At 62.5% G+C, this 55,945-nt stretch carries 54 protein-coding genes and 1 tRNA gene (1 of these 55 cut by a window edge); 27 read left to right on the forward strand and 28 right to left on the reverse strand.

The features are described 5' to 3' along the window. Positions 1-199 precede the first annotated feature (199 nt). Together Q7C30_RS01820 and Q7C30_RS01825 are read left to right on the forward strand one after the other, a co-directional pair. Positions 200-577 carry a hypothetical protein gene (locus Q7C30_RS01820; protein ID WP_317870446.1) on the forward strand — a complete coding sequence of 126 codons (378 nt, stop codon included), beginning with the start codon at positions 200-202 and terminating at the stop codon, positions 575-577. Between the two features lie 321 nt (positions 578-898). Further along, positions 899-2,080, forward strand: coding sequence for a tyrosine-type recombinase/integrase (locus tag Q7C30_RS01825; RefSeq protein ID WP_317870447.1), 1,182 nt, complete (start codon positions 899-901; stop codon positions 2,078-2,080). 90 nt (positions 2,081-2,170) lie between these two features. On the opposite strand, the gene Q7C30_RS01830 is transcribed toward Q7C30_RS01825, so the two are convergent. The 9 genes from Q7C30_RS01830 to thrS form a co-directional block, all read right to left on the reverse strand. After that, a tRNA-Pro gene (locus tag Q7C30_RS01830) sits at positions 2,171-2,247 on the reverse strand. Positions 2,248-2,347: 100 nt separating this feature from the next. Beyond that, positions 2,348-2,704 carry a MerR family transcriptional regulator gene (locus Q7C30_RS01835; protein WP_009394050.1) on the reverse strand — a complete coding sequence of 119 codons (357 nt, stop codon included), beginning with the start codon at positions 2,702-2,704 and terminating at the stop codon, positions 2,348-2,350. Then, positions 2,685-2,987 (reverse strand): integration host factor subunit alpha, encoded by a 303-nt coding sequence (gene ihfA, locus Q7C30_RS01840; protein ID WP_029613142.1) that lies wholly within the window; start codon positions 2,985-2,987, stop codon positions 2,685-2,687. Before ihfA ends, Q7C30_RS01835 begins: the two co-directional genes overlap by 20 nt. A 4-nt stretch (positions 2,988-2,991) precedes the next feature. Then, positions 2,992-5,373, reverse strand: coding sequence for a phenylalanine--tRNA ligase subunit beta (gene pheT, locus Q7C30_RS01845; RefSeq protein ID WP_317870448.1), 2,382 nt, complete (start codon positions 5,371-5,373; stop codon positions 2,992-2,994). Between the two features lie 33 nt (positions 5,374-5,406). Continuing rightward, positions 5,407-6,423, reverse strand: coding sequence for a phenylalanine--tRNA ligase subunit alpha (gene pheS / locus Q7C30_RS01850; RefSeq protein ID WP_317870450.1), 1,017 nt, complete (start codon positions 6,421-6,423; stop codon positions 5,407-5,409). 110 nt (positions 6,424-6,533) lie between these two features. Further along, positions 6,534-6,890 carry a 50S ribosomal protein L20 gene (gene rplT / locus Q7C30_RS01855; RefSeq protein ID WP_003250671.1) on the reverse strand — a complete coding sequence of 119 codons (357 nt, stop codon included), beginning with the start codon at positions 6,888-6,890 and terminating at the stop codon, positions 6,534-6,536. Positions 6,891-6,918: 28 nt separating this feature from the next. Further along, positions 6,919-7,113, reverse strand: a complete 195-nt coding sequence (rpmI, locus tag Q7C30_RS01860) for a 50S ribosomal protein L35 (RefSeq protein ID WP_003250667.1) — start codon at positions 7,111-7,113, stop codon at positions 6,919-6,921. Between the two features lie 61 nt (positions 7,114-7,174). Continuing rightward, complete coding sequence (infC, locus tag Q7C30_RS01865) at positions 7,175-7,726, reverse strand: translation initiation factor IF-3 (protein WP_205419309.1); 552 nt, start codon at positions 7,724-7,726, stop codon at positions 7,175-7,177. Further along, on the reverse strand, positions 7,726-9,648 hold the full coding sequence (gene thrS, locus Q7C30_RS01870; protein WP_317870451.1) for a threonine--tRNA ligase: 1,923 nt from the start codon (positions 9,646-9,648) through the stop codon (positions 7,726-7,728). Before thrS ends, infC begins: the two co-directional genes overlap by 1 nt. Positions 9,649-9,976: 328 nt before the next feature. Here thrS and Q7C30_RS01875 point away from each other — a divergent pair, with 328 nt between their 5' ends. Continuing rightward, positions 9,977-10,285, forward strand: coding sequence for a hypothetical protein (locus Q7C30_RS01875; protein ID WP_029613139.1), 309 nt, complete (start codon positions 9,977-9,979; stop codon positions 10,283-10,285). A gap of 160 nt (positions 10,286-10,445) precedes the next feature. Next, entirely contained in the window at positions 10,446-10,658 is a 213-nt protein-coding gene (locus Q7C30_RS01880) for a cold-shock protein (protein ID WP_012313861.1), read from the forward strand. 61 nt (positions 10,659-10,719) lie between these two features. Here Q7C30_RS01880 and Q7C30_RS01885 read toward each other — a convergent pair whose 3' ends face one another. Continuing rightward, on the reverse strand, positions 10,720-11,043 hold the full coding sequence (locus Q7C30_RS01885) for an I78 family peptidase inhibitor (RefSeq protein ID WP_304484281.1): 324 nt from the start codon (positions 11,041-11,043) through the stop codon (positions 10,720-10,722). A gap of 267 nt (positions 11,044-11,310) precedes the next feature. Here Q7C30_RS01885 and Q7C30_RS01890 point away from each other — a divergent pair, with 267 nt between their 5' ends. Continuing rightward, complete coding sequence (locus Q7C30_RS01890; RefSeq protein WP_317870452.1) at positions 11,311-11,523, forward strand: hypothetical protein; 213 nt, start codon at positions 11,311-11,313, stop codon at positions 11,521-11,523. On the opposite strand, the gene Q7C30_RS01895 is transcribed toward Q7C30_RS01890, so the two are convergent. The 7 genes from Q7C30_RS01895 to Q7C30_RS01925 form a co-directional block, all read right to left on the reverse strand. After that, on the reverse strand, positions 11,495-12,514 hold the full coding sequence (locus tag Q7C30_RS01895; RefSeq protein WP_317870453.1) for a nucleoside hydrolase: 1,020 nt from the start codon (positions 12,512-12,514) through the stop codon (positions 11,495-11,497). The two genes, Q7C30_RS01890 and Q7C30_RS01895, sit on opposite strands and share 29 nt — an antisense overlap. Positions 12,515-12,581: 67 nt before the next feature. Next, entirely contained in the window at positions 12,582-12,986 is a 405-nt protein-coding gene (rbsD, locus tag Q7C30_RS01900) for a D-ribose pyranase (RefSeq protein ID WP_029613135.1), read from the reverse strand. Continuing rightward, positions 12,983-13,891, reverse strand: a complete 909-nt coding sequence (rbsK, locus tag Q7C30_RS01905; protein ID WP_317870454.1) for a ribokinase — start codon at positions 13,889-13,891, stop codon at positions 12,983-12,985. The genes rbsD and rbsK overlap by 4 nt, the downstream gene beginning before the upstream one ends. Before the next feature lie 9 nt (positions 13,892-13,900). Next, positions 13,901-14,923 (reverse strand): LacI family DNA-binding transcriptional regulator, encoded by a 1,023-nt coding sequence (locus tag Q7C30_RS01910; RefSeq protein WP_317870455.1) that lies wholly within the window; start codon positions 14,921-14,923, stop codon positions 13,901-13,903. 3 nt (positions 14,924-14,926) lie between these two features. Further along, the gene (locus Q7C30_RS01915) at positions 14,927-15,922 is read right to left on the reverse strand and encodes an ABC transporter permease (protein WP_039576874.1); all 996 of its coding nucleotides are present in this window, start codon (positions 15,920-15,922) and stop codon (positions 14,927-14,929) included. Further along, positions 15,919-17,472, reverse strand: a complete 1,554-nt coding sequence (locus tag Q7C30_RS01920) for a sugar ABC transporter ATP-binding protein (RefSeq protein ID WP_317870456.1) — start codon at positions 17,470-17,472, stop codon at positions 15,919-15,921. Before Q7C30_RS01920 ends, Q7C30_RS01915 begins: the two co-directional genes overlap by 4 nt. Before the next feature lie 51 nt (positions 17,473-17,523). After that, on the reverse strand, positions 17,524-18,477 hold the full coding sequence (locus Q7C30_RS01925; RefSeq protein ID WP_039576869.1) for a sugar ABC transporter substrate-binding protein: 954 nt from the start codon (positions 18,475-18,477) through the stop codon (positions 17,524-17,526). 318 nt (positions 18,478-18,795) lie between these two features. On the opposite strand from Q7C30_RS01925, the gene Q7C30_RS01930 reads away from it, so the two are divergent. From Q7C30_RS01930 to Q7C30_RS01940, 3 genes are all read left to right on the forward strand, one after another. Then, positions 18,796-19,887, forward strand: a complete 1,092-nt coding sequence (locus Q7C30_RS01930) for an asparaginase (RefSeq protein WP_295487753.1) — start codon at positions 18,796-18,798, stop codon at positions 19,885-19,887. 199 nt (positions 19,888-20,086) lie between these two features. Continuing rightward, positions 20,087-20,326 (forward strand): DUF1654 domain-containing protein, encoded by a 240-nt coding sequence (locus Q7C30_RS01935; protein WP_295487755.1) that lies wholly within the window; start codon positions 20,087-20,089, stop codon positions 20,324-20,326. Between the two features lie 57 nt (positions 20,327-20,383). After that, positions 20,384-21,355 carry an endonuclease gene (locus Q7C30_RS01940; protein ID WP_029613132.1) on the forward strand — a complete coding sequence of 324 codons (972 nt, stop codon included), beginning with the start codon at positions 20,384-20,386 and terminating at the stop codon, positions 21,353-21,355. Positions 21,356-21,398: 43 nt separating this feature from the next. On the opposite strand, the gene Q7C30_RS01945 is transcribed toward Q7C30_RS01940, so the two are convergent. Further along, positions 21,399-23,249: a polyurethanase gene (locus tag Q7C30_RS01945; protein ID WP_317870458.1), complete on the reverse strand. Its 1,851-nt coding sequence runs from the start codon at positions 23,247-23,249 to the stop codon at positions 21,399-21,401. 245 nt (positions 23,250-23,494) lie between these two features. Here Q7C30_RS01945 and Q7C30_RS01950 point away from each other — a divergent pair, with 245 nt between their 5' ends. The 3 genes from Q7C30_RS01950 to Q7C30_RS01960 all read left to right on the forward strand — a co-directional run bounded on the left by Q7C30_RS01950 (position 23,495) and on the right by Q7C30_RS01960 (position 27,483). Then, positions 23,495-25,495, forward strand: coding sequence for a DNA topoisomerase III (locus Q7C30_RS01950; protein ID WP_317870460.1), 2,001 nt, complete (start codon positions 23,495-23,497; stop codon positions 25,493-25,495). Positions 25,496-25,605: 110 nt separating this feature from the next. After that, on the forward strand, positions 25,606-26,541 hold the full coding sequence (glsB, locus tag Q7C30_RS01955; RefSeq protein WP_039576861.1) for a glutaminase B: 936 nt from the start codon (positions 25,606-25,608) through the stop codon (positions 26,539-26,541). Between the two features lie 162 nt (positions 26,542-26,703). Beyond that, positions 26,704-27,483 carry a TSUP family transporter gene (locus Q7C30_RS01960; RefSeq protein WP_039576859.1) on the forward strand — a complete coding sequence of 260 codons (780 nt, stop codon included), beginning with the start codon at positions 26,704-26,706 and terminating at the stop codon, positions 27,481-27,483. A gap of 31 nt (positions 27,484-27,514) precedes the next feature. On the opposite strand, the gene nudC is transcribed toward Q7C30_RS01960, so the two are convergent. Then, entirely contained in the window at positions 27,515-28,345 is an 831-nt protein-coding gene (gene nudC / locus Q7C30_RS01965) for an NAD(+) diphosphatase (RefSeq protein ID WP_317870463.1), read from the reverse strand. A 34-nt stretch (positions 28,346-28,379) separates the two neighbouring features. Beyond that, on the reverse strand, positions 28,380-29,192 hold the full coding sequence (locus Q7C30_RS01970) for a crotonase/enoyl-CoA hydratase family protein (RefSeq protein ID WP_317870464.1): 813 nt from the start codon (positions 29,190-29,192) through the stop codon (positions 28,380-28,382). A gap of 148 nt (positions 29,193-29,340) precedes the next feature. On the opposite strand from Q7C30_RS01970, the gene Q7C30_RS01975 reads away from it, so the two are divergent. The 5 genes from Q7C30_RS01975 (at position 29,341) to sodC (ending at position 34,358) form a co-directional block, all read left to right on the forward strand. Next, on the forward strand, positions 29,341-30,306 hold the full coding sequence (locus Q7C30_RS01975) for a ribonuclease Z (protein WP_317870465.1): 966 nt from the start codon (positions 29,341-29,343) through the stop codon (positions 30,304-30,306). A gap of 103 nt (positions 30,307-30,409) precedes the next feature. Then, complete coding sequence (locus Q7C30_RS01980; RefSeq protein WP_039576850.1) at positions 30,410-30,838, forward strand: DUF2231 domain-containing protein; 429 nt, start codon at positions 30,410-30,412, stop codon at positions 30,836-30,838. After that, the gene (locus Q7C30_RS01985; RefSeq protein ID WP_317870466.1) at positions 30,835-32,127 is read left to right on the forward strand and encodes a sorbosone dehydrogenase family protein; all 1,293 of its coding nucleotides are present in this window, start codon (positions 30,835-30,837) and stop codon (positions 32,125-32,127) included. Before Q7C30_RS01980 ends, Q7C30_RS01985 begins: the two co-directional genes overlap by 4 nt. Positions 32,128-32,276: 149 nt before the next feature. Beyond that, positions 32,277-33,617, forward strand: coding sequence for a glycerol-3-phosphate transporter (gene glpT / locus Q7C30_RS01990; RefSeq protein ID WP_039576847.1), 1,341 nt, complete (start codon positions 32,277-32,279; stop codon positions 33,615-33,617). Positions 33,618-33,839: 222 nt separating this feature from the next. Then, positions 33,840-34,358, forward strand: a complete 519-nt coding sequence (gene sodC / locus Q7C30_RS01995; protein ID WP_039576844.1) for a superoxide dismutase family protein — start codon at positions 33,840-33,842, stop codon at positions 34,356-34,358. Positions 34,359-34,375: 17 nt separating this feature from the next. Here sodC and Q7C30_RS02000 read toward each other — a convergent pair whose 3' ends face one another. From Q7C30_RS02000 to Q7C30_RS02010, 3 genes are all read right to left on the reverse strand, one after another. After that, positions 34,376-35,392, reverse strand: coding sequence for a transporter (locus Q7C30_RS02000; protein WP_317870467.1), 1,017 nt, complete (start codon positions 35,390-35,392; stop codon positions 34,376-34,378). 181 nt (positions 35,393-35,573) lie between these two features. Continuing rightward, entirely contained in the window at positions 35,574-36,857 is a 1,284-nt protein-coding gene (locus Q7C30_RS02005; protein ID WP_317870469.1) for a Zn-dependent hydrolase, read from the reverse strand. A 36-nt stretch (positions 36,858-36,893) separates the two neighbouring features. Next, a complete protein-coding gene (locus Q7C30_RS02010) occupies positions 36,894-38,384 on the reverse strand; it encodes an NCS1 family nucleobase:cation symporter-1 (RefSeq protein ID WP_039576836.1) in 1,491 nt (496 codons plus the stop codon). A 604-nt stretch (positions 38,385-38,988) separates the two neighbouring features. Here Q7C30_RS02010 and hydA point away from each other — a divergent pair. The 3 genes from hydA (at position 38,989) to preA (ending at position 43,196) form a co-directional block, all read left to right on the forward strand. Next, entirely contained in the window at positions 38,989-40,428 is a 1,440-nt protein-coding gene (gene hydA, locus Q7C30_RS02015; RefSeq protein ID WP_317870471.1) for a dihydropyrimidinase, read from the forward strand. A 125-nt stretch (positions 40,429-40,553) separates the two neighbouring features. Beyond that, complete coding sequence (locus Q7C30_RS02020) at positions 40,554-41,921, forward strand: NAD(P)-dependent oxidoreductase (protein WP_317870472.1); 1,368 nt, start codon at positions 40,554-40,556, stop codon at positions 41,919-41,921. Next, positions 41,922-43,196: an NAD-dependent dihydropyrimidine dehydrogenase subunit PreA gene (gene preA, locus Q7C30_RS02025; protein WP_317870473.1), complete on the forward strand. Its 1,275-nt coding sequence runs from the start codon at positions 41,922-41,924 to the stop codon at positions 43,194-43,196. An 86-nt stretch (positions 43,197-43,282) separates the two neighbouring features. Here preA and Q7C30_RS02030 read toward each other — a convergent pair whose 3' ends face one another. After that, on the reverse strand, positions 43,283-43,903 hold the full coding sequence (locus Q7C30_RS02030) for a TetR/AcrR family transcriptional regulator (RefSeq protein ID WP_039576826.1): 621 nt from the start codon (positions 43,901-43,903) through the stop codon (positions 43,283-43,285). A 135-nt stretch (positions 43,904-44,038) separates the two neighbouring features. Between Q7C30_RS02030 and Q7C30_RS02035 the strand changes: the two genes are divergently transcribed. The 4 genes from Q7C30_RS02035 to Q7C30_RS02050 all read left to right on the forward strand — a co-directional run bounded on the left by Q7C30_RS02035 (position 44,039) and on the right by Q7C30_RS02050 (position 48,813). Then, entirely contained in the window at positions 44,039-46,087 is a 2,049-nt protein-coding gene (locus Q7C30_RS02035; RefSeq protein WP_317870474.1) for a TonB-dependent receptor, read from the forward strand. A 369-nt stretch (positions 46,088-46,456) separates the two neighbouring features. Continuing rightward, positions 46,457-46,600: a hypothetical protein gene (locus tag Q7C30_RS02040; RefSeq protein ID WP_155290516.1), complete on the forward strand. Its 144-nt coding sequence runs from the start codon at positions 46,457-46,459 to the stop codon at positions 46,598-46,600. 48 nt (positions 46,601-46,648) lie between these two features. Beyond that, complete coding sequence (locus Q7C30_RS02045; RefSeq protein ID WP_317870475.1) at positions 46,649-47,872, forward strand: YcaO-like family protein; 1,224 nt, start codon at positions 46,649-46,651, stop codon at positions 47,870-47,872. Between the two features lie 8 nt (positions 47,873-47,880). Next, the gene (locus Q7C30_RS02050) at positions 47,881-48,813 is read left to right on the forward strand and encodes a class I SAM-dependent methyltransferase (protein WP_317870476.1); all 933 of its coding nucleotides are present in this window, start codon (positions 47,881-47,883) and stop codon (positions 48,811-48,813) included. A gap of 6 nt (positions 48,814-48,819) precedes the next feature. Here Q7C30_RS02050 and Q7C30_RS02055 read toward each other — a convergent pair whose 3' ends face one another. After that, on the reverse strand, positions 48,820-49,884 hold the full coding sequence (locus tag Q7C30_RS02055; protein ID WP_295487793.1) for an AI-2E family transporter: 1,065 nt from the start codon (positions 49,882-49,884) through the stop codon (positions 48,820-48,822). Positions 49,885-50,014: 130 nt separating this feature from the next. Here Q7C30_RS02055 and yegQ point away from each other — a divergent pair, with 130 nt between their 5' ends. The 4 genes from yegQ to Q7C30_RS02075 all read left to right on the forward strand — a co-directional run bounded on the left by yegQ (position 50,015) and on the right by Q7C30_RS02075 (position 53,395). Further along, on the forward strand, positions 50,015-51,349 hold the full coding sequence (gene yegQ / locus Q7C30_RS02060; protein WP_295487795.1) for a tRNA 5-hydroxyuridine modification protein YegQ: 1,335 nt from the start codon (positions 50,015-50,017) through the stop codon (positions 51,347-51,349). A gap of 108 nt (positions 51,350-51,457) precedes the next feature. Next, positions 51,458-51,886: a DUF411 domain-containing protein gene (locus tag Q7C30_RS02065; protein ID WP_317870477.1), complete on the forward strand. Its 429-nt coding sequence runs from the start codon at positions 51,458-51,460 to the stop codon at positions 51,884-51,886. Continuing rightward, complete coding sequence (locus Q7C30_RS02070; RefSeq protein WP_317870478.1) at positions 51,886-52,323, forward strand: YqaA family protein; 438 nt, start codon at positions 51,886-51,888, stop codon at positions 52,321-52,323. The genes Q7C30_RS02065 and Q7C30_RS02070 overlap by 1 nt, the downstream gene beginning before the upstream one ends. A 76-nt stretch (positions 52,324-52,399) precedes the next feature. After that, on the forward strand, positions 52,400-53,395 hold the full coding sequence (locus Q7C30_RS02075) for an alpha/beta hydrolase (RefSeq protein ID WP_317870479.1): 996 nt from the start codon (positions 52,400-52,402) through the stop codon (positions 53,393-53,395). 4 nt (positions 53,396-53,399) lie between these two features. On the opposite strand, the gene zapE is transcribed toward Q7C30_RS02075, so the two are convergent. The 3 genes from zapE to Q7C30_RS02090 all read right to left on the reverse strand — a co-directional run. Beyond that, entirely contained in the window at positions 53,400-54,500 is a 1,101-nt protein-coding gene (gene zapE, locus Q7C30_RS02080; protein WP_317870480.1) for a cell division protein ZapE, read from the reverse strand. 61 nt (positions 54,501-54,561) lie between these two features. Then, entirely contained in the window at positions 54,562-55,710 is a 1,149-nt protein-coding gene (locus Q7C30_RS02085) for a PQQ-dependent sugar dehydrogenase (RefSeq protein ID WP_317870481.1), read from the reverse strand. A 22-nt stretch (positions 55,711-55,732) separates the two neighbouring features. Next, positions 55,733-55,945, reverse strand: partial view of a hypothetical protein gene (locus tag Q7C30_RS02090; protein WP_317870482.1) — the 3' portion only. Its footprint extends 108 nt past the window's final position; only the last 213 of its 321 coding nucleotides appear in the window; its start codon lies beyond the right edge, outside the window; its stop codon occupies positions 55,733-55,735.

The following is a 55,945-nucleotide window of genomic DNA, read 5'->3' on the forward strand; positions in this document are numbered from 1 at the left end:
ACAAGCAGACCCACGGCGGTGTAGCCAAAGGCTGCTTGTCCGGATGCACCCACAGCGGCGAACGCTGCTCCGGTAGCGATGAGTGGCGCGGCCACCAGATAGAACGGTTTAGCTGTCTTGCCCATGTGATCCCCCTTTTTCAAATAATTCTTTTACCACATCTGCCCGCCGACATGCGCGGGCATGGAGAGCTATTGCCATGACGAAACGCAAACACACGCCCGGTCCATGGGAAGTCCTGAACGAAACCGAGGTTTTCACCGGCCTCGGCGCCGACAGCGGAGACGGCGTGAAGGCGCTTCCATCCGATGGATGGATGATCGCGGATTGCGGCGACTGCGTGACCTTCGCCGAAATCGGCCCGGCAGAACTCAGCCGCGACTTGCGCCGGGCCAACGCCAAGCTGATCGCCGCGGCGCCGCTAATGTTGGCCGATTTGATCGACGCTGCCGCCCAGTTGCGCAAGTACGAAGCATTGCACCGCGCGAAGGGCACCGCCGACAGCCTGGCCAAGGCCGAAGTCAACGCCGAACTGGCAGCGCGCTTCGAGCAAACCATCGCCAAGGCTACGGCCTGACCACCAACCTGCCGCCGGTGGCGGCGTGGAGACCAACATGGCAAATGCCACGGCCGCGGCTCAGCCGGGCCTTGTGCCGAGGATCATCCGGGCCGGCGAGGCCCCCGGATACCTCGGCATGTGCAAGGAAGAATTCAAGAACTCGGTCAGACCCTACGTCCGGGAGTTTCCCATTGGGAAACAGGGCATTGGCTTCGATCGCCTAGAACTGGACGCTTGGGTCGACGCATACATCGAAGCGATGGCCGTTGAAAAGGCGACCGATCAGGACAACAATCGGCCCCGCAGCGAGCGCCTGGCCGTGACCTCCAAGGAGAAACCATGGCCAAAAAGGCAATCACAGGCCTCCAGAAAATGCCCAGCGGCATCTGGAAAATCGACAAAATCTACAGGGGAGAGCGAATTCAAGAGAGCACTGGCACTTGTGACCGGGAAGAAGCAGAGCAGTACCTGATTCACCTGCTGGAGAAGATGCGCCTGCGCAAGGTGTACGGCGTGCGCGAGACCAAAACCTTCAGCGCTGCCGCTGCGCGGTATCTGGTCGAGCACAAGGACCAGCCTTCGCTGCGCATCACGGCGCTCTATCTGAACCAGCTCGACGACTATATCGGCCACCTACCGTTGACGCATATAGATGACGAAGCGCTGGCGCCATTCATCCGAGACCGGAAGGCTGACGTGGTGCTGCCAGATGGGAAGGTGAAGAAGGGGGTGAGCAACAGGACGGTGAACATCGCCATCGAGCGAGCAATTCGCGTCCTGTCGCTGGCGTGTAGGAAGTGGCGGGACGAGGAGCGCAGACCGTGGCTGGACAGCGTGCCACTGCTCACCAAGCTCGAGGAGAAGAAGGCGAGCCGGAAGCCCTACCCCATGTCATGGGAGGAGCAATCGGTTCTCTTCGGTGAGTTGCCCGACCACCTGCAGCGGATGGCCTTGTTCAAAGTGAACACAGGGTGCCGAGAGCAGGAGGTCTGCAAGTTGAGGTGGGATTGGGAGATTTCGGTGCCCGAGCTCGACACCAGCGTTTTCCTTATACCCGCCGAGTTCGGCGGACGGCACGCTAACTCGGGAGTGAAGAACAGGGACGAGCGCCTGGTCGTGCTGAACAGCGTGGCCAGGTCGATCATCGAAAAGCAGCGCGGCCAGTCACGGGAATGGGTTTTCCCCTACAACGGAACCGCGATGCACAGGATGAACGACTCGGCCTGGAAGAAAGCGCGGGTGCGCGCGGCAAAGCTCTGGCAGGAGCAGCATTTGCGGCCGGCACACCCTGGGTTCGCTTCCATCAGGATTCACGACCTGAAGCATACCTTCGGACGGCGCCTGAAGGCAGCCGGAGTTTCAGAAGAGGATCGCAAGTCGCTGCTGGGCCACAAGAACGGCAGCGTGACGAGCCACTACTCAGGCGCAGAGATTGGTCAGTTGATTGATGCAGCAAACAAGGTGTCGGCCACCGACTCGCGCGGACCCGTGCTGACCATTCTGAAAAGGAGGATCGGATGAGAAAAAGGCGAAGTCACTCGAAAAGTCACTATGGCCTCAGGCATAAAAAAATCCAGCCACCGCTAAGTGACTGGATTTCTTGGAGTATTTTGGTCGGGACGGAGTGATTCGAACACTCGACCCCTTGCACCCCATGCAAGTGCGCTACCGGGCTGCGCTACGCCCCGACATCATTCTCGATACCGCTGAGAACGGTGAAGAATTTAACCTAACCTTTTGAATAATGGAAGCTTTTTTTCAAAAATTTTCCATCGCTCAGTCGACAGATCACTTCTTCAACACCACCAGCACATCCTCCAACTCGACAATCATCTGCCGAATTAGTTGCTTGTACTGAGTCGTATCATCTTTGGCCTCATCACTGGAGAGCCGCAAGCGCGCCCCGCCAATGGTGAAACCTTGGTCATACAGCAAGGCGCGGATCTGCCGAATCATCAGCACGTCTTGACGCTGATAATACCGCCTATTACCGCGGCGCTTGACCGGATTGAGCTGCGGGAACTCTTGTTCCCAATAACGGAGCACGTGCGGCTTTACCGCACAAAGCTCACTCACCTCACCAATGGTGAAGTAGCGTTTCCCCGGAATGGGGGGCAGCTCGTCGTTATGACTTGGTTCCAGCATAGGCCTCAACCCGGGCTTTCAGTTTCTGCCCTGGACGAAAGGTGACGACACGGCGAGCGGTGATCGGGATCTCTTCCCCAGTCTTGGGGTTGCGGCCCGGCCGCTGGCGTTTGTCGCGAAGGTCGAAGTTACCGAAACCGGACAACTTGACCTGCTCGTTCTCTTCAAGCGCATGACGAATTTCTTCGAAAAACAGCTCGACCAGCTCCTTGGCCTCGCGCTTGTTCAGCCCCAGCTCCTCGTACAGCCTTTCGGCCATCTCAGCTTTCGTCAGAGCACCCATGCCGTTATTTCCTTAACGTGGTGTTCAACCTGTGTTCGAGCGAGGTGAGGATATTCTGCAAGCTGGCGTTCACCTCATCGTCGTTAAGAGTGCGCGATGGATGCTGCCAGGTCAAGCCGACCGCCAGGCTTTTTCTATCAGGATCAATGCCTTTACCCTGGTAGACATCAAACAGCCTGAGGTCTGTGAGCCATTCGCCTGCATTGTCACGAATCAATTCAAGCACCGCACTCGAAGCAACCTCTCGGCCTGCAATCAATGCCAGGTCGCGGCGGGTTTCAGGGAACTTGGACAGCTCGCTGAACTTCGGCAAGCGGCCTTCGACCACATCGCCCAGCACCAACTCGAAGACGAACACCGGACGCTCCAGACCCAGCGTCCTGGCCAGTTCCGGATGGATGGCGCCCACATAGCCCACTTCCTTGCCGTCACGCTCGATACGGGCGGTCTGACCAGGGTGCAGGGCCGGATGGTTGCCTGCGCTGAAGGTGAAGTCGGACAGCGCACCCGAGTAGCCCAACAGAGCCTCGACGTCGGCTTTGACATCGAAGAAATCGACGCTATCACGGCCGTTGGCCCAGCCTTCTGGCAAGCGACTTCCAGTCATCACGCCGGCAATCATCGGTTGCTGTTTGAGGTCGCCCAGTTGTCCAACGAAGCGCAGGCCGCTTTCGAACAGACGCACGCGATCTTGCTGGCGGTTGAGGTTATGCTGCAGCGCCTTGATCAGACCCGGCCACAGCGAGGCGCGCATGGCGGCCATGTCGCTGGAAATCGGGTTGGCCAACAGCAGCGGTTCGACACCTGGCGTGAACAGCTCGAACAACTTGGGATCGATGAAGCTGTAGGTGATCGCTTCTTGGTAGCCGCGGGCCACCAACAGACGACGCAGAATCGGCAGCTCGCCGCGGGCTTCCGACCGGGCCTTGGGTGCCAGGCGAGCTTGTGGATAGCGCACTGGCAGGTTGTTGTAACCGTACAGACGCGCCAGCTCTTCGATCAAATCGACTTCAAGGCTAATGTCGAAGCGATGACTCGGGATCTGGACAGTCCACACCCCTTCCCCATTGGACTGAGTTTTCAGCTCCAGGGCATTGAGCAACTGCTCGACCTGGGCAGGATCCATGTCCATGCCGAGCATCTGGCTGAGGCGCTCGGCGCGCAGGGTGACCGGCGCGACCTTGGGCAGGTGTTGCTCGCTCACGGTTTCGACAATCGGGCCGGCCTCACCGCCTACGATCTCCAACACCAAGCCGGTAGCACGCTCCATGGCTTCGCGGGCCAGTTGCGAATCGACTCCACGCTCGAAACGGTGCGAGGCATCGGTGTGCAGGCCGTAGGAGCGCGCCTTGCCAGCGACGGACACCGGCTCGAAGAACGCGCTTTCCAGGAATAGATCGCGGGTTTTTTCAGTATTGACGCCACTGTGCTCACCGCCCATGACACCCGCGATGGCCAGGGCGCGCGAGTGGTCGGCGATGACCAGCGTGTCGCTACGCAGCGCAACCTCCTGACCGTCGAGCAGAACCAGCTTCTCGCCCTCCTCGGCCATGCGCACGTGGATGCCACCATTGATCTCGGCGAGATCGAAGGCGTGCATGGGCTGGCCGAGCTCGAGCATGACGTAGTTGGTGATGTCGACGGCGGCGTCGATGCTGCGCACATCACTGCGACGCAGGCGCTCGACCATCCACAAGGGGGTGGGTTTGCTCAGGTCGACGTTACGGATGACGCGCCCCAGATAACGCGGACACGCGGTAGGGGCGCTGACTTCGACCGGGCGTACTTCGTCATGGACTGCCGCCACGGCAGGCACCACTGGGCGGGTGACCGGGACGTCGTACAGGGCGCTGACGTCGCGCGCCAACCCCGCCACCGACAGGCAATCGCCACGGTTGGGGGTCAAGCCGATCTCGATACTGGCGTCATCCAGGTTGAGGTACTGGCGGATGTTTTCGCCCACCGGCGCATCGGCAGCCAGCTCCAGCAAACCGTCGTTTTCTTCGCTGATCTGCAGTTCAGCGGCCGAGCAGAGCATACCGAACGACTCGACGCCGCGCAGCTTGGCCTTCTTGATCTTGAAGTCGCCCGGCAGTTCGGCGCCAATCATGGCGAAGGGGATCTTGATGCCGGGGCGAGCGTTGGGCGCGCCGCAGACAACCTGGAAAGTCTCCTGACCGTTGCTGACCTGGCACACACGCAGCTTATCGGCATCCGGATGCTGTTCGGTGGCGAGAATCTCACCCACCACGATACCGCTGAACTGGCCAGCCGCCGGCGTAACACTGTCGACTTCAAGGCCGGCCATGGACAGGCGGGCGACCAGTTCGTCACGGGAGACATGCGGGTTGACCCAACCGCGCAGCCACTGTTCACTGAATTTCATGCTGTTCTCCTGAAGATTGCGTCGAGGTGTGGCCTAGCGGAATTGCGCCAGGAACCGCAGGTCGTTGTCGAAGAACAGACGCAAGTCGTTGACGCCATAACGCAGCATGGCCAGGCGTTCGACACCCATGCCGAAGGCGAAGCCGGAGAATTCTTCGGGATCGATTCCGGACATGCGCAACACGTTCGGGTGGACCATGCCGCAGCCCATCACTTCCAGCCAGCCGGTCTGCTTGCACACGCGGCAGCCTTTGCCGGAGCACATCACGCACTCCATGTCGACTTCGGCGGACGGCTCGGTGAAGGGGAAGAACGAGGGACGGAAACGCACCGCCAGTTCTTTCTCGAAGAACACCCGCAGGAACTCCTCGATGGTGCCCTTGAGATCGGCGAAGTTGATGTCGCGGTCGACCAGCAGGCCTTCGATCTGGTGGAACATCGGCGAATGAGTGATATCCGAGTCGCAGCGATAGACGCGGCCTGGGCAGACGATGCGGATCGGCGGCTGGCTGCTTTCCATGGTGCGCACCTGCACCGGCGAGGTGTGGGTACGCAGCAACATGTTGGCATTGAAATAAAACGTGTCGTGCATCGCCCGGGCCGGATGGTGGCCGGGGATATTGAGCGCTTCGAAGTTATGGTAGTCGTCTTCGACCTCAGGACCTTCGGCGATGCCGTAGCCGATATGAGTGAAGAACTGCTCGATGCGCTCAAGGGTGCGGGTGATCGGGTGCAGGCCACCGGTGGCCTGGCCACGACCTGGCAGCGTGACGTCAACGCATTCGGCGGCCAGGCGAGCGTTCAGCTCAGCTTCTTCGAAGGCAGCCTTACGGGCGTTGAGCACGTCAGTGACGCGTTCCTTGGCGTCGTTGATCAGCGCTCCGACCTTGGGGCGCTCTTCGGCGGGTAAGTTGCCCAGGGTCTTCATCACCTGGGTCAGTTCGCCCTTCTTGCCGAGAAATTGGACCCGGATCTGTTCCAGGGCATTGATGTCTTCAGCGCGCTCCACGGCCTCAAGGGCTTGGGAGACCAGCGCGTCCAGGTTTTCCATGTACAGACTCCAGATACGAAAATAGGGGAAGAGCTTTGAAGGCTCTTCCCCTATCGATGACGTTTTACACCCGCCGGCACGGTGTGCCGGTGGATGATTGTCGCGGGTACTTAAGCCAGAACGGCTTTAGCTTTCTCGACAATCGCAGCAAACGCCGCTTTTTCGTTCACTGCCAGGTCGGCCAGAACCTTGCGGTCGATTTCGATCGACGCCTTTTTCAGGCCAGCAATCAGACGGCTGTAAGACAGACCGTTGGTGCGGGCACCGGCGTTGATACGAGCGATCCACAGAGCGCGGAACTGACGCTTCTTCTGGCGACGGTCGCGGTAGGCGTACTGGCCTGCCTTGATGACCGCTTGCTTGGCAACGCGGAATACGCGCGAGCGTGCACCGTAGTAGCCTTTAGCCAGTTTCAGAATTTTCTTGTGACGCTTACGAGCGATGACGCCACGCTTTACACGAGCCATGAGTAACTTCCTCTATCTTTGACCGAAATTAACGTACGCGCAGCATGCGCTCGACTTTTGCCACGTCAGACGGGTGCAGCAAGCTGGCACCGCGCAGTTGACGCTTACGCTTGGTCGACATTTTGGTCAGGATGTGGCTCTTGAAAGCGTGCTTGTGCTTGAAGCCGGAAGCTGTTTTCAGGAAACGCTTCGCAGCACCGCTCTTGGTTTTCATTTTTGGCATGTTGGAACTCCGCATTCGATAAAATTACACAATAATCATCAGGCCTGCCGTGCCCGGGAGATTACTTCTTCTTTTTGGGAGCGATGACCATCATAAGCTGGCGTCCTTCCATCTTAGGATGCTGTTCAACGGAACCGTATTCGGCAAGGTCGGCTTCGACCCGCTTCAACAGCTCCATGCCCAGCTCCTGGTGGGCCATCTCGCGGCCGCGGAATCTCAGAGAGATCTTGGCCTTGTCCCCATCGCTAAGGAAACGTACCAGGTTGCGTAGTTTTACCTGGTAATCCCCTTCTTCCGTCCCTGGACGAAACTTGATTTCTTTAATCTGGATCTGTTTCTGGTTTTTCTTCGCTTCGTTGGCTTGCTTCTTCTTCTCGAAGAGGTGCTTGCCGTAGTCCATCACCTTGCAGACAGGCGGGACAGCGTCGGCGGAAATTTCCACCAGATCCAGCTTCGCTTCATCAGCGATTCGAAGCGCTTCATCAATCGAGACGATGCCAATCTGCTCGCCGTCAGCGCCAATTAACCGAACCTCGCGTGCCGAGATATTCTCGTTGATCGGGGCTTTCGGTGCAGTTCGTTTATCGTTTCTCATTTCACGCTTAATAGTCATTACTCCGATTCTTGGCGACCACGCCGGGAAACCGCATGCGACAGGAGCTCAACGAACTGGGCGACGGGCATGGAGCCCAGGTCTGCGCCTTCGCGAGTCCGCACAGCGACGGTTTGCGTTTCGACTTCGCGATCCCCTATAACCAAAAGGTACGGGACCTTGAGCAAAGTATGCTCGCGGATTTTAAAGCCGATCTTCTCATTTCTCAAGTCGGACTTGGCACGGAAACCGCTACCGTTCAGGGATTTTTCCACTTCAAGGGCAAAATCAGCCTGTTTGTCGGTAATGTTCATGATCACCGCCTGGGTCGGCGCAAGCCAAGCCGGGAACACACCGGCATAGTGCTCGATGAGCATGCCGATGAAGCGCTCGAACGAGCCGAGGATGGCGCGGTGCAGCATCACCGGACGCTTGCGCGCATTGTCTTCGGCGATGTAGCTGGCGTCCAGGCGCTCCGGCAGGTTCGGGTCGTACTGCAGCGTACCGCACTGCCAGTTACGACCCAGGCAGTCGCGCAGGGTGAACTCGATCTTCGGACCGTAGAAGGCACCCTCGCCTGGCTGGTACTCCCACTCCAGACCGGATTCATTCAAGGCGTCTGCCAGCGCACCTTCAGCGCGATCCCACAACTCTTCGGAACCGACGCGCTTGACCGGACGAGTGGACAGCTTCATGGCGACATCGGTGAAGCCAAAGTCTTTGTACACGTCCAGGGTCAGCTTGATGAAGTCGGCCGCCTCCTTCTTCACCTGCTCTTCGGTGCAGAAGATATGTGCATCGTCCTGCACGAAGCCACGCACACGCATGATGCCGTGCAGCGCACCCGAGGGCTCATTGCGGTGGCACGCACCGAATTCCGCCAAGCGCAGCGGCAGGTCACGGTAGGACTTCAGGCCCTGATTGAACACCTGCACATGGCAAGGGCAGTTCATCGGCTTCACCGCGTAGTCACGATTCTCCGACGACGTGGTGAACATGTTCTCGGCATAGTTGGACCAGTGCCCGGAACGCTCCCAAAGAATACGGTCGACCACTTGCGGGGTCTTGATTTCCTGGTAGCCGTTCTCACGCTGAACCTGGCGCATGTACTGCTCGAGTACTTGGTACACCGTCCAGCCGTTGGCGTGCCAGAACACCATGCCTGGAGCTTCTTCCTGCAGGTGGAAGAGGTCGAGCTGCTTGCCAATCTTGCGGTGATCGCGCTTTTCAGCTTCTTCGATACGCTGGATATAGGCCGCCAACTGCTTCTTGTCAGCCCAGGCGGTGCCGTACACACGCTGCAACTGCTCATTCTTGGCATCGCCACGCCAGTAGGCGCCAGACAGTTTGGTCAGCTTGAACGCTTTGAGGAAGCGCGTGTTCGGCACGTGCGGACCACGACACATGTCGACGTATTCTTCGTGGTAGTACAGGCCCATGGCCTGTTCGTCCGGCATGTCTTCGACCAGACGCAGCTTGTAGTCTTCGCCGCGGGCAGTGAACACATCGATGACATCGGCACGTGGAGTCATCTTCTTGACGACGTCGTAGTCTTTGTCGATCAGTTGATGCATGCGCTGTTCGATGGCGGCGAGGTCCTCGGGCGTGAAAGGACGCTCGTAGGCGATGTCGTAATAGAAGCCCTCGTCGATCACCGGGCCGATCACCATCCTGGCGGTGGGGTACAGCTGCTTCACCGCGTGGCCAATGAGGTGGGCGCACGAGTGACGGATGATCTCCAGTCCCTCTTCGTCTTTTGGGGTGATGATCTGCAGGGTGGCATCGCGTTCAATGAGGTCGCACGCGTCGACCAGCTTGCCGTCTACCTTGCCGGCCAGGGTGGCCTTGGCCAGACCTGCGCCAATGGAGGCGGCGACTTCGGCTACGGTTACGGCCTTGTCGAATGAACGTTGACTGCCATCGGGAAGAGTAATGGTGGGCATGGCGCCTCCTCTCCTAGTGGTGACCCCTACCAAAGGTCACGTGGGTTGGGATGAGCCAGTACAAGATCCGACCTGACTTTCCCGTGGGAGAGCCTGCCTCACAGTGGCAGAAGCCTTTCGGCCTTTCAGGGACGAACCAGAGTGACTGGAAAAAAGTTGCGAGCTGCAAGGGTTGAGCTGCAAGCCGGGCATGCTAGCACGCAGGTTACGGATATCGCAGAAATATTTGGAAATTACGCGGCAAGGGTGAACTTGTGCGGAAAAAACCCTATCAGACGGACTGAAGCATCCTACTCTTGATGAGACCTAAACCAAGGAGTGTCTGGTTATGCGAGTTCAGTCTCTTCTGGCCGCGTGCGCTGCGAGCGTCTTGCTGCTGCCGCTGGCTGCCCATGCAGGTAAATTTCCGCCAGGCGGGGAACAGGCGTATATGGCTCAATGCCAGCCAGCCGCCACCGCCCAGGGTTTGAGCGCTGCTGATGCCAAGCAGCACTGCGAATGCGGTGCCACCGCCCTCAAGGCCAAGCTCAGCGATAAAGAGATCAAGGATCTCGATAGCAAGGATGGCGTAGACGCACCCTTGATGCAGAAAGCACAGATGGTTGTGCAGGAAGCCTGCATGAAAGACAAGCAGTGACGTGGACACACTGCCGATCACTCCTAGCTTGCGCTAGATCAGTATCGAGCTAAGGTAAACGGCGCTACATAAGCAGAATTAGACTATGATGTTGCCGGTGCGCATGTAGCCCCGGCCACATTGCACCACTGAAAAACTAAATGTTCTGGAGATTCACCTCATGTCCAACCGCCAACAAGGCACCGTCAAATGGTTCAATGATGAGAAAGGCTACGGCTTCATCACTCCAGCTGGCGGCGGCGACGACCTGTTCGTTCACTTCAAGGCCATCGAGTCTGACGGCTTCAAGAGCCTGAAAGAAGGTCAAACTGTTTCCTTCGTCGCCGAAAAAGGCCAGAAGGGCATGCAGGCTGCTCAGGTTCGTCCGGAGTAATTCGGTCGCTGCAGTAAAAAACCCGCCTTCATCGGCGGGTTTTTTTGTGGGCGACTGTCACTCAGCCACAGTTGGCGCGTACCACTCTGCCCTGTTGATCGACATTCAGGTTCAGACGCTCGGAACGGTACTCAAGCGTAACCACGTCCTGCGGCTTGAGGATTCGCGCGATCTGCGCACCACTGGCTTTGCGTGCCTGCTCGAGCAGCTCTGGCGTGCCGGGCTTGCCAACAGTGAAGTCGGCGCCGCTGGCGCTGCAACGGCCATCGCCGCCTGCTGCGGCAACAGGGGCAGTACTGGCAGCATCAGACGAGCCACCGGTGCTGCAGCCGGCCAGTGCCGCTGCAACCAGCAGGGCTGCCAGGGAAACGCGAGTACGGAACATGAATCCTCCTAGTGATCTTGGGAACTGTCATATGCGACCGTGACGCTTACAGTTCGTTGCAAAACCGCCTAAGTCTGCCTCAGCCCATCAAGCGAAGCGAAATGCAATCGTGACGGGATTTTGCATCGCACCCTTGGTGGCAGCACGCTGGGGACTTATGCTTAGGTCGCAGCGCGCCGACAGCACAGGCATGGTCTACTGGCGCGCCGTGGAGTGCGTCAGCCTCCTCCCTCCGACCCAGGCTCCAGCAGCTTCGCGAGTACATCCATGAACAGCCACAGTATCGTCGCCGACATCAAGGTCAAATGGGCCGAGGGCCAAAGTGCCTACAGCCCAGGTACACCGGAGGAGCTGCTGTTGATCGCCGTCGACCTGCTGGTACGCGAACGCGGTGGGGAAGCGGCACGCGGCTTCATCGAACAGGTGTTCGAGCGCTACGCGCCGCAAACGATCATTGCAAACGAGCCAGGCGCGCGCTGAGCAGATCGAAGAAGCCCTGCGCGTTGCCCTCTTCGATCCAGGTCACGTTGGCCGGCTGCTCCAGCACGCCATACCAGTCGGCCACCGTCTGACCGAAGGTCGGCCCTTCACGGCTGTCGACGCTCATGTGGACCTGCCGCCCACTGAACAGCCCCGGCTCCAGCAGGTAAGCGATGACTGTGGCATCGTGCACCGGGCCGCCGGTCATGCCGTACTTGTCGATGTCGTACTGAATGTAGGCGTTGAGAATGTCGACCACCTTGTGGCTGGCGTCGTTGCCAACGGCGGCCAGTTGCTTGAGCCGTGCATCGCTGGTGATGATCTTGTGGGTCACATCCAGCGGCAGGTACGTCAGCTTCACGCCACTGGCCAGCACCACCTCGGCCGCGTGCGGGTCGGCGTAAAGGTTGAACTCGGCCACCGGGGTGATGTTGCCGCCGTTGAAATGGGCGCCGCCCATCACCACCACTTCCTTGATGCCCTTGACGATCTCCGGCTTCTGGATCAATGCCAGGGCCAGGTTGGTCTGCGGGCCGAGCATGGCCAGGGTAATGCTGTGGGGCTCAGCCGCATCGAGGGTATCGATCAGGTATTGCACAGCATTGCCGTTGGCCAGCGGTTGACGCGGCTCATGCACGGCAACACCGGTCAGGCCCTCCTCGCCGTGGACGTTGGCCGCGTAGATCGGCGTGCGCACCAGTGGCCGCCCTGCCCCGGCATACACCGGAATGTCTTCGCGCCCGGCCCACTCGCGGGCCAGGCGGGCGTTGCGTGAAGTCTTGTCCAGGCGCACGTTGCCAGCGACGGTGGTGATAGCGCGGATCTTCAGTTCCTCTGGCGAGGCCATCGCCAGGAACAGCGCCACCACATCATCGGCACCGGGGTCGGTATCGATGATCAAATCGCGCGGGGCGGCGAAGGCACCGGTGGCGGCTATCGTGGACATCAGCACTGCTCCTTGTAGCAAACGTCTGATTTTTTCGATCGACATTCAGCTCGTCTCCTTCAGCTTGGTTAACAACTCCGACCCGGCAAGCGGACCGCACGAACAATACGGTTCAAAAAGTCACACCGGCAATCAACGCGATGTTGCTGTAGGGCTTGCACTCACCACTGCGAATCACCGCCCGCGCTCGTCGGCTGAGCACCTTGAATGCCTCGTGCGACAGACGCTCGCGCGCGCCCAACAGCCCCAGCGCATGCTGCTCCTCGACCGCCACCAACCCCGGCGGCGAAGCCTGGAACATCTCATCAGCCAGCACATGCCGCTCCACCTGCATCTCACTGAGCACCACACGCAGCACGCTGGCAAAATCCGGAATGCCTGGCGTCAAGGCCAGATCGATCACCTCGACTCCCGGCGGTACGGGCAGACCGGCATCGCCGATCACCAGCACATCGCCGTGACCCAGTCCGGCGATGGTGCGCGACAAGGCGATATTGAGCAGCGCGGTCTTCTTCATGGCGCCAGCTCCGCAAGATGCGGGATCGAAGGCTGCGCCCCCACGCGAGTGACCGACAACGCCGCCGCGCGCTGGCCGCGCACGATCGCTTCACCCTCCTCCAGGCCGCAGGCCAACCCGGCAGCGAATCCGCCGACGAAGGTGTCGCCGGCCGCCGTGGTATCCACAGCATTCACCCGATTCGCCGGGAAGTGCTGGTCACCTGCTGCGCTGACAAACAGCGCACCCTGAGCGCCGAGCGTCACGATGACCTTGCCCGCCCCCCACTCACGCAGGCGCTCGGCCGCACGACGGGCGCTGTCCAGGTCCGTGACGGGCAGGCCGGTCAGTGCCTCGGCCTCGCTCTCATTGGGAATCAGGTAGTCGATATGGGCGAACCAATCTGTCGGCAGTTGGCCGCTGGCCGGTGCAGGATTGAGAATCACCGTCTTGCCCAGTTCGCGGCCGCGGGCCAATGTCCAGGCGACCGTGGCCGGCGGCACCTCCAACTGGCAGACAACCACCTCGGCGTGCTGCAGCAGGGCGTCGAAGCGCTCTACCGACTCGGCGGTCAACTGACCGTTGCCACCGGCGATGATGACAATCGCATTCTGACTTGCAGCATCCACCACGATCAGCGCCACACCGCTGGACACGCCTTCGCAGATGGCCACCGCCTGGCAGTCGACACCTTCGTCCTGCAACGCTTGGCGTAGTTGCTGGCCATAGGCATCGTCTCCGACATTGCCGATCATCGCTACGCTGGCGCCCAGACGCGCCGCGGCCACGGCCTGATTGGCGCCCTTGCCACCGGGAGCGGTGAAGAAACTGTCGCCGGCGAGGGTTTCACCGCCTCGCGGCAAACGCTCGGCACGGGCCACCAGGTCCATGTTGAGGCTGCCGACCACTACGACCTTGGCATGCATGGGTGTTCCTTAACGGTAATCATTGAACAGATTCGGGCGCGGCCCAGTGGATTCGCGCAGTACGATGCGCGGCGCGACGATACGTTGCTCACCCGCCTCGCGGCGCGGGGTGACGATGCGCGACAACAGCAATTGCGCAGCACTGTCACCCAGCTCACGAATCGACTGGCCGACCGTGGTCAGCGGCGGATACACATAACGGCTGAGCTCGATGTCGTCGAAGCCGATGACCGACAGTTGACCCGGCACGTCGATGTTGCGCTCGGCCGCCGCCCGCAGCACGCCGAAGCCGATCATGTCGTTGCCGGCAAAGATCGCCGTGGGCCGCGCACCATCGAGCAACTGCGCGGCCGCTGCGTGACCACCAGGGCTGGTGAAGTCGCAATGCAGCACCTGCTGCTCGGCGACCGGTAGCCCTGCCTCAGCCATGGCCCGGCGAAAACCGTTGACCCGCAATTGGCTAACCCCGGTATTGGCCGGACCGCCGATGCAGGCAATGTCGGCATGACCGAGTTCGAGCAGGTGCTGGGTGGCCAGATAGGCGCCCAGTTCGTGATCGATACGCACCACGTCGGTGTCGACGCCCTCCAGCGCCCGGTCGACCATGACGATTGGCGTACGCACGGCAGCCAGGCTCTGGAGCAGGTCCAGATCCTCGCCCACCGAGGCGACGATCAAGCCGTCGATGCGCTTCTCCAGCAGTACGCGCAGGTAATTACGCTGCTTCTTCGGGTCGTCGTCGGAATTGCACAGAATCACGCAGTAACCGTTGCGCTCGCAGCCGTCCTCGATGCCACGGGCCAGCTCGGCGAAATAGGGGTTGACGCTGCTGGGCACGAGCAGGCCGATGGTGGCCGTGCTGCGTGCCTTGAGCGAACGCGCCACGGCGCTGGGCACATAGTCCAGCTCGGCAATGGCGGCTTCGACCTTCAACCGTACCGGTTCGCTGACCGGACGGGTCTTGTTCAGCACATGGGACACGGTGGTGTAGGAAATCCCCGCCAGTGCCGCGACGTCTTTGATGGTAGCCATGGTTCAGTTCCGCCGAGTCGCGCGCCGGCTGCGGTAGGTGTCGAGGACCACGGCGATGACGATCACCGCACCGGTGATGATGCGCTTGGTCGGCTCGGAGGCGCCGATCTGCGCCAGGCCTGCGGCCAGCACGGAGATAATCAGCACGCCGAAGAAGGTGCTGATGATCGAGCCGCGTCCGCCCATCAGGCTGGTGCCACCGATCACCACGGCGGCGATCACCTGCAGCTCCAGACCGGAGCCGGCATTGGGGTCTGCCGCCTCCAGGCGGGAAATCTGGAACAACGCGGCGAGCCCGGCGAGCAGGCCCATCAAGGCGAACACCAGCACTTTATAGGGGCGCGGATCGATACCAGCCAGGCGCACCGCTTCTTCGTTGGTGCCGATACCGATCAGGTAGCGGCCGAATACGGTGCGAGTGAGCACCAGTTGTGCCAGCAGGATCACCAGCAAGGCAATGATGAACGCCGGCGAGATGCCGAACGCAATGGGGTCGGAGAACCAGGCGAAGGCATCGCCAATGTAGGCAGTGCGCGAGTCGGTGAACTGATAGGCCAGGCCCCGCGCCATTTCCAGCACGCCAAGCGAGACGATGAACGAGGGAATGCGCCAGGCCACGGTCACAGCGCCGGTGATACTGCCGGCCAGGGCGGCGATGGCCATGCCCAGCAGCGCGGCGGGCACCACGCTCCAGCCCCAGCCGAGAATGGCGACACTGACGGTGGACGCCGCCAACGCCAGCACCGAGCCGACCGACAGGTCGATGCCTCCGATGATCAGCACGAAGGTCATGCCGACCGCCAGCACCATCAGGTCGGGAATCTGATTGGCCAGGGTGCTGAATGTGGCGTAGGACAGGAAATGGCTGCTGAGGAACGAGAACAGCACGATCATCGCCAGCAAGGCGCCCGCCAGCCCCAGGTAAGTGCCCAGGCCGAAGTAGGTGCCGGAGCGGCGAGCCGGCTTGCTGCCAGCGGAGTCGAGGGTGGGAGTTTTCATGCGTCCATCCTGGGAGCTGCCTCATGCAGCAGTGCGTCACGTTTCTGGTAACCGGCGAAGGCAGCGGCGAGGATCTGATCCTGGCTCCAGCCATCACGGTCGAAGGTCTCGATCAGGCGACCGGCCGAGAGCACGGCGATGCGGTCGCAAATCAGCATAAGTTCGCGCAGGTCGCTGGACACCACGACCAGCGCCTTGCCCTGACGCGCCAGCTCGGCCAACAGGCCATAGATGTCGAACTTGGCGCCCACATCGATGCCGCGGGTCGGCTCGTCGAACATCAGCACCTGGCAGTCGCGCTCCAGCCAGCGACCAATCACTACCTTCTGCTGATTGCCCCCGGACAGCTCGCCCACCGCCTGGGCTGGGCTCGCGCTACGGATACGCATGGCGGCGATCTGTCGTTCGGCCAGTTCGCGCTCGGCCTGTGCGTCGAGCACTCCACACCGGGACACGGCCCCCAGGTTGCCCAAGGCCACGTTGGCGCTGATCGAGTGCGGCAGCAGCAAACCTTCGCCCTTGCGGTCCTCGGTGATCAGGGCAATCCCCGCGCGCACGGCGGCCTTCGGCGAATCGATGGTCACTGGGCGCAGGGGCTGGCCAAGCTGGATACAGCCGCTGTCGGCACGATCAGCGCCATAGATCAGCCGCAACAGTTCGGTGCGCCCGGCACCGATCAGACCGGAAATGCCGAAGATCTCCCCGGCGCGAACCTCGAACGAGACATCGCGCACTCTATCGCCACGATTCAGGTGTTCGACCTTGAGCAGCGGCGCGCCAATCTCCCGGCGACCCAGGTCGATATGCTCGCCCACTTCGCGGCCGACCATCAGGTTGACCAGCTCGTTGCTGCTGTAACGGGCGATCGGCTCGGCGCACACCAGCTTGCCATCGCGCAACACGGCGATGCGTTGCGAAACCCGCTGCAGCTCTTCCAATCGATGGGAGATGTAGACGATGGCCACGCCGCGCTGACGCAGACGCTCGATCTGGGTGAACAGCAGCTCAACTTCGCGAGCCGTGAGCATGGCCGTGGGCTCGTCGAAGATCAGTACGTGGCAATCGCCAATCAGGTTGCGGGCAATTTCGACCATTTGCTGATGGCCGATGCCCAGCTCGCCGACCGGAGTATCGGGATCGATGGCCTCCAGCCCCACCTGCGCCATGGCCGCCGTCGCCAACTGGCGCAGGCGCTTCTGGCTGATCCACCCGGCGCGACTGGGCAAGTTGTCGAGGAACAGGTTCTCGGCGACGGTCAGGGTCGGCAGCAGGTTGAGCTCTTGCATCACCATGCGCACGCCGAGCCGCTCGGCCTCGCTGCGGCTAGCCGGGCTGTAGGGCTGGCCGCGGTAGCTCATGTGCCCGGTGGTCGGGGTTTCCAGGCCACTGATGAGCTTGGACAGGGTGCTCTTGCCGGCACCGTTCTCGCCGGTCAGGGCAAGCACCTCGCAGGCATGCAACTGCAAGGTGACATCGCCAAGCACGGGCTGGGCGTAAGTCTTGCCCAGCCCGCTGACAGCAAGCACCACTTCATTGGCCGATACGGACATGGCCGCTTCTCTCCTGAATTGACTCTACGCGCCCCGCGAGGCGCGCAACGGTCACTCGGTGATCAACTTCACCGGGGTCTGGATCACATTGTCGGCATCGACATCGGGCTTCTCGCCCTTGACCATCTTCAGCGCCGCCTGAATACCGAACACCGCTTGCTGGCTGGCGGCCTGATCGAGGGTGGCGAGTACCCGGCCATCCTTGAGCATCGGTTTGATCGCGTTGATGTTGTCGTACCCGACCACCTGCACTTTGCCGGCCTTGCCAGCCGCGCGCACGGCTGAAACCGCGCCCAACGCCATGCTGTCGTTGCCGGCCAGCAGCGCTTTGAGGTCGGGGTATTCATTGAGCATCGAGGCGGCGACCGCATTGCCCTTGTCGATTTCCCAGTTGCCGGACTGCACCGAGACGATCTTCATCTGCGCAGCGTCCATCGCATCCTTGAAGCCTGCGGTGCGCTGCTGAGCATTGGTGGTGGTCGATACCCCTTCGATGATGCCGACTTCATCGCCAGCCTTGAGTTTTTCCTTGACCAGGTACTCGCCGACCATACGTGCACCCTTGCGGTTGTCGGGGCCGACGAAGGGCACGCTGATACCCTTGCTCTTGAGCAGCTCAGGATCGAGGCGGTTGTCGATATTGATGACCACGACGCCGCGGTCCATGGCTTTCTTCACGGCCGATACCAGCGCTTTTGAATCGGCCGGCGCGATGACCAGCGCCTTGGCACCCGCATTGACCATCTGTTCGACGATGCGGATTTGCTCACCGGTGTCGGTTTCGTTCTTGATACCGTTGGCAATCAGCTCGAATTCATCGGCATGGCTTTTCTGATAGTCCTTGGCGCCGTCTTCCATGGTGCGGAAGAACTCATTGGCCAGCGACTTCATGACCAGCGCCACTTTCGGTTTGTCTTCGGCGTGCGCCGCAGGCAGCGAGACGGCAAGCGAGAGTGTGGAGAGTACGGCAATGGCCAGCAGACGGCCGGGGAATGGCAATTTCATGGGATCAACTCCGAATCTTGTGTTTTTTATCGGATCGCAAACGTTTGCGTTTGCTCACTATGAGAACGGTGGTCTGTTTTGTCAAATGACATCGCGCCAGACGCTTGCCGCTGCATTCACGGAGTTTATCCGCCTGAAGAGTCGGAGTGCCGAATAACTTTCATCGAACCGTTCGGGACTTCGAACATAAACAGCAGCGGGTCTCACGGGTAATCACTGCCCCGTCGCATTTGGGCTCACACTTCCCGCTTTGGTACGGAACATGCCTACATTGCAGCGCGAATAAAACAACCATCTCATTTGGAAGAGAGAAGAAAAATGCAGACCGCAGCACTCAAGACCCTCGCCCCCACTGCCCTCGCCCTGCTCCTGGCCCTGCCGCTGTCGGTCAGCGCGAAAGAAGCCGAGCAGCAGCAGAAGCTCGCCAACGTGGTCATCCTCGCCACCGGCGGTACCATCGCCGGTGCCGGCGCCAGCGCAGCCAACAGTGCCACGTACCAAGCCGCCAAGATGGGCATCGACAAGCTGATCGCCGGCGTACCGGAACTGGCCGACATCGCCAACGTGCGCGGTGAGCAGGTGATGCAGATCGCTTCGGAAAGCATCAGCAACGACGACCTGCTCAAACTGGCCAAGCGCGTCGCCGAGTTGGCCGACAGCAGCGACGTCGATGGCATCGTCATCACCCACGGTACCGACACCCTGGAAGAAACGGCCTACTTCCTCAACTTGGTGGAAAAGACCGACAAGCCGATCGTGGTGGTGGGCTCCATGCGCCCGGGTACCGCGATGTCCGCCGATGGCATGCTCAACCTCTACAACGCCGTGGCTGTGGCAGGCGACAAGCAGTCGCGCGGCAAAGGCGTACTGGTGACCCTGAACGACGAAATCCAGTCCGGCCGCGACGTGAGCAAAGCGGTCAACATCAAGACCGAGGCCTTCAAGAGCGCCTGGGGCCCGATGGGCATGGTGGTCGAGGGTAAATCGTACTGGTTCCGTCTGCCGGCCAAGCGCCATACCCTCAACTCCGAGTTCGACATCAAGCAGATCAGCAACCTGCCCCAAGTGGACATCGCCTATGGCTACGGCAACGTGACCGACACCGCCTACAAAGCCCTGGCCCAGAACGGCGCGAAGGCGCTGATCCATGCCGGTACGGGCAACGGCTCGGTCTCGTCGCGGGTCGTGCCGGCCTTGCAGGAACTGCGCAAGAATGGCGTGCAGATCATCCGCTCGTCCCACGTCAACCAAGGTGGTTTCGTGCTGCGCAACGCAGAACAACCCGATGACAAGAACGACTGGGTAGTCGCCCACGATCTGAATCCGCAAAAAGCACGGATCCTGGCGATGGTCGCAATGACCAAGACCCAGGACAGCAAAGAGTTGCAGCGGATCTTCTGGGAATACTGATTGCCAATGGGCGCAAGGCTGGTGCATCGGGCACTGGCCTTCGCCTTATCGACCTGTCGAGTGGGCGAACCTACGCCAGCGCTCACCCTGCCCTCTACCATCAGCAGCTACAAAACCTGAGCTTATACCCGACACGCTGTTGCGAAAAAACTGACGGTGAAATACTGTACGCGCATACAGCAAAACAAGGAAAAGCTCCATGGCCAGTCCCGCCGCTGCGCTCAGCAGCTACGCGCAATTGGGCACCCGTATCCAGAAGATCATCAACAGCCCCATGGCCCAGCGCAGCCGCGCCGCGCTGATCTTCCGCCTGGAACATGAGTCGCCCGACGATTGGGAAACCCTGCTCGGAGAAATTGCCGAGAACGACAACGTCACCCTTGCCCACCGCGACGATGGTGGCATCCAGATCTTCTGGACCGTTCCCAAGGACGACTGATACTGCCTGCCTTACCCCACCTTCCCCGACTACCGAACGATGATGTTGCGTTGACCCATGAAAAGACTGTTGTCCGTTGTTGCCCTGCTCCTGTTCGTCACCACCCCCGCCCTCGCCGCCCCTCCAGCGACCTTCGCTGAAGCCAAGGTGGTCGCCAAACAAAAGATTTACCTCGACCAGGCCAGCAGTGCCATGGGTGACCTGTACTGCGGCTGCCAATGGACCTGGGTGGGCAAATCCGGCGGGCGCATCGATCCCGCCTCCTGCGGCCTGCAGCCGCGCAAGCAAGCCAACCGCGCCGAGCGCACCGAGTGGGAGCACATCGTGCCCGCCTGGACCTTCGGCCATCAGCGCCAGTGTTGGAAGAACGGTGGCCGCGAGCACTGCGTGGACGACGATCCAGTGTTTCGCGCCATGGAGGCCGACCTGTTCAATCTGTATCCGGCCGTAGGCGAAGTGAATGGCGATCGCAGCAATTTCAACTACGGCATGGCTTCTGGGGTCGGGCCGCAGTACGGCCAGTGCAAGACCCGCGTGGACTTCAACCAACGGGCTGCCGAGCCGCGCGACGAGGTCAAGGGCTTGGTGGCGCGTACCACCTTCTACATGTTCGATCGCTACGGCCTGAACATGTCGCGCCAACAACAGCAACTGCTGATGGCCTGGGACAAGCAGTACCCCGTCTCAGCGTGGGAGCGTGAACGCGACGGCCGTATCGCTGCGGTCATGGGCCATGGCAATCCGTTCGTCAGCGGCGAACGACGCTGGGTCGCTGGCTACAAGACTGTCGGCGATGGCGTGGTCAGCCGCCTGCCGGACACCCCGGCCAAACCCTCGACCCCGACGCCGCAACCCAAGGCGGGAACGGGGTCGGCTGGCATGATTGTCGGCAACCAGAACAGCCGGGTCTATCACCTGCCCACGGGCTGCCCGAGCTATGGCCAGGTATCGGCGAAGAACCTGGTGACATTCGAATCCGAGTCCCAGGCCCAGTCGGCGGGTTATCGCAAGGCCGGCAACTGCCGCTGAGCGCTGGGAGCGATGATTCGAGGGCCGCTTGGCGGCCTTTGGATCAGGCGATGACGACCTGTCCGTCGGCCAGCCCCTGGCTGGCGACGCCCACCAAGGTCACGCTGTCGGCGCCGAAACTGAGCAGCAGATCATCGCCCGCCCGGCTCAGGTGATCGCGCCAGTCCGGCAGCGCAGTCCCCCCATCCACACCGATGAACACCAGTCGATCCTGCGCGCTGAAGTCCAGCACACGATCCTGGCCGAAATGCCCGCTGAACAGGAAGGTGTCGCGTCCAGCGCCGCCACTGAGCACATCGTTGCCGGCGCCGCCGATCAGGACGTCGTCGCCGGCACCTCCCGCCAGCCGGTCATCCCCGGCCAAGCCGAACAACCAACTGCCCTGCGAACCGGCCTGCAGGTGATCGGCGCCCTGGCTGCCTTGCAGCGACAGCGCGTAGGGTTCGACTTTGCCGCTGCTCAGTAGCCCCTGCTCCGTCACCGCATGGGACACCTCCTTGCGCAGGAGCATCAGGCTGGCTTCCTTGCTGACCAGCGCCTCGACGTTGCGCACCAGGCTGATACCGCCGGCGGCATCGCGCACGTAGAGCGTGCCCTGGCCATCGCGGGCAATTGCAACGCTGGCCAGCGCATTGTCGAGCTGCAAGGTGTCATGACCCGAACCACCGTCGATCATGTTGAAGCCGCCGCCATCGCGGAAGGTATCGTTACCCGCGCCGCCGTCCAGGTAATCGTTGCCGCGTCCGCCCTGGATCAGGTCATCCTGGCTGGAGCCGACGATGAAGGTGCTGCCAGTGTGAGGCTCGGCATTGCGATTCAGATCCTGGACCCAGGTCGAGCCGCGGGTGACGTCGGACAAGTTACTGACCACAACGGTCGAATCGCGGCTGGTCCATTGATAGAACGGCGAATCGACGACCCTGCTCAGGCCGTCGGTATAGGCACCCGGCAGGTGCGACAGCCAGGTGGCGATGTTACCGATGGAGAACGGCAGCAGATTCCAGGCGTCGGAGGCGTAGTGATCGTTGAAATTGACGAGGTTATCGGTGGTCGAGGGCTTGGCGGCATCGTGCACGCCCAGCGTGGCCCAGGTCACCGAGGTGCCGTCGAGCACGCGGAACACCGGATCGTTCTCGTAGCCGATGTTGAGCACTTGGCTGGCATCGGCAGCCTGGGTCGGCGAGGCAAAGGCCAGATAGCGGGCCTGCTGATAGAAACCGTCCCACCGGCTGGCGCTCAGGTCGGCCAGACTGTTGACCGCCAGCCCGCCCAGGCTGTGTCCGGTGACGGTGATGTCCGCGCCGGTGAGGCCATGGGCACGGGCCAACGTGGCGACATCGCCGAGCAGGCGATCGAAGGCATTGCCGGCATAATTACGCGCATAGTCGGCCGGGCCAATGGCAGCCAGCAGGTCGTTGATGGCATCGCCGAGGGTATCGCCGATCAGGTTTTCCCGCGGGCCGCTGGTGCCGCGAAAGGCGATACCGATGGCACTGAGTTGACCCTCGGCGCCATAGCGACCCAGCACCTCCACCTGCGCGCTGGTATAGCCCGCCGCCTCGCCATGGAACGTGCCACGGGCATCGGTCTTGCCCTGATAGCCCAGTTGCGCGGCGCTGATCGGCGTCCATCCGGCGGCTTTGACCTGCGCCAGGGCGCGGGCTTCGGCATCGGGGTTCCAGGGGATGCCAGGGATCACGCCTTGGCTGTCGGTACCACCGATCAGCGCCTTGACCAACGTCGCTGGCAAACCCAGGCCGAAGCCGTGTTTCTCGTAGCCGGCGATGAAGCCATCGTCGATGGCGTGATACGCGTAACTGGCCAGCAGCAAGGCGTCTTTGAACAGCGCAGATGAAGTCGCCGAGTCGAGTTGACGGTAATCGAACAGTGGCATGGGTGACGTCCTTGTAATGAGACAGAGGAAAGGCCCGGTGACATCGTCCAATGACACATCCGGGGCATCTGGTAACGCTGGCACGAGACTGGTGAGTCAGCCAACCCTGCGGCACTGACGTTCATGCCAAATCCAAGGACATATTCGCTGACTGCAAAACTGTACATACATACAGATAAAGCTTGCGTGAGCGCGTTGGCTTGCCCATCCTAGCGTCCATCGTTTCTGATCAAGCGTTCACCGCCATGCGTCTTTTTCTCTGTGAAAAGCCTTCCCAAGCCAAGGATATCGCCAAGGTACTGGGCGCCAACCGCAAGGCCGACGGCTGCTGGCAGGGCACCGATGTGTGCGTGACCTGGTGCATTGGCCACCTGCTGGAAACCGCACCGCCAGACAGCTACGACGCCCGCTATAAACGCTGGACGCTGGACGACCTGCCGATCATCCCCGAACGCTGGAAGATGCTGGTCAAGCCCAAGACCGCCAGCCAGTTCAAGGCGGTCAAGCGCTTGCTGGGCGAAGCCCGCGAGTTGGTGATCGCCACCGACGCCGACCGTGAAGGGGAAATGATCGCCCGTGAATTGGTCGAGCACTGTCGTTATCGCGGCCCGGTCCAGCGCCTCTGGCTGTCGGCACTGGACGACGCCTCGATCCGCAAGGCCCTGGGCCAGTTACGCCCAGGCAGCGACACGTTCAGCCTCTACCATTGCGCGTTGGGCCGCTCCCGGGCGGACTGGCTGATCGGCATGAACATGAGCCGCTTGTTCACGCTGCTCGGGCGTCAGTCGGGCTATCAAGGCGTGCTGCCAGTGGGCAGGGTACAGACCCCGACGCTGCGCTTGGTCGTGGACCGTGATCGCAGCATCGCCGACTTCGTACCCGTGGCCTATTGGGCCATCGAAGCGCAGCTTTCCCATGCCGACAGTCTGTTCAGCGCGCACTGGCGCGCGCCGCAAGAGGCTTGCGACGACCAGGGCCGCTGCCTGAACCAGGCGCTGGCCCAGCTCGCGGCGAGCCAGATGCAGGCCGCTGGCAGCGCCCGGGTACTCAAGGTGCAGACCGAGCGCGTACGCGAGGCGGCGCCGCTGCCCTTCGACCTCGGCACGCTGCAGGAGCTGTGCTCGAAGAAGTTCGGCCTGGGTGCACAGGAGACCCTGGATATTGCCCAGGCGCTGTACGAAACCCACAAGCTGATCACCTACCCGCGCAGCGACTGCGGCTACCTGCCTGTCAGCCAGCACGCGGAGGCGCCCGCCATTCTCGCGGCGCTGCAACGTGCCGACTCAAGCCTGGCCCCCCTGCAGCCGTACCTGCAATCAGAGCGGCGCTCGCGCGCCTGGAACGACGCCAAGGTCAGCGCCCACCACGGCATCATCCCGACCGTCGCAGTCAGCGATCCGGCGCGCCTGCCGCCCAAGCACAAGTCGGTCTACACGCTCATCCGTGCACGCTACCTGGCGCAGTTCCTGCCCCATCACGAGTACGACCGTACTCAAGCCGAGCTCGAGTGCGCTGGCCATGCGTTGCGCGCAATCGGCAAGCACATCGTCGAACCCGGATGGCGCCGCGCCTTGCCCGAGGCCCTGAGCTCGACGACCAAGTCCTCCTCGGCCACCGCCACCAGGGGTCGCGAGGCCCCACCAGTTCAGGTGCTGCCCTCACTGAAACAAGGTGACGACTGCCCACTTCAGGAGCTGCAACTCAAGGACCTGTGGACCCAGCCGCCCAAGCCCTTCACCGAAGGCGACCTGATCAAGGCGATGAAAAACGTCGCCAAGCTGGTGGACGACCCCAAGCTCAAGCAGAAGCTCAAGGAAACCACCGGTATCGGTACCGAAGCCACCCGCGCCAGTATCATTCAAGGCCTGCTCGATCGTGGCTACCTGATCAAGCACGGCAAGGCCCTGTCGGCCACTCCCGCCGCGTTCAGCCTGATCGACGCGGTGCCCAAGGCGATTGCCGACCCTGGCACGACGGCCATCTGGGAGCAAGCGCTGGACATGGTGCAGAACGGTGAAATGAGCCTGGATGAATTCGTCACGCGCCAGTCGGCCTGGATGGGCAAGTTGGTGCAACGCTACGCGGGCATGCGCTTGACCATAAACGGGCCACCCGCGCCCGCCGCCGGCAAGGGCGCGCCATGGAAGAAGAAACGCCGCAGCTCAGGCAAACGCAAGACCACGACAGGCACCGCCGATACTGGCAAGAGCAAGAGCACCGGACGCCGTACCTTCAAGCCGCGCTGAGCCACTGGCACGTGCCGACAATCGCCAGTCACGGGTGTGTCGTCGGCAAGCCGCTGCGCGTCTTGTAGACCAGTTCCCCACCTCCTTTCCAATCGCTTTCGCAGGCCCCCATGCAAGCACTACTGCAAGAGATCCTCGATCAAGTCCGCCCACTGCTCAGCCAGGGCCAGGTCGCCCAATACATCCCCGCCCTCGCTCAGGTCGACCCCAACCAGCTGGGCATCGCCGTGCAGAGCCTGGACGGCCAGTTGCACTGTGCAGGCGATGCGCGAACGCCCTTCTCGATCCAGAGCATCTCCAAGGTGTTCAGCCTGGTACAGGCGATCAACCACAGCGGCGAGGCCATCTGGTCGCGACTGGGCTACGAGCCCTCCGGGCAGGCGTTCAACTCGCTGGTCCAGTTGGAGGTGGAGAAAGGCCGCCCGCGTAATCCGTTCATCAACGCTGGAGCGCTGGTGATCTGCGATATCAATCAATCGCGTTATGCCACACCGACGCTGTCGATGCGCGACTTCGTCCGGCGCCTGGCGGCCAATCCGCGTATCGTCAGCGACGCAGTGGTCGCCGAATCCGAGTATCAACACCGCGCCCGCAACGCCGCCATGGCCTACCTGATGCAGGCGTTCGGTAATTTCCACAACGATGTCGATGCCGTGCTGCGCAGTTACTTCCACCATTGCGCGCTGTCGATGAGCTGCGTGGACGTGGCCCGAGGCTTCGCCTTCCTGGCCAACAGCGGCTACTGCCCACACAGTGGCGAGCAGGTACTGAGCCCGCGTCAGGCGCAGCAGGTCAACGCGATCATGGCCACCAGTGGTTTGTACGACGAGGCTGGCAACTTCGCCTACCGGGTTGGCCTGCCAGGCAAGAGCGGCGTAGGCGGCGGTATCGTCGCCGTGGTGCCAGGGCGCTACAGCATCTGCGTGTGGTCACCTGCGCTCAACGCCTCGGGCAACTCACTGGCCGGCATGCGCGTGCTGGAACTGCTCAGCGAGCGAATGACCGGCTCGGTGTTTTCCGCCGTGGCGCAGGAGCTGGCGCGCTGAGGCGACGCGTTTGGGTCAACCGGAAGGCTACCGACTGTTCGGCCGCAATGGCCAGCCCTGATATCGCCGCCCTTGACTGGCAACCGCGCGTCTCGGCCAGTACCATGGCCGCTCGCGCGCGACGTTTTGCCGCGCTCTTGCCCGCTGCCTGAAAGCCGTCCCATGCCCTTCGAACTCACCGTAGAACCGCTCACCCTGCTGATCCTCACTGCAGTCGCCTTCGTCGCCGGTTTCATCGATGCCATCGCCGGCGGCGGCGGGCTGCTCACCACGCCCGCCCTACTCACCGCCGGCATGCCGCCGCACCTGGTGCTGGGTACCAACAAGCTGAGCTCGACTTTCGGCTCGGCCACTGCAAGCTTCACCTACTACCGCCGTAAGCTGTTCCATCCCGCCCAATGGCGTCGGGCGATTCTCGGCACGCTGGTCGGTGCATTGATCGGCGCGGTGGTTGCCCACTACATGCCTGCCGAGTGGCTGAACAAGATGCTGCCGGTGATCGTTTTCGCCTGTGGCCTGTACTTGCTGTTCGGCGGCACGCCCAAGGCCCCCCTGGACGCTGAAGCCCCGATCAAGCGGACCTGGCAGTTCCCACAAGGCTTCGGCCTGGGGTTCTACGACGGTGTCGCCGGCCCTGGTACCGGCGCGTTCTGGACCGTGAGCACGCTACTGCTCTACCCCATCGACCTGGTCCGCGCCAGCGGTGTGGCGCGCAGCATGAACTTCGTCAGCAACATTGCAGCGCTGACGGTGTTCATGGTTTCCGGGCAGGTGGATTACATCGTCGGCCTGGCCATGGGCCTGGCGGTGATGGTCGGCGCGTTCTTCGGCGCTCGAACTGCGATCAGCGGTGGCAGCAAGTTCATCCGTCCGGTCTTCATCGCCGTGGTACTGGCGTTGACCGTGCGCCTGGCCTGGCAGCACTGGTTCGGCCAGGCCTGACTCAAAGGCGACGGCAACAGCCGCCGCGGCCTCAGTTGGGCAGCGTCGGCTCGGGCAAGCCCAAACGCCGCGCGACATACAGGTCGATCAAGTAGCGCGCGATGGAACGATTGGCCGGCAGCGGCGGCAGGTCATGCACGTTGAACCAGCGCGCATCTTCGATTTCGTCCGGCTGCATGACGATCTCGCCGCCGGCATACTCGGCGTGGAACCCCAGCATCATCGAATGCGGGAACGGCCAGCACTGGCTGCCCACATAGTGAATGTTACCGACCTCCACCGCGACCTCCTCGCGGACTTCGCGCACCAGACAATCTTCCGCCGACTCGCCCGGCTCGGCAAATCCGGCCAAGGTGCTGTATACCCCGCTGACGAAACGCGGCGAGCGCGCCAACAGCACCTCGTCGCCTCGTGTCACCAACACGATCATGCTCGGCGAGATGCGCGGATAACTGCGCAGGTCGCAGGCCAGGCAGTGCATCGCCCGTTCCCAGCGGATCTGCGTCATCGGCTGGCCGCAACTGCCACAGAAGCGGTGCTCGCGGGCCCAGGTGCCGATCTGCGCGGCATAGCCAAGCAGCTTGTAGGTCTCGAGGTCGCCTTCGAGCATGAATGGACGCAGGCCGCGCCAGGTCATGCCTGGCACGTCGGTGGCGCTGCGCAGTTCGAGGAGGAAGACCGGCTCGCCGTCGAAATGGCCGATGCCGTGCTCGCAGAGCACGTCCAGCCCTTGGCGCTTGAGCCAGTCGCGTGGAAACAAGGCACCGTTGTCATCCACCAAGAACCCCGCCGGGCTGCGGGCGACGGCCCAGCCACCGGCGATCTGCGGGTCGAGTACTGCGGTAGTCCAGCGTGCTGACATGGTCATGGTCCTTCAGGCACGTACGTCGAACGGCTCAGTCGGCGAACGTCGGTTTCTGTTTATTCATGTGGGCCGCCACCGCGACCCGCAAGTCCTGCGATTGCAGCATGGCAGCATTCCAGGTGGCGATGTACTGCAGGCCATCGTCGATGCTGTGATCACGCATGTAGCTGATCATCTCCTTGGTGCCTGTCACCGCCAGCGGCGATTTTCCGGCTATGTCCCGGGCAATGGCGAATACCGCTTCAAGCAGGGCCGAGGCCTCTTCGTACACCCGATTCACCAGGCCGATGCGCAGTGCCTCCTGGGCATCGATCATGCGGCCGGTGTAGGCCAGCTCGCGCATCATGCCGTCACCGATGATACGCGGCAAACGTTGCAGAGTGCCGACATCGGCCGCCATGCCCATGTCCACTTCCTTGATCGAGAACTGCGCATCGGCGCTGCAATAGCGCATGTCGCAAGCCGACACCAGATCGATGGCGCCGCCGATGCAATACCCCTGGATCGCCGCCAGTACCGGCTTGCGGCAGCGGTCGACGGCATTGAACGAGGCTTGCAGACGCAAGATGGTGCGACGCAGCAGGCGCGCATTGCGGCCCACATCCGGGCCCATCTCGCCGGCCAACGAGGCCAGCATCATCAAGTCGATACCCGAGGAGAAATGCTTGCCCGCCCCGCTGATGACCACTGCCCGTACCGATTCGGTGTCGTCGATCCACTGGAAGATCCTCACCAGCTCGTCCCAGAACGCCGCGTTCATCGCATTGACCTTGTCCGGGCGGTTGATCTGCACATGGGCGATGTGGTCGGTCAGTTCGACCTTGAAGGCGGTGTACTCGGTCACGGACAGCACTCCTGTGAAGGTGAGGATGGTGCGCCGGACTATAGCGCAGCGCCCCGGCGAGACGTGTGCCAAAAGCCGGACTCCCGCCGCCTGTGCACTTCTGCCATCGCCCCCTAGAATAGCCCCACACTTCAAGGAAGGACCCAGCATGGACCTGTTGTTCCTCGGCACCAGCGCCGGCATTCCCACCAAGGCGCGCAACGTCAGTGCCACGGCTGTCATCGAGGCGACCGGTAGCGGCTGGTACCTGGTCGACTGCGGCGAGGCCACTCAACACCAACTGCTGCACACCCCGCTATCGGTACGCGACCTGCGCGCGATCTTCATCACCCATGTGCATGGCGATCACTGCTTCGGCCTGCCCGGCCTGCTGGCCAGCGCGGGGATGTCCGGGCGCCGCGAACCGCTCGATGTGATCCTGCCGACCGCGTTGCACGATTGGGTGCGTCTGGGATTGGCAGTGAGCGACACCTACCTGCCCTTCGAGCTGCGTCTACTCGCGGTGGAAGATTTCGTCGGTTGGCGCTCGGCCAGCGTGCAGGTCAGCGCAGTGCAACTGTCGCACCGGGTGCCCAGTCGGGGCTATGTGTTCACCGAGGTCAACCCGGAACCGCGCCTGGATACGGCACGATTGGAGACCGAGCACATCCCGCGCGGCCCGCTGTGGGGGCAACTGGCGCAGGGCATCGCCGTAGCGCACCAAGGCCGTACCCTCGACCCTCAAGACTATCTGCGTGCCTCCCGCGCCCCGCGCAAGATCATCGTCTGCGGCGACAACGACCGCCCCGAGTTGCTCGCCGAAGTGGCCAAGGACGCGGACGTGCTGGTGCACGAGGCGACCTTCACCCAAGCGCTGATCGAGCGCACCGGCGCCAGCTTCGGCCACAGCAGCGCCGCCGCGATTGCGCAATTCGCCCAGGACGCAGGCGTGCGCAACCTGGTATTGACTCACTTCAGCGCACGCTATCAGGGCGATCCACGGCGCAGCCCGAACATCGATGACATCCGCAATGAAGCCCGCGCTCACTATGACGGCCAACTGATTCTGGCGCAGGATCTGCACCGTTATCACCTCGACCGCAGCGCGCGCCTGGTGCCCGAGGCGAATGTTTGAGCGCGAAATTACGCTGAACTAACGCCTTTACCCGACGATCCTTGACTAGGCGCAGCCAGCGCAAAACGCGCTGGCCAGTACCGCCGAACGACAAGGAGCCGCCATGACCACGACCGTCCATGACCCCTACCGCTGCCGACCCGGGCCGCTGCACGCGACACTGCTGGCCGGCACCGTGCCGTTATTCCTGGGGGCATTGATCAGCGACATCGCCTACTACCAAAGCATGCAGATTCAATGGAGCAACTTCGCCGCCTGGCTGATCGCCGGCGGCCTGCTGTTCTGCGGTTTGGCGTTCCTGTTCGCGCTGGCCAACCTGGTGCGCGCCGAGCGCAAGGCCGGACGGCCGGTGCTCTACGTGTTGCTGTTGCTGGTGACCTGGGTACTGGGGCTGATCAACGCCTTCGAACACGCCAAGGACGCCTGGGCGGTGATGCCTTCGGGGTTGGTGCTGTCGGTGATCGTCAGCGTGCTGGCGTGCATCGCGACTTGGGTCGGCCTGACCAACCTGCGTTCCGGAGGTGCTGCATGAAAACGCCACTGACGTTGTCCGCTCTGAGCATGAGCCTGCTGCTGACCGCCTGTGGCGGCGACGGCGATGCCACCCAGGCACGCGGTCCCGATCCGAAGCTGCCGGCTCCGGAACGTGGCTTGCTGCCCAGCATGAAGATCGCCGAGCCCACTCAGTGGGGCGAGCAGAAGCCCACCGTACCCCAGGGCTTCAGCATCACCGCCATCGCCAGCGACCTGAAGATTCCGCGCCAGACGCTGGTGCTGCCCAACGGGGACATCCTGGTTGCCGAGGGTCGCGGCGGCAATGCGGCCAAGCTCAAGCCCAAGGACGTAATCGCCAGCCAGATCAAGGCCAAGGGCAACACCCAGGTCAAGGGCGGTAATCGCCTCACGCTGCTGCGCGACGCCGACGGTGACGGCCGCTACGAAGTGCAGACGGTGTTCGCCGAGAACCTCAACGCGCCCTATGGCCTGGCCTATGCCGACGGCAAGCTGTACGTGGCCAATCAGGATGCGCTGGTGCGTTTCGATTATCAGGACGGCCAGACCCAGGCCACTGGCGCACCCACCACGGTCACCGAACTGCCCTCGGCGATCAACCACCACTGGACCAAGGCGCTGACCATCAGCCCCGACGGCCGCTACCTTTACGTGGGCATTGGCTCGAACAGCAACATCACCGAGCGTGGCATGGAGGTCGAGGTCGATCGGGCGATGGTCTGGCAGATCGACGCCCAGACCGGCGCGCACAAGCCCTATGCCACCGGCCTGCGCAACCCGACCGCGCTGACCATCCAGCCCGACTCCGGTCAACTCTGGGCAGTGGTCAACGAGCGCGACGAACTGGGGCCGGACCTGGTGCCGGACTACCTCACCTCGGTCCGTGAAGGCGCCTTCTACGGCTGGCCCTGGAGCTACTGGGGGCAGAACGTGGACACCCGCGCCCAGCCGCAGAACCCAGCGAAGGTCGCCGCCGCGATCAAACCGGACTACAGCCTTGGCTCGCATGTGGCGGCACTGGGCGTCGACTTCTCGGTGGCGGCCATGGGCGAGCAGTTCGCCAATGGCGTATTCGTCGGCGAACACGGCAGTTGGAACCGGCCCAACCCGGTGGGCTACAAGGTGATCTTCGTGCCGTTCAGCGATGGCAAGCCGGCGGGCGAGCCGATCGACTTCGCCACCGGCTTTCGTGGCGAAGACGGCAAGACCCGAGGACGCCCAGTCGGGGTGACCGTCGATCCGAAAGGTGCGTTGATCATCGCCGACGATCTGGCCAACACCGTATGGCGAGTCAGCCGTAACCCGTGAGCCTCAGCGGGGGCGGCGGCATGCCGCTCCTGCTCCTTCAGTAGGAAATCTCCCTGCCCCACAGGTTATGCCAGCGCCGCAGTACTGTTTTCTGTAACGAAAATGTAATATTCGTTTTCGCAGATAAAACAACAACGCTGGAGCTTCCCATGCTTGCCTTCTTCCGCCCTGCCGCACACCGGGCGCCACTGCCCGCCGATCAAGTCGACAGTACTTACCGCCGCCTGCGCTGGCAGATCTTTGCCGGTATCTTCATCGGCTACGCCGGTTACTACCTGCTGCGCAAGAACTTCTCCCTGGCCATGCCCTACCTGATCGAAGAGCAGGGCTATACCCGTGGTCAACTGGGTGTGGCGATCTCCGCCATCGCCATCGCCTATGGCCTTTCCAAATTCCTCATGGGGCTGGTGTCCGACCGCTCCAACCCACGCTATTTCCTGCCCTTCGGCCTGCTGGTGTCGGCCGCGGTGATGTTCGTGTTCGGTTTCGCACACTGGGCCACCTCCAGCGTGACCATCATGTTCGTGCTGCTGTTCATCAACGGCTGGGCCCAAGGCATGGGTTGGCCGCCCAGTGGCCGCACCATGGTGCACTGGTGGTCGCAAAAGGAGCGTGGCGGTGTGGTGTCGGTGTGGAACGTGGCGCACAACGTCGGCGGCGGCCTGATCGGTCCACTGTTCATCCTGGGCCTGGGCTGGACCAACGACTGGCATGCGGCCTTCTACGTACCCGCGGCCGTCGCCGTGCTGGTGGCCGTGTTCGCCTTTGCCACCATGCGCGACACGCCGCAGTCGGTGGGCCTGCCGCCGATCGAGGAATACAAGAACGATTACCCCGAAGGCTACGATGCCAGCCACGAGCAGGAATTCAGCGCCAAGCAGATCTTCGTCAAGTACGTGCTGCGCAACAAGATGCTCTGGTACATCGCCCTGGCCAACGTGTTCGTCTACCTGCTGCGCTACGGCGTGCTCGACTGGGCGCCGACCTACCTCAAGGAAGCCAAGCACTTCACCGTCGACAAGACCTCCTGGGCCTACTTCTTCTACGAATGGGCAGGCATTCCGGGCACCCTCCTGTGCGGCTGGATGTCGGACAAGATCTTCCGGGGCAACCGCGGCCTGACCGGTATCGTGTTCATGGCGCTGGTGACCGTGGCCACCCTGGTGTACTGGCTCAATCCACCGGGCAATCCCACCGTCGACATGATCGCGCTGGTATCCATCGGTTTCCTGATCTACGGCCCGGTCATGCTCATCGGCCTGCAAGCGCTGGAACTGGCGCCGAAGAAAGCCGCCGGCACCGCCGCCGGCTTCACCGGCCTGTTCGGCTATCTGGGCGGCTCGGTCGCCGCCAGCGCAGCGATGGGCTACACCGTCGATCACTTCGGTTGGGACGGTGGCTTCGTGCTGCTGATCGGTGCTTGCGTACTGGCCATCGCCTTCCTCTTGCCAACCTTGCGTCACACCCGCGTCGCAAGCAGCAGCCGCTAAGCAGAGCGCTGTTACGCCGGATAGCCATTGAACGACATGCTTTGAAACACTTGCTGACAGGCCCGCCCGCCCCGGGCCTGTCAGCCCACTTCCTCAGGTTTTCTCTCGTTCGAACGACGTTGGCTTCGTGCTACGCGATAGGGCCGCGGAAACGACTAGGCTGTTACGGCGGTCCTAGCTTGCAATGGCCTTCATTCAAACGACCCACAAGAGAAAAACGCTATGAAACGCACGCTGCTCCTCGGTCTACTCGCCAGCCTCTCCCTCGGCGCCCATGCCGCCTCCGTGGAGGTGCCGATCAACCTGGTCAGCGCTGACGGTGCGCCACAGCCGATCGGCCAGGTGACCATCAGCGAATCGGCCTACGGCCTGATCTTCACGCCTCAACTGAGCAAGCTGCCCGCTGGCATCCACGGCTTCCACGTGCACGAGAACGGCAGTTGCGATGCTGGGGTCAAGGATGGCAAGAAGGTCGCCGCACTGGCCGCTGGCGGGCACTTCGATCCGGCCAAGACCGGCAAGCACCTGGGCCCCTACGGCGACGGCCACCTCGGCGATCTGCCGGCGCTGTACGTGACCACCGATGGCAACGCCACCTATCCGGTGTTGGCCCCGCGCATCAAGAAAATTTCCGAGATCAAAGGCAAGGCCCTGATGGTCCATGCTGGCGGCGACAACCATGCCGACATGCCCATGCCCTTGGGCGGTGGCGGCGACCGCATGGCCTGCGGCGTGATCTGAACCCGCGTGGCCGGGCGTCAGTAATCGCCACGCTTGCGAAATGCCCAGCGCCCGGCCAGCACCGTGAAAGTGAACACCAGCGCCACCAGCACCCAGAATCCATTGGGATCGTCGGCCAGCGGAATGCCGCCGACGTTCATACCGAAGAAGCCGGCGATGATATTGATCGGCAGCGCCAGCACGGTTACCACCGTCAAAGTGAACAGCGTGCGGTTGTTGTCCTCGGTCAGCTTGGCGGCGATTTCTTCCTGCAACAGCTTGATGCGCTCCACCAGCGCGGTGAGGTCGTTGATGATCACCGCGAACTCCTCGGTGGCCGCACGCAACTGCCGCATGTCCTGCTCGCGCAACCACTCCGGCGGCCGGTTGAGCAGCCGCAGCAATGAGCCGGGTTCGAGCGCCAGCAGCCGCTGCAACCGCACCAGCGCCCGACGCAGGGTACTGAGCTCGGCGCGGTTGACACCCAGGCGCTGGGACAGCAACTGATCCTCGATACGGTCCACATGCAAGGTGGTTTCACGCACCACCTGGGTGAGCAGGTCGCCCTGATCGCCCAACAAGTGAATCAGCAACTCGACGGTCGAGTCGAAACGCTCACCGCGCTTGACCGACGAGCGCAAGGTGTCCACCGACTGCAGCGGATGCAGGCGCGCACTGACCAACAGCCGGCGGCGCGCGCAGGCCCACAATGTCGACACCTCGGAGGACACCCGCCCAAAGCTGAACACCACGTCGTTGACCACGGCCAGCAAGGCCGCATCGGTGTGCTCGATGCGCGTGGAGCGGGAGCCCTCGCGCAGGGTCTCGAAAAACGTCTCCGGCAACGCCAGGTTGCTGCGCATCCAGCGTTCGCACGAGGCGTGGGCAAGGTTCAGGTGCAGCCAGAGAAAATGCTCGGAGTCGTCGTCCTCCTGCATCAGATGCACGGCCTGATTGGCGTCGATCTCGCGTCCTGGCTCGCCGGGACGGAACACGAAACCGCAAAGCAGGCCATGCAGCTCGGTTTCCTGGGCACCGTGCGCGGCGCCTGCCAATGAGCGAGTCTTGTCGGATGAGGATGAATGATGTGTGGGCAAGGTGAGGCCCTCGCGCGGTGGAGGATGGCGCGATCATAGGTAAGCCAATATGACGATCTTGTGATCATGTACTGATCTTCATCCAGCCGCCCACACCGTCATTCTGGGGTCGCTGGGCGACCCCATCCTCCGGGAGGCCTCAGGCTGCCTTGCGCCCCAGGGCGATTGCCTGCGACGCCGCCAGCATCGCCCGCAGCAGCACGGCGCAACCGGCTGCCAGATCTTCGGGCGCAGCGTTCTCGATCTCGTTGTGGCTGATGCCGTTCTCGCACGGCACGAAGATCATCCCCGCCGGGCCGAGTTCGGCCAGGAAGATCGCGTCGTGCCCTGCCCCGCTGACGATATCCATGTGCGACAGGCCCAGGCTTTTCGCCGACTCACGCACCGCATCGACACAGCCCTTGTCGAAATACAGCGCCGGGAAGTCGGCGGTCGGCGTCAGCTCGAAGCTCAGCCCGTGTTTCTCGCACGTGCGCTCGATGACTTCGCGCACCTCGGCGATCATCGCGTCCAGCCGCTCGCCCTGCAGATGACGGAAGTCCAAGGTCATGCGCACTTCACCCGGAATCACGTTGCGCGAGCCTGGGTAGGCTTGCAGACAGCCGACCGTGCCACAGGCATGCGGCTGGTGACCCAGGGCGGCGCGGTTGACGGCCTCGACCACTGCCGCCGCCCCCACCAATGCATCCTTGCGCAGGTGCATCGGCGTCGGCCCGGCATGCGCCTCGACGCCGCGCAGGCTCAGGTCGAACCACTTCTGCCCCAGGGCGCCGAGCACCACACCGAGGGTCTTGTGCTCGTCTTCCAGAATCGGGCCCTGCTCGATATGCGCCTCGAAGTAGGCGCCCACCGGATGCCCCAGCACCGCACGCGATCCGGCGTAGCCGATCGCCTGCAACGCCTCGCCGACGCTGACACCCTCGACATCGCGTTTGGCCAGCGTTTCCTGCAGGGTGAACTTGCCGGCGAAGACCCCCGAACCCATCATGCAGGGCGCGAAGCGCGAGCCCTCTTCGTTGGTCCAGACCACCACCTCCAGAGGCGCCTCGGTTTCCACGCCCAAGTCGTTCAAGGTACGGATGACCTCCAGGCCCGCCATCACCCCGAAGCAGCCATCGAACTTGCCGCCGGTGGGTTGGGTATCGATGTGACTGCCGGTCATCACCGGCGGCAAGTCGGGGTTACGCCCGGGACGCCGGGCGAATACGTTGCCCACCGCATCGACGCTGACGCTGCAGCCGGCGGCTTCGCACCACTGCACGAACAGGTCACGGGCCTGGCGGTCGAGGTCGGTCAGCGCCAGCCGACAGACCCCGCCCTTGGGCGTTGCGCCCAGGCGTGCAAGGTCCATCAGCGACTGCCACAAACGGGCGCTGTCGACATGGCGGTCGGTGGAATTAAGCACATGCTCGATCGGTTTCATCGCAAGTCTCCTCAGGCGTTTTCTTGTTCTCAGGGTTCAAGGCAGTGGCTTGACCAGCGGCGCCGGCCCGCGCACCGCGACTCGGCCCAGGGCGTAGTACAGGCCGGCACCGAGCAGCGACCCGGTGAACCAGCCGTAGTCGTAGAACCAACTGAAGCGGCTGTTGCCGATCGACATCAGGGTCAGCGCCACAGGCACCGCGAAGGCCAGGAAGCCGGCACGGTTCCATGCGGGGTACACGTCATCGCGGTACAGTCCGGCCAGGTCCAGGCGTTGCCGGCGCACCAGGAAGTAGTCCACCACCATGATGCCGGCGATAGGCCCGAGCAGGCTCGAATAGCCCAGCAGCCAGTTGGAATAGACCGTCTCCAAGCTGATATCGGAGACGATCCAGCCCAGTTTCTTGAACAGTTCGTGGGCCATCAGCGCCAAGCCGATCAATCCGGTGAGCCAGACCGCGCGGCTGCGACCGATCAGGCGCGGAGCAATGTTCTGAAAGTCGTTGGTGGGCGACACCACGTTGGCAGCGGTGTTGGTGGCCAGGGTCGCCAGCACGATCAGGGTCATGGCCACCGCCACCCAACCAGGGCTCTGGATCTTGCCGATCAGGGTCACCGGGTCGGACACCGTCTCCCCCACCAAGGAAGCGGAGGCGGCGGTCATGATCACCCCCAGCGAGGCGAACAGGAACATCGTCAGCGGCAGGCCGAAGATCTGCCCCAGCACTTGGTCTTTCTGGCTGCGGGCGTAGCGGCTGAAGTCGGGGATGTTCAGTGACAAGGTGGCCCAGAAGCCGACCATGGCGGTGAGTCCGGCGCAGAAGTACCCCACCACGCTAGCGCCCTCCGGACGCTTCGGCGGCTGGGCCAGCAGTTCGCTCATGGACATGTGCGGCAAGGCCCACACCAGCAGCCCCACCCCCACGGCAACCAACAGCGGTGCCGCCAGGGTTTCGAGCAGCTTGATCGACTCGGCACCGCGCAGCACTACCCATAGGTTCAGCGACCAGAACAGCATGAACCCGATCACCTCACCCGTGCCGCCCAGGCTCTTCCAGCCCTCGAACAGCGAGCCAAGCAGCAGGTGGATGGCCAGGCCACCGAACAAGGTCTGGATGCCGAACCAGCCGCAGGCCACCACCGCCCGAATCAGGCACGGCACGTTGGAGCCGAGGATGCCGAACGAAGAACGCAACAGCACCGGAAACGGAATGCCGTACTTGGTTCCGGGAAACGCATTGAGCGTCAGCGGAATCAGCACGATGAGGTTGGCCAGCAGGATTGCCAGCAACGCCTCACCAACGCTCAGACCGAAATAGGCCGTCAGCACCCCACCCAGGGTGTAGGTCGGGACACAGATGGACATGCCGACCCACAGGGCGGTGATGTGCCATTTGTTCCAGGTGCGCTGGTGCACCTGGGTCGGCGCGATGTCGTGGTTATAACGGGGGCTGTCGAGTACATCGCTACCGGCTGCCAGTTCGTACAGCCCGTGATGTTCGATCACCTGCGATCTGCTCTGTTGCATGGGGCCTTCTCCAGAATTGTTCTAGTTATTCGCTCATCGGCTGATTCGATGGCCGGAGTAAACACATCACCAGTACTGCACCTCCGGTCCGGCCTGGCGGTGGGGCCGCAGTCAAGATGCGTGCCGAACAGGCGGGGCACCACGCTCGGCCACTGCCAACTGGAGGTAATTCACTGATCTGCAAGGCATTGATCGACTACACCGGGCTTACCGGGTTCTGTCGATACGCTCGTCTCGGGCCGGCCCTGGCCCCTGCACCGGTATCACCCTGGTGCAGCCTGGTTTTTTTCGGTGTGGTTCGCACCGACCTGCCAGGTTTCAAACGGCTGATTTCGCATGGAAAATCTTGACCAGATTTCGATCTTGTCAAGTGCGTCAAAATGGTGAGAACGTGCCCCAGATTGGGGATTTCTTCTTTTTATTGTTGTTTTTCAATACTTTACCAACCGAATAAGCTTATAAATTATTTTCTTGATCAAACGACGATCAGCATCTAGATTCCAATCTTGTCATGCGTGACAGGATTGCCCTGCACCCTCGAAACGCTGGCACTCACAATTTCAAGAACCGGCGAAACGACCGGTCAGCCTGCGAGGAAAACGGCATGTCCCTGTTGATCCGTGGCGCCACCGTGGTCACCCACGAAGAAAGCTTTCGCGCTGATGTCCTGTGTGCAGACGGTCTGATCCGCGCCGTCGGCCAAGACCTCGAAGCCCCCGGCGGTTGCCAGATTCTCGACGGCAGCGGCCAGTACCTGATGCCCGGCGGCATCGACCCCCATACCCACATGCAATTGCCGTTCATGGGCACCGTGGCCAGTGAAGACTTCTTCAGCGGCACCGCCGCAGGCTTGGCTGGCGGCACCACCTCGATCATCGACTTCGTCATCCCCAACCCGCAGCAATCGCTGCTCGAGGCCTTCCATACGTGGCGCGGCTGGGCGCAAAAGTCGGCCAGCGACTACGGTTTCCACGTCGCGATCACTTGGTGGAGCGAGCAGGTCGCCGAAGAAATGGGTGAACTGGTCGCTCGGCATGGCGTGAACAGCTTCAAGCACTTCATGGCCTACAAGAACGCCATCATGGCCGCCGATGACACCCTGGTGGCCAGCTTCGAGCGCTGTCTGCAACTGGGCGCCGTGCCGACCGTGCATGCAGAGAACGGTGAACTGGTGTTCCACCTGCAGAACAAGCTGCTGGCCCAAGGCATCACCGGCCCCGAGGCGCACCCGCTGTCACGTCCGGCGCAGGTGGAGGGCGAAGCGGCCAGCCGCGCGATCCGCATCGCCGAGACCTTGGGCACGCCGCTGTACCTGGTGCACATCTCCAGCCAGGAGGCGCTGGACGAAATCGCCTATGCCCGCGCCAAGGGTCAGCCGGTGTACGGCGAAGTGCTGCCGGGCCACTTGCTGATCGACGACAGCGTCTACCGTGACCCTGATTGGCACACAGCCGCCGGCTACGTGATGAGCCCACCCTTCCGCCCCCGCGAACATCAGGAAGCACTGTGGCGCGGCTTGCAGTCGGGCAACCTGCATACCACCGCCACCGACCACTGCTGCTTCTGTGCCGAGCAGAAAGCCATGGGCCGCGACGACTTCAGTCGCATTCCCAACGGTACCGCGGGTATCGAGGACCGCATGGCGGTGTTGTGGGATGCCGGGGTCAACAGCGGTCGTCTGTCGGTGCACGAGTTCGTCGCCCTCACCTCCACCAATACGGCGAAGATTTTCAACCTGTTCCCGCGCAAAGGCGCGATCCGCGTCGGCGCCGACGCCGACCTGGTGCTGTGGGATCCTGAGGGCACCCGTACCATTTCGGCCACTACCCACCACCAGAAGGTCGACTTCAACATCTTCGAAGGCCGCACCGTGCGCGGCATCCCCAGCCACACCATCAGCCAGGGCCGGGTGCTCTGGGCCGACGGCGATCTGCGCGCCGAACCAGGTGCGGGCCGCTACGTGGAACGACCGGCCTACCCCTCGGTGTACGAGGTACTGGGTCGGCGAGCCGAACAACGGCGGCCGACGCCGGTTCAGCGCTGAAGCCGCAGGACTGACCTGCAGCGTCCGACAATAACGACTCAGAAACACCTGTTGACTGCCATCCCCTGAACGGACGGGCGAGTAACCGCCGCCTGTACCCATAAAAAAAGAGAGAGGCTACAACCGTGATCGACACCCTGAACCACCTACCACGTCCCAGCGCCGGCGCCGACCAGCTCGACACCGCCTTCAGCGACCTCGCCCCGCCCCTGACTGCGCGCCAGGCCGCCGTGGAAAGCGCGCGCTGCCTGTACTGCTACGACGCACCGTGCGTCAACGCTTGCCCGAGCGAGATCGACATTCCGTCGTTCATCCACCGCATCAGCGACGACAACCTCCAGGGCGCCGCCGAGCGAATTCTCTCGGCCAACATTCTCGGCGGCAGTTGCGCGCGGGTTTGCCCTACGGAAATCCTGTGTCAGCAGGCCTGCGTGCGCAACAACGCCCAGGAATGCGCGCCCGTGTTGATCGGCCAGTTGCAACGCTATGCGCTGGACAACGCCCACTTCGCCGCCCACCCGTTCCAGCGCTCGCCGGCCACCGGCAAACGCATCGCCGTGGTCGGCGCCGGTCCTGCAGGACTGTCCTGCGCGCATCGTCTGGCGCTGCACGGGCATGAGGTCGTGGTGTTCGAGGCCCGCGAAAAAGCCGGTGGGCTGAATGAGTACGGCATCGCCCGCTACAAGCTGGTCGATGACTACGCCCAGCGCGAAGTGCAGTTTCTGCTTGGCGTAGGCGGCATAGAAATCCGCCACGGGCAGCGTCTCGGGGACAACCTGAACCTGGGCGAATTACGCGAGCAATACGACGCGGTATTCCTCGGCCTCGGCCTGAACGCCGTGCGCGAACTTGGCCTGGCCGATGAAGATGCGCCGGGCATGCTCGCCGCCACCGACTACATTCGTGAACTGCGTCAGACCGACGATCTCAGCCAACTGCCTCTGGCCGAGCGCTGTCTGGTGATCGGCGCCGGCAACACCGCCATCGACATGGCCGTACAGATGAGCCGGCTGGGCGCGCGCGACGTCAACCTGGTATACCGCCGCGGCGTCGCCGACATGGGGGCCACCGACCACGAACAGGCCATTGCCAAGGCCGACCAAGTACGACTGCACACCTGGGCGCGTCCCGAGGCCGTGCTGCTCGACGAACAGGGCCGGGTCCGGGGCATGCGTTTCGTTCGCACCGCGTTGGTCGAAGGCCGTCTGACCGACACCGGCGAGACTTTCGAGTTGGCCGCAGACGCGATCTTCAAGGCCATCGGCCAAGGGTTCGACCACGCCGGCCTGGCCGACCCGATTGCCGCGCAACTGGCACGCGACGGCGAGCGCATTCGCGTCGACGCGCAGATGCGCACCAGCCTGCCTGGCGTCTATGCCGGCGGCGACTGCACCGCGCTGGGCCAGGACCTCACCGTCCAGGCCGTGCAACATGGCAAGCTGGCCGCCGAAGCCATCCATGCCCAACTCATGCTCAACGTGGAGGCTGCGTAAATGGCCGACTTGTCCATCGAATTCGCCGGCATCAAGGCACCTAACCCGTTCTGGCTGGCCTCCGCGCCGCCCACCGACAAAGCCTACAACGTGATCCGCGCCTTCGAGGCCGGTTGGGGCGGCGTAGTGTGGAAGACCCTTGGCGAAGACCCCGCTGCAGTCAACGTGTCGTCGCGCTACTCCGCGCACTTCGGCGCCAACCGTCTGGTGCAGGGCATCAACAACATCGAGCTGATCACCGACCGTTCGCTGGAGGTCAACCTGCGTGAGATCACCCAGGTGAAGAAGGACTGGCCGGACCGTGCGCTGGTCGTCTCGCTGATGGTGCCGTGCGAGGAAGAGAGCTGGAAGTTCATCCTGCCGCTGGTGGAAGCGACCGGCGCCGACGGCATCGAGCTGAATTTCGGCTGCCCCCATGGCATGCCCGAGCGCGGCATGGGCGCGGCGGTCGGCCAGGTGCCGGAGTATGTGGAGATGGTCACACGCTGGTGCAAGACCTATTGCTCACTGCCGGTGATCGTCAAGCTCACCCCCAACATCACCGACATTCGTCAGTCGGCGCGGGCGGCCCATCGCGGGGGCGCGGATGCGGTGTCGCTGATCAACACCATCAATTCGATCACCAGCGTCGACCTGGAACGCATGGTCGCTCACCCCATCGTCGGCGATCAGAGCACTCACGGCGGCTACTGTGGTTCGGCGGTCAAGCCGATCGCGCTGAACATGGTCGCCGAAATCGCCCGCGACCCCGAAACCCGTGGCCTGCCCATCTGTGGTATCGGTGGCATCGGCACCTGGCGAGACGCCGCCGAGTTCATCGCCCTGGGCAGCGGCGCGGTGCAGGTGTGCACGGCCGCGATGCTGCATGGCTTTCGTATCGTCGAAGACTTGCAGGACGGTCTGGCGCGCTGGATGGACCAGCAGGGACACCGCAATTTGGAGGCCTTCCGGGGTCAGGCGGTGGCCCACACCACCGACTGGAAGTACCTGGACATCAACTACAAGTCGGTGGCGCACATCGATCAGTCGGCCTGCATCGGCTGCGGACGCTGTCATATCGCCTGCGAAGACACTTCGCACCAAGCCATCGCCAGTACCCTGCAGGCTGACGGTACTCACACCTACAGCGTGATCGAGGAAGAATGCGTCGGCTGCAACCTGTGCCAGATCACCTGCCCGGTGCAGGACTGCATCGAGATGGTCGGCCAGGACACCGGCAAACCGTACTTGAACTGGACCCAGGATCCACGCAACCCCTACCGTGAAGCGAGCTGACATCGCTCACCCTGCAAATGAGCCCGCTCCGTCGAGTTACAGGGGCGGGCCGCCCAGTGCAGGTGCGACTTCAGTGACCTTCACCGCTAGGGCTCCAGGCCGATCCCCCGCAGAATCACGCCAGTCACCGTTTGCACGGACCGCTCGAAGGCCATATCCGAGAGCGGCTCGCCGTCGTTGAGCAACGCCACCTGATAGCCGAAGTCGGCGTAATGCTGAGTAGAGGCCCAGATCATGTAGAGCAACGCCGACGGCTCCACCGGCAGAATGAGCCCCTGCTCCACCCATCGGCGAATCTTGGCTTGCTTGAGCTGTGCCCACGGCACCAGCGACTCGCCCAGGCTGTCACCTAGCAGCGGCGCCCCATGCAGGATTTCTTCGGCCCAGACTTTCGAACCCAGCGGACGCGAACGCGAGTGGCCCATCTTGGCGCGGATGTAGCTGGTCAGCACAACGCGCGGGTCGTCGAAACGCTCGAAGCACAGCGCATCCTGCTTCCACACCTCCAGCAAGTCCTGCAGCACCGCGCGGTACAGCTCGTCCTTGGTATTGAAGTAGTAGTGTAGGTTCGAGCGCGGCAACTGGGCACGCTCGGCGATATCGGCCATGGACGTGACGCCGTAGCCTTGCTCGGCGAATACCTGCTCGGCGGCCTGGAGAATCTTCTCGATGTTGCGACGGCGGATCTCGATCTTGTGGTTGGCCATGGGGCGTCCGAAACGGCTTTAACCGGCCAAGGCTACCACGCAGGTTCATGTGGCGCGCCCTGCAGATCGCCGACTGTGCTTCGTCCTCCAGTTGCAGCGTCACAACCCCGCCTTCGTTCTGGAAACCCCTTGCCCATGCGTCAGACGCTTCCCCTTTCCCTGCTGGCCCTGTGGGTCAGCGCCACCGCCCAGGCCGCGGAGCCCATCGAGCTGGGCCAGGTGCTGATCCAGGACCAGGAGCACGCCGAGCTGCAGGATGCCGCCGCACGCCTGCACGAGATCCCCGGTGCCAGCAACCTGGTGGACATGGACAGGGTCGACCAGGGGCGCGTGGCCAGCAACCAGGATGTGCTGGCCTATCAACCGGGCGTGTTCGCCCAGTCGGCCGGCAACGATGGCATCAAACTGTCGATTCGCGGCTCCGGCATCAATCGCGCACCGGGCGCCCACGGCTCTGGGGTCTACACAATGTTCGACGGCTTGCCGCTCACAGGGCCAGGCGGTACGCCCTATGAGCTGTTCGAGCCGCTGTGGCTCAGCCGTGCCGAAGTCCTGCGCGGGGCCAACGGTTTCGATCGAGGCGCCCTGGCCTTGGGCGGAGCGATCGATTACGTCACCCACACCGGGCAGGATGCCGCGCCTCTGCAGGTCCGCTACGAGGTCGGCAGCCGGGGCTATCAGCGCCGGCACATCAGTTCCGGACAGGTGCTGGGCGATCTGGACTACTACGTAGCCCTGACCGACGCCGACTACGATGGCTATCAACGCCACAGCAGCGGCAGCGCCAAAGGCATCGCCGCCAATATCGGCTACCGCTTCAACCCGAACCTGCAGACCCGCTTCTACCTGCGCTACCGGGAGACCGAAAACCAGCTGGCCGGACGCCTGACCAAGGCGCAGATCAAGCACGACCCGCGCGCCGCCAACCCGGGCTATCTGGCACGCGACGACAGTCGACCTCAGCCGGGTAGCACCTGGGTCGGCAATAAAACCACCTTCTTCCTCGACGACGACTCACGCCTGGAAGCGGGGCTGGTCTACCACGACTATCCCATGGACCTGCGCGAAGGCCCGATGCGCCTGAAGGTGGCCTACACCGACGTCAGCGGTACGCTCAACTACATGCGCCGCGACACACTGTTCGGCCTCGACAGCAAAACCACCGTCGGCTGGCGCACCACCAAGCATCTGCCCAACAGCGGCGCGTCGCAGTTCGTGCGTAACGGCGATGTCTTCGGCCCACGCAGCCGCGATTTCAGCTACCAAGGCTCGGATACCGTCCTGCATGCAGGCAACGACCTGGAACTGCTGCCCGACCTGTGGCTGACCACCGGTCTGGTGATGATCTACACCCGCCGGGAGAGCGCGGTCAGCTACCCGGCCAATGGCGGCAAGGTCAGCCAACACGACTGGGACTACGCGCCACGCGTGGGCCTGCGCTACGACATCGATCCACAGACCCAGGTCTACGCCAACCTCAGCCGCTCGGTAGAGCCACCGCACCCCTGGTCGCTGATCTGGAGTTCGACGGTAGCGACTCAGCCAATCAAGCTGCAGAATCAGACCGCCACCACCCTCGAGCTCGGCGCGCGCGGCGATGCCGCGCTGGGGCACTGGGAGCTGGCCTGGTACTACTCGCAGGTCCGCCATGAACTGCTGGCGGTGGAAATCGTCCCAGGTCAGCCGTTCAAAGAGTTCAACGCCAGCGCCACAGTGCATCAGGGGATCGAGGCCGGGCTGGACAGCCTGCTTTGGCAGCGGCCCGGTGCCGGTAAGTTGTCGCTGCGTCAGGCCTACACCTTCAGCGATTTCCACTACCGCGACGACGACCGCTTCGGCGACAACCGCCTGCCCGGGATCCCCATGCACGTCTACCAGGCCGAACTGCGCTACGACTGGCCGAACGGCTTCAATGTCGGCGTCAATACGCAGATCGCCTCCAAAACACAGGTGGACTATGCCAACAGCTACCACGCCGATGCCTACGCGCTGCTCGGCGCGCGGCTGGGGTGGGACTCGCCCAAACGCGATTGGCAGACCTGGCTCGACCTGCGCAACCTCACCGGACAGCGCTACGCCGCCACCGTGACACCTGGCTTCGATGACCGCGGCAGCGACATGGCGCGCTCGACGCCAGGCGAGGGGCTGGCCGCTTACGTGGGTGTTTCTTACACCTTGAAATAAGAAGCGGACACTTGCCAACACTTCATGCAGCCGTTGATTGCTGGGAACAGGCCTCAAAGGCTGTATGAACAACGGCAAAGTTTCCAATTTCGACGGCTTATACGGAAGAGCCCTACGAACATCGAATGAAAGATCTTTCCGCTGATTATCCGTTAACGACCGGCACAGGCCCTTGAAACGGGCGATGTCTGCCCAACTAAACGCGTCCGCTTGAAAAACCGTCGTCAAGCGCTGCAATTGTGACCCCTGGTGTCATCACGCAGCCGCCCCGCCCGTTGCCGTCTATGAGCACAGCACATGACTGGGGAACACTGTGTCTGCGGGCCATCCGGCACCGCCAAAGACACTCACTGTTCTAGGAGTTTCATCATGGGATATCTCTTTCGTGGTCTGAGCAACAAGCTGAACGAGCAGGACGCCGAGCGCGTCGAGCAACCTGTCGAACAGGCCACAGAGCAGCGCGAAGCCCTGCAACTGGCCGAGCATGAGCAGGTTGAGCTCAAAGGCGAATAACCTTGCCTGCAAGGCGGCCCTCCAGCCGCCTTGCCCCCAGGAGTCGCCATGGATATCACACAAGTCGCTGAGCGGGAGTTGCCTCTCGCCTTGGCCAGCCAGCGCATAGACGAGCAACTGCGGCAGTTGTCGCTCAGCGTCAATGAGCAATGGAGCGGCACCAACGTGGGCTCGGCACGCGTCACCCTAAGTCGTCACTGCGGCGCCAGTAGCCAGGGTTGCGGCAAAGGTCTTGAGGCAGAGGCGCGGGTTGGCGCACGCTTCGAAGCGCTGGAACACTTCCTCGAGCAGCACCACGTACGCGCGACCCACCTCAGCGTGGCTGGCCGTTTGGCGCGCATGCCAGCACTGCAGCAGGACATACTCCAGCCCTGGCTGGCCGAGCAGCCGGATAAAACGCTAGCGTGCCAGGCCTACCATGATCTGGACGGGGAATGGCTGTTCGACTATCCGCTTGCCCTCAGCCTGCCTGATCATGCCGACCACCCTCTACCCGGCGAGACCTTCGACTACCGCGGCCTGCGGCGCTACAGCAGTAACGACGGTGCAGCCATCGGCGCGACCTACCTGGAGGCGGTGCTACACGCGCTGAACCAAAGCATCGAGCGCGACGCGCTGTCACTGTTTTTTCTACGTCACTATTTCTATCGGCAGCCCTCGCTGCTGCGCTGGGTCAGCAAACCAGACCCCAGCTGCGCCCTTGGCCACCTGTGGCGGCAAGCCGAGCAGTGCCTTGACGCGCAGATTCGAGTGCTGGACATCAGCAGCGAATTTGCCAGCCGCACCTACCTCGCACTTCGCATCACAACGGAGACGACGTTGCATGGCGCCTTGTTTGGTGCCGGTGCATCGCTCGACCCCTGGCATGCAGTGCGCCGAGCAGTCACAGAGCTGGTTCAGGTCCAGCTCAACAGCCAGGTTGCAGAGGCCCAAGCCGAGCTGACGCTGGCTGAGCAACAGCTACGCCCGTTCCCGCGCTTGCACGCGTGCCTGCAACTCGACCTCGGCACAGTGCATCAAGCAGCCGGCGAAGTCGTGCCGCTACCTCCAGCGCCCCCATTCACGACGGTCCGTGAGCAGGTAGCACAGCTGTGGGCGGACCTGCGAAGGCATGGCCAACACGCCGGGGTTTGCGAGGTCTTTCGAGGCCAGAACGGCATAAGCCTGGTCAACGTGGCCATTCCCGGCCTTGAGCGTTTTCACCTCGTGTGCAGCGGAAATGTGGTCTGTCCCGGCCCCAGAGGCCGTTCTCTACAAAACCGAACACGGTGAGTCCCGTCATGCAAAAGCACTACGCCGAACGCGAATGCTGGATAGCTCGTCACCTACCGGCCTTCACTCACGAGCCAGGCACCGTAGCATTCTTCGAAGAGCCTATGGGGCACGGCCTGAATAACCTGTTCGTGCTTCAGCTGAAGGGCGTCAACTACCTCGGTCGCAAGCTGTTGGACGAAACAGGCGCGCTGGGTAGCCTCCTCAGCCCAAGGATGCTGTTAGGCCCCTTACTCAAGGCCAGACACACCCACCATTGCCTACGCCTGCACTACACCGCCCTGAGTCTGGAAGAAAAGCTCCGTCTCTTCAGCGAGGCCTCATGCAGTCCCGACGCAACGGTCCACTTCCCCTTCCCTGTGCTCGACGAACACGGCAATGAGCAGGTGGCACCCTTGTCGTTCTGGGATGACACGCGACGGCTGGCTCGCCACCTGGATCCCCAGGAGACACATTTCCGGCAGCACTGCCTCGGGTTACTGTCGAAGCGCCTTGCACCGGGGGCAGTGGTCTACGATCCGGCGTGCTCGACCGGCACGTTCATCGCCAGTCTCGCGGCAGGCTTGCCGCACGTGCAGTGTCTGGGAAGCGATATCTCGGCTGCCATGATCGACCATGCACGCGTCCAGCACGTGCATCCTAATCTGCGCTTCGCACTGACCGATGCAATCACCCCGGCAATTGCACCCGGGCGATGCGATGTCCTGGTCCTGCGTTTTCTCAATGCCGAAGTCATGCGCCAGCATGAAGCTGTGCACTTGTTCGAACGCCTGATTCCACTGGTTCGGTACGGCGGGCTGGTGATTGTGTTCGGACATACGCCCGTGCTGATTCCCATGAAAGCCGAAGCCAGGCGCCTGGGTCTGAACATGACAGGCGCCCTCGCCCGATGCCCCCATACCCAGGCGCTGTTCCAGCTCTTTACGCTGGAACGGTCCTGATTCGGCTCACGACGGCAACTGTACCTGTGGCGTGGTCTCGGTGAAGATGGTCCAACTGGCGATGAACAGGGCAGCGATCAGTGGCCCGATCACGAAACCATTGAGCCCGAATACCGCCAGCCCACCGAGGGTCGATACCAGGATCAGGTAGTCAGGCATACGGGTGTCCTTGCCCACCAGGATCGGCCGCAGCACGTTGTCCACCAGCCCAATGACCAGCGTGCCGAATGCGGCCAGTACGACCCCTTGCCAGATGGCGCCCGTGAGCAGGAAGTACACCGCAACCGGCCCCCAGACAATGCCAGCCCCCACCGCAGGCAGCAGCGAAAGGAATGCCATCAACACCGCCCAGACCAGCGCACTGGGAATGTCCAGCGCCCAGAAGATGAAACCACCCAGGGCGCCCTGAGTGATCGCCACCAGCAGGTTGCCTTTGACGGTCGCACGCACTACACGGTTGAACTTCAGTTGCAGGCGGCGCTTCTGCTGCTCGGGCAGAGGTACAGCCTGACGCACCTTGCGCGCCAACTCCGGCCCCTCGCGCAGGAAGAAGAACAGCAGGTAGAGCATGATGCCGAAGCTGACCAGGAAATCGAAGGTGCCCTGACCAAAGCTGAAGGCCTGGCTGGCGAGGAACCGGCTGCCCTGGGTCGCCCATTGGGTGATCTTCTCGCGCAGACCGTCGAGGTTGCCGACACCCAGGCGATCCAGCCCATTCTGCGCGAAGTGCGGCAGCATGTCGCGACCGCGCTCGACGTAACCGGCGATGTCCAACTGGCCACTTTCGATGCGCTGGTACAGCGTCGCGCCCTCCTGCACCAACAAGGCGCTGATGACGATAACGGGCAGAACCGCGATCAGCAAACAGGTGGCAAGCGTCGCGCACGCGGCCAGATTACGCCGACGGTTGAAGCGAATAAGCAGATTGCGCTGCAGGGGCGCAAACAGAATGCCGAGGATCACGCCCCAGAAGATGGCGCCATAGTAAGGCAACAGAATCCACACGAAGGCGATGGTCACCAGCGCCAGCAAGACGGCCAGTGCCCGATTTTGTAGAGCGGTTTGATTCATGGGGATTCCTCGGTTGTCCTGGACCTTAGTGCGCAGCGCGCAGGCAAAAGTGCCATCAGGCGCTTGATTCAGATCAACACACCACGGGCGCCCTATCGCTAGCATTCGCGCCTTTTGCCCCGGTGCGTCCATGAACTCTCTTGCCAAGCCTGAATTGCTCGCCCCTGCCGGCTCGCTCAAGACGTTGCGCTATGCCTTCGCCTACGGTGCAGACGCGGTCTATGCCGGCCAGCCGCGCTACAGCCTGCGGGTGCGCAACAACGAATTCGATCATGCCAACCTGGCCGTGGGCATCCAGGAAGCGCATGCCCTGGGCAAGCGGTTCTACGTGGTGGTCAACATCGCGCCGCACAATGCCAAGCTCAAAACCTTCCTCAAGGATCTCGAGCCGGTGATCCAGATGGCACCCGACGCGCTGATCATGTCCGATCCCGGCCTGATCATGCTGGTGCGTGAACACTTCCCGCAGATGCCGGTGCACCTTTCGGTGCAAGCCAATACGGTGAACTGGGCCAGTGTCGTGTTCTGGCAGCAAATGGGGCTGAGTCGGGTGATTCTGTCGCGCGAGCTGTCGCTGGAGGAGATCGAGGAAATACGGCGGCAGGTGCCTGACATGGAGCTGGAAGTCTTCGTGCATGGTGCGCTGTGCATGGCTTACTCCGGTCGCTGCCTGTTGTCGGGCTACCTGAACAAGCGCGACGCCAACCAAGGCACGTGTACCAATGCGTGCCGCTGGAAGTACCAGGCCACCGAAGCCTGCGAAAACGTCACCGGCGAGATCGTGCGTACGGTCGAGCCTACGCTGGGCGTTGGCGCGCCCAGCGATCAAGTCTTCCTGCTCCAGGAACACAACCGGCCAGATGAGCAGATGCCGGCATTCGAGGACGAGCACGGTACCTACATCATGAACGCCAAGGACCTGCGCGCCGTTCAGCACGTCGAACGCCTGACGCAGATGGGCGTGCACTCGCTGAAGATCGAGGGCCGCACCAAATCGCATTTCTACTGCGCGCGTGCCGTTCAGGCTTACCGAAAGGCCATCGACGATGCGGCGGACGGACGGCCATTCGACCGCGGTTTGATGGACGATCTCGAATCGCTCGCCCAGCGCGGCTACACCGAAGGGTTCTTGCGCCGACACGTGCACGATGAATATCAGAACTATCAACGCGGCCATTCGGTTTCAGAACGCCAGCAGTTTGTCGGTGAGTTGACTGGACAGCGCGTCGACGGACTGGCTGAGGTCAAGGTCAAGAACCGTTTCACAGTGGGCGACACGCTCGAGCTCATGACCCCTCGCGGCAACTATCATTTCGACCTCGATCGTCTGAGCGATCGCCAGGGCAATGCCATCGATGTCGCCCCAGGGGACGGGCATGTGGTGTACCTGCCGGTGCCCGAGCAGGTGCCGCTGGAATTCGGACTGCTGATGCGCGACTTGGGCGAAGCACAAGAACACGCCTGACAAAACTGTCATCTGCGCTTCAGGCTAAGGTCAGACAAGGCGCTGCATGCTCGACCGTTACGTGACGCTGGCGCGCGCAATGCAGGCGCATTGATCGAGGAGTGTTTCATGCTGAACAAGCACCTATTGGCGTTCGTACTGCTGGCCTGCGGCGGCCTGGCCCAGGCCTCCGAGGTCGTCGATGTCTACCGCGACCCGAACTGCGGTTGCTGCAAGCAGTGGATCGTCCACCTGCGCGACAACGGTTTCACGGTCAATGACCATGTCGAGCCGAACATGAGCGCGGTGAAACAGCGCCTGGGCGTCGCACCCAGACTCGCCTCGTGCCATACCGCAGTGATCGACGGCAAATTCGTCGAGGGCCATGTGCCCGCCGAGCAGGTCCGCCTGCTGGCTCAGCGAGACGATCTGGTGGGTGTGGCAGTGCCGGGAATGCCGATCGGCTCCCCGGGGATGGAGACGGGGGCGCGTAAAGACGCTTACCAGGTGATCGGCCTCACGCGCGAGGGTCGGGACACCGTGGTCGCCGAGTACTGATGATCGGTTTAGGGGCCCTGTTTCTCAGCGCCTTCGGTGCTGCCACGCTGCTGCCGCTGCAGTCCGAGGCCGTACTGGTCGGCTTGCTGCTGCGCGATCCTGACGCCTGGCTGCTCCTGCTGCTGGTGGCCACCTTCGGCAATGTGCTCGGCTCGGTGGTCAATTGGCTGCTGGGCCGGGCAATCGAACGCCTGCGTGATCGACGCTGGTTCCCGTTCAGCGCCACTCAGTTGCAACGCGCACAATGCCACTACCAGCGCTGGGGACAGTGGTCGCTTTTACTGAGCTGGGTGCCGGTGATCGGCGATCCACTGACGCTGGTCGCGGGAATCCTTCGCGAGCCGCTCTGGCGCTTTGTGTTATTGGTGACCCTGGCCAAGGCTGGTCGCTACTGGGTTCTGATACTGATTACCCTGGGCTGGTTTCACACCGGGTGACACCTTTGTCCGCTGCGCAGGTCAACCGACTGCTACAGTCGCCGCTTCCTACATGACCGAACTCGGAGTCTTCGCCATGCTGCGCATAACCGCATTGACCTTGGCATGCCTGGCCGGCGCTCCGGCCCTCGCCGCTGAATCCGTCACCTACGGCAAGCAGCTCGAAGGCTTCGCCTACCCTCATCCATTGCAACATTTCAACTTCAGCTCACAAGGCCAGACCGTGCAGATGGGCTACATGGATGTACCCGCCCGAGGTCGTGCCAATGGTCGCAGCGTGGTACTGATGCATGGCAAGAATTTCTGCGCCGCCACCTGGGAGTCCTCGATCGACGCTTTGAGCAAGGCGGGCTATCGGGTCATCGTTCCCGACCAAATCGGTTTCTGCACCTCCAGCAAGCCGGCGTACTACCAGTACAGCTTCCAACAACTGGCGGATAACACCCATGCGCTGCTCGAACGCTTGGGGATCGACAAGATCAGCCTGGTGGGCCACTCGACGGGGGGGATGCTAGCCACCCGCTATGCCCTGATGTACCCACAGCAGGTCGAGCGCCTGGCCATGGTCAACCCCATCGGCCTGGAAGACTGGAAAGCCCTGGGTGCGCCTTACCGCACGGTGGATCAATGGTACGAACGCGAGCTCAAGCTCAATGCCGAGGGCGTGCGCAATTATGAACGCACCACCTACTACGCCGGGCGCTGGAAGCCCGAATACGAGCGCTGGGTAGATATGTTGGTGGGCCTGAACCAAGGACCAGGACATGAAGCGGTGGCGTGGAACTCTGCGCTGATCTACGACATGATTTTCACGCAGCCGGTGGTCTACGAGTTCAAGAACCTGCAGATGCCGACGCTGCTGATGATCGGCGACCAGGACACCACTGCCATCGGCAGCGACATCGCACCGCCCGAGATCAAAGCCAAATTGGGCCACTATGCGGTACTGGGCCCTCAGGTGGAAAAACTGATACCCCAAGGCAAACTGGTGACCTTCAAAGGCTTGGGTCACGCGCCGCAAATCGAGGCGCCCGGGCGCTTTCACGACGCGCTGATCGACTGGCTGCGATAGGTCCTCAGGCGAAGCGCTGCAACTGCATTTCCTGCAAGCGACTCAATGTTCGGCGGAAGGCGAATGACAGGTAACCTTCGGTATACAGCGCCTCGAGCGGCACGGCAGCCTCCAGGTACAAGGCGATTCGCCGGTCGTAACATTCGTCGACCAGTGCGATGAAGCGCCGCACACTGTCATCACGCGGTGACAGCGCCGGCAGCTCGCGGTCGCCAGCGATCACGCGCTGCGCGGCATCTTCCGTCCCACGGGCAATACGCCCGGCGCGCTGTTGGCCACCCAGTGCGGGCACGGCGCTGACCAGAATCGCGCTATAGCGATCGCACAAGGCCATGAAGTCCGTCGCCGCTAACGCTTGGTCGCACAAGTGCGTGAAGTCGCACCAGATCACCCGCTCACTGCGACGAATGACCGTGACGTGCCGTGTGCCGATCTGCAGCGCTAGCTCAGTAGCCGTTTCGCCAGCGCTCAGTTGACAGAACACGGCCGCCAACGCAGAGGCGGTGCCTGCCTCGCTCACCCAGTAACGCTGCAACTGCGCGCCGGGATGCAGCCGATGGTCCTGATCGCCAGCTACCGCCACCCGCTGCATATGCTGCTCGATCGCCGCAATCGCCGGCAGGAAGCGTTCGCGGTTGAAGCCATCGGCATAGAGCTGGTCAGGCGGTTGATTAGAGGTCGCGACCAACACGACACCTTGTTCAAATAGCGCCTGGAACAGGCGTCCGAGGATGATCGCATCACCGATATCGGTGACGAACAGCTCGTCGAAGCACAACACACGGATGTCCTGCGCCAACGCCTGAGCCAGGGCCTGTAGAGGATCGGCGGTGCCCACGAGCTGGAACAGGCGCTGGTGCACCCAGGCCATGAAGTGATGGAAATGCTGACGCCGCGACGGCACTTCAAGGCAGCGATGGAACAGGTCCATGAGCCAGGTCTTGCCACGCCCCACCGGCCCCCATAGATAGACGCCTTTGACGGCACGTCCTTGCTGGACGGCCTCGAAACAGCGCTCAAGGGCGCTGACCGCCGAGGCCTGCGCGGCATCGGCGACGAAACCCTCGCGTTGCAGAGCTTGGAGGTAGAGAGCAGCGGGCGTCATGGCGGCATGCCTGGGCAAAGCCGCCATGATAGTGCAAGCAGCGTTGGCGTGGGGCCGCCGATCAATCCTTGCTCAAGCCCACCTTGAGTAGCGCGCCATCCTGCGCATCGGTCAGCACATAGAGATAGCCATCAGGGCCAACCCGCACGTCACGAATTCGCGCCTTGAGCTCGCCAAGCAAACGCTCTTCGTGGACCACGTTGTCGCCGTCGAGCTGGAGACGGATCAACTCCTCAGTGGCCAAGGCCCCTATGAACAGATTGTGATCCCAGGCCTTGAAAGTGGGGCTGTCGTAGAAGGCCATACCACTGATGCCGGGTGACTTCTCCCAGACGTGGTGTGGGTCTTCCATGCCATCGACATGCTTGCCCTTGGCCTCGGGAATCGGCAACAGGGAATAATCGATGCCGTGGGTGGCAATCGGCCAGCCATAGTTCTTGCCCGGCTGAGGAATATTGATTTCGTCGCCACCGCGCGGCCCATGCTCATGTGTCCAGAGCTGGCCCGTCCAAGGATTGAGCGCCGCGCCCTGCTGGTTGCGGTGGCCGAACGACCAGATTTCCGGCCGCACATTTTTCTGACCAACGAAGGGGTTGTCCTTGGGTACTTCGCCATTGGGCAGGATTCGCACCAATTTGCCTTGCAGCTTGTCCAGGTCCTGGGCAGTGGAACGCTGATTGTTCTCGCCCAGGGCGATGAACAAGTAGCCGTCACGGTCGAACACCAACCGGGAACCGAAGTGATTACCCACCGAGAGCTTCGGTTGCTGGCGGAAAATCACGTTGAAGTTCTCCAGACGCGATCGATCCTGGGACAACTGCCCCCGACCAACTGCCGTACCGGCCTTGCCGTCCGCGCCCTCCTCGGCATAGGACAGGTACACCGTCCGGTCTTTGGCGAACTCAGGTGAGAGGGCCACATCCAACAAGCCGCCCTGCCCTTGCGCCCAGACCTTCGGCACGCCCGACAACGGTGGGCCGACCTTGCCTTCGGCATTGACGATGCGCAGATTGCCTGGCTGCTCGGTGATCAGCATGTCCTTGCCACCAGGCAGGAAGGCCAGCGCCCAAGGGTGGTTGAGGCCGTCGGCGACAGTGCTGACCGTCAACTCGCCTTCTTCACTGGGCAAGCGCTGTTCGGCAGCGGCCTGCGCCAGCAATGGAAACAGTACAGCAGCCGCCAGTGTGGTCATCCAGGTACGTGGGGTCATAGGGGATTCCTTCCAGGGGGATTCAAGGCGTGCGTTGCGAGTCGCGTGGAGGCCGACGGGGCTCCAGGTTCGGTGTCTGCTGCTGACGACGCAGGTTGTCGCCATTGCCGATGCCGCGGTTTTCCAGCGTCGGGGGACGTTCAACAGGTGCCGTCGAGGGCCCCCGTACCGGGGGCGTATCCGGCACGCTGCCCTGGCGACTGTTGGGGTTGGCGCGCTGGATCGGACTGTTGTA

Source organism: Pseudomonas sp. RAC1 (assembly GCF_030658255.1).
In the GTDB taxonomy this organism is placed as follows: Bacteria; Pseudomonadota; Gammaproteobacteria; order Pseudomonadales; family Pseudomonadaceae; genus Aquipseudomonas; species Aquipseudomonas boreofloridensis.

What these genes read in the sequence shown, in the direction of transcription:
- Q7C30_RS01820 (WP_317870446.1), top strand. Translation starts at nt 200, where the DNA reads ATGACGAAACGCAAACACACGCCCGGTCCATGGGAAGTCCTGAACGAA.
- Q7C30_RS01825 (WP_317870447.1), top strand. Translation starts at nt 899, where the DNA reads ATGGCCAAAAAGGCAATCACAGGCCTCCAGAAAATGCCCAGCGGCATC.
- Q7C30_RS01835 (WP_009394050.1), bottom strand. Translation starts at nt 2,704, where the DNA reads ATGCTGGAACCAAGTCATAACGACGAGCTGCCCCCCATTCCGGGGAAA.
- ihfA (WP_029613142.1), bottom strand. Translation starts at nt 2,987, where the DNA reads ATGGGTGCTCTGACGAAAGCTGAGATGGCCGAAAGGCTGTACGAGGAG.
- pheT (WP_317870448.1), bottom strand. Translation starts at nt 5,373, where the DNA reads ATGAAATTCAGTGAACAGTGGCTGCGCGGTTGGGTCAACCCGCATGTC.
- pheS (WP_317870450.1), bottom strand. Translation starts at nt 6,423, where the DNA reads ATGGAAAACCTGGACGCGCTGGTCTCCCAAGCCCTTGAGGCCGTGGAG.
- rplT (WP_003250671.1), bottom strand. Translation starts at nt 6,890, where the DNA reads ATGGCTCGTGTAAAGCGTGGCGTCATCGCTCGTAAGCGTCACAAGAAA.
- rpmI (WP_003250667.1), bottom strand. Translation starts at nt 7,113, where the DNA reads ATGCCAAAAATGAAAACCAAGAGCGGTGCTGCGAAGCGTTTCCTGAAA.
- infC (WP_205419309.1), bottom strand. Translation starts at nt 7,726, where the DNA reads ATGACTATTAAGCGTGAAATGAGAAACGATAAACGAACTGCACCGAAA.
- thrS (WP_317870451.1), bottom strand. Translation starts at nt 9,648, where the DNA reads ATGCCCACCATTACTCTTCCCGATGGCAGTCAACGTTCATTCGACAAG.
- Q7C30_RS01875 (WP_029613139.1), top strand. Translation starts at nt 9,977, where the DNA reads ATGCGAGTTCAGTCTCTTCTGGCCGCGTGCGCTGCGAGCGTCTTGCTG.
- Q7C30_RS01880 (WP_012313861.1), top strand. Translation starts at nt 10,446, where the DNA reads ATGTCCAACCGCCAACAAGGCACCGTCAAATGGTTCAATGATGAGAAA.
- Q7C30_RS01885 (WP_304484281.1), bottom strand. Translation starts at nt 11,043, where the DNA reads ATGTTCCGTACTCGCGTTTCCCTGGCAGCCCTGCTGGTTGCAGCGGCA.
- Q7C30_RS01890 (WP_317870452.1), top strand. Translation starts at nt 11,311, where the DNA reads ATGAACAGCCACAGTATCGTCGCCGACATCAAGGTCAAATGGGCCGAG.
- Q7C30_RS01895 (WP_317870453.1), bottom strand. Translation starts at nt 12,514, where the DNA reads ATGTCGATCGAAAAAATCAGACGTTTGCTACAAGGAGCAGTGCTGATG.
- rbsD (WP_029613135.1), bottom strand. Translation starts at nt 12,986, where the DNA reads ATGAAGAAGACCGCGCTGCTCAATATCGCCTTGTCGCGCACCATCGCC.
- rbsK (WP_317870454.1), bottom strand. Translation starts at nt 13,891, where the DNA reads ATGCATGCCAAGGTCGTAGTGGTCGGCAGCCTCAACATGGACCTGGTG.
- Q7C30_RS01910 (WP_317870455.1), bottom strand. Translation starts at nt 14,923, where the DNA reads ATGGCTACCATCAAAGACGTCGCGGCACTGGCGGGGATTTCCTACACC.
- Q7C30_RS01915 (WP_039576874.1), bottom strand. Translation starts at nt 15,922, where the DNA reads ATGAAAACTCCCACCCTCGACTCCGCTGGCAGCAAGCCGGCTCGCCGC.
- Q7C30_RS01920 (WP_317870456.1), bottom strand. Translation starts at nt 17,472, where the DNA reads ATGTCCGTATCGGCCAATGAAGTGGTGCTTGCTGTCAGCGGGCTGGGC.
- Q7C30_RS01925 (WP_039576869.1), bottom strand. Translation starts at nt 18,477, where the DNA reads ATGAAATTGCCATTCCCCGGCCGTCTGCTGGCCATTGCCGTACTCTCC.
- Q7C30_RS01930 (WP_295487753.1), top strand. Translation starts at nt 18,796, where the DNA reads ATGCAGACCGCAGCACTCAAGACCCTCGCCCCCACTGCCCTCGCCCTG.
- Q7C30_RS01935 (WP_295487755.1), top strand. Translation starts at nt 20,087, where the DNA reads ATGGCCAGTCCCGCCGCTGCGCTCAGCAGCTACGCGCAATTGGGCACC.
- Q7C30_RS01940 (WP_029613132.1), top strand. Translation starts at nt 20,384, where the DNA reads ATGAAAAGACTGTTGTCCGTTGTTGCCCTGCTCCTGTTCGTCACCACC.
- Q7C30_RS01945 (WP_317870458.1), bottom strand. Translation starts at nt 23,249, where the DNA reads ATGCCACTGTTCGATTACCGTCAACTCGACTCGGCGACTTCATCTGCG.
- Q7C30_RS01950 (WP_317870460.1), top strand. Translation starts at nt 23,495, where the DNA reads ATGCGTCTTTTTCTCTGTGAAAAGCCTTCCCAAGCCAAGGATATCGCC.
- glsB (WP_039576861.1), top strand. Translation starts at nt 25,606, where the DNA reads ATGCAAGCACTACTGCAAGAGATCCTCGATCAAGTCCGCCCACTGCTC.
- Q7C30_RS01960 (WP_039576859.1), top strand. Translation starts at nt 26,704, where the DNA reads ATGCCCTTCGAACTCACCGTAGAACCGCTCACCCTGCTGATCCTCACT.
- nudC (WP_317870463.1), bottom strand. Translation starts at nt 28,345, where the DNA reads ATGTCAGCACGCTGGACTACCGCAGTACTCGACCCGCAGATCGCCGGT.
- Q7C30_RS01975 (WP_317870465.1), top strand. Translation starts at nt 29,341, where the DNA reads ATGGACCTGTTGTTCCTCGGCACCAGCGCCGGCATTCCCACCAAGGCG.
- Q7C30_RS01980 (WP_039576850.1), top strand. Translation starts at nt 30,410, where the DNA reads ATGACCACGACCGTCCATGACCCCTACCGCTGCCGACCCGGGCCGCTG.
- Q7C30_RS01985 (WP_317870466.1), top strand. Translation starts at nt 30,835, where the DNA reads ATGAAAACGCCACTGACGTTGTCCGCTCTGAGCATGAGCCTGCTGCTG.
- glpT (WP_039576847.1), top strand. Translation starts at nt 32,277, where the DNA reads ATGCTTGCCTTCTTCCGCCCTGCCGCACACCGGGCGCCACTGCCCGCC.
- sodC (WP_039576844.1), top strand. Translation starts at nt 33,840, where the DNA reads ATGAAACGCACGCTGCTCCTCGGTCTACTCGCCAGCCTCTCCCTCGGC.
- Q7C30_RS02005 (WP_317870469.1), bottom strand. Translation starts at nt 36,857, where the DNA reads ATGAAACCGATCGAGCATGTGCTTAATTCCACCGACCGCCATGTCGAC.
- Q7C30_RS02010 (WP_039576836.1), bottom strand. Translation starts at nt 38,384, where the DNA reads ATGCAACAGAGCAGATCGCAGGTGATCGAACATCACGGGCTGTACGAA.
- hydA (WP_317870471.1), top strand. Translation starts at nt 38,989, where the DNA reads ATGTCCCTGTTGATCCGTGGCGCCACCGTGGTCACCCACGAAGAAAGC.
- preA (WP_317870473.1), top strand. Translation starts at nt 41,922, where the DNA reads ATGGCCGACTTGTCCATCGAATTCGCCGGCATCAAGGCACCTAACCCG.
- Q7C30_RS02030 (WP_039576826.1), bottom strand. Translation starts at nt 43,903, where the DNA reads ATGGCCAACCACAAGATCGAGATCCGCCGTCGCAACATCGAGAAGATT.
- Q7C30_RS02035 (WP_317870474.1), top strand. Translation starts at nt 44,039, where the DNA reads ATGCGTCAGACGCTTCCCCTTTCCCTGCTGGCCCTGTGGGTCAGCGCC.
- Q7C30_RS02040 (WP_155290516.1), top strand. Translation starts at nt 46,457, where the DNA reads ATGGGATATCTCTTTCGTGGTCTGAGCAACAAGCTGAACGAGCAGGAC.
- Q7C30_RS02045 (WP_317870475.1), top strand. Translation starts at nt 46,649, where the DNA reads ATGGATATCACACAAGTCGCTGAGCGGGAGTTGCCTCTCGCCTTGGCC.
- Q7C30_RS02050 (WP_317870476.1), top strand. Translation starts at nt 47,881, where the DNA reads ATGCAAAAGCACTACGCCGAACGCGAATGCTGGATAGCTCGTCACCTA.
- Q7C30_RS02055 (WP_295487793.1), bottom strand. Translation starts at nt 49,884, where the DNA reads ATGAATCAAACCGCTCTACAAAATCGGGCACTGGCCGTCTTGCTGGCG.
- yegQ (WP_295487795.1), top strand. Translation starts at nt 50,015, where the DNA reads ATGAACTCTCTTGCCAAGCCTGAATTGCTCGCCCCTGCCGGCTCGCTC.
- Q7C30_RS02065 (WP_317870477.1), top strand. Translation starts at nt 51,458, where the DNA reads ATGCTGAACAAGCACCTATTGGCGTTCGTACTGCTGGCCTGCGGCGGC.
- Q7C30_RS02070 (WP_317870478.1), top strand. Translation starts at nt 51,886, where the DNA reads ATGATCGGTTTAGGGGCCCTGTTTCTCAGCGCCTTCGGTGCTGCCACG.
- Q7C30_RS02075 (WP_317870479.1), top strand. Translation starts at nt 52,400, where the DNA reads ATGCTGCGCATAACCGCATTGACCTTGGCATGCCTGGCCGGCGCTCCG.
- zapE (WP_317870480.1), bottom strand. Translation starts at nt 54,500, where the DNA reads ATGACGCCCGCTGCTCTCTACCTCCAAGCTCTGCAACGCGAGGGTTTC.
- Q7C30_RS02085 (WP_317870481.1), bottom strand. Translation starts at nt 55,710, where the DNA reads ATGACCCCACGTACCTGGATGACCACACTGGCGGCTGCTGTACTGTTT.